Genomic DNA, 57,480 nt, shown 5'->3' with positions numbered 1-57,480 from the left:
CGTTCATTACATTATACGCAATAGGTATAGCCACAAGACTTGAGATGGTCACCAGTTTCAGGAATTCCTTAGACAACATGTTCCACATATTGAAGACAGTAGCGCCCAATACCTTTCTTACCCCGATCTCTTTGGTTCGCTGCTCGGCTACAAAGGAGGTCAATCCAAACAGCCCCAGACAACTAATGATAATGGCAAGTACTGTAAAGATCCCTGACAAGGTCCCAAGGCGTTGCTCCGACGCAAATTTATTGCCATACTCGTCATCCACAAATTGATACTGAAAAGGAACCGTTGGGAAGTGCCTGGTAAAGATCCGTTCTATTGCTGCCAGGCTTTTACTCGCACTTTGATCCGGGTTGAGCCTCAGGTAATAGTAATTGATTATACCAAATCGATCAAATACATACATGCCCTGCATCACCGACTGGTAAGGGGATTGAGCGACCATGTCCTCCACTACTCCAATGATCCTGAGCGGTGGAGAGGGTTCTTCTGCATCTGAATCGCTGATCAATTGACCAATAGGGTTTTCAAAACCCATGTACTCCACGGCGGCTTCATTGATCAGAACAGCAAGGGAATCTGTTGCCCTGTCCCTGGAAAAGTTTCGCCCCTGGACGATATTCAGCTTTAAGGTTTCCGCATAATCAGCAGAAACCGCGGTCCAAGCCAGGCTTTCCTGAAATCCCTCAGGTTTTCCTTCCCAATCATATCCGCTTTGTACGGACCAGATATCTGTGGTCGGGGCGCTGGAAGTGCCCATGTTTACAACGGCTCTTGAGTTGATGAACTCCGTTCGCAGTAAATCAGTTTTGCCCATAAATTCAGGGCTAAAAGTGGGTATTTGAATTAAGCCATCCTGGTCATAACCTATAGGTCTGTTTTGTGCATGATTGATCTGTTTCATTACAATGATAGTTCCGATAATAAAGGCCACCGAAACTGTGAACTGAACTACCACCAGAATTTTTCTTGGTATACTGGCGTTCTGGCCTGCTTTAAAGGTACCTTTCAGGACCTTTACCGGATGGAAAGAGGACAAATATAAAGAGGGGTAGCTGCCCGCCAGCAGGGTTGTGGTCAGAATAAACAGAAGAGAAACTATCCAAAACCAAATATTTAAGAACGGAAACTCAATCTCCTTCTGGGCGATCTGATTGAAGCCATCCAAAGACATTACAACAAGAGCTATGGCAAGAACGAAGGCAAGAAGGGATACCAAAAAGGATTCACTTAAGAACTGGTGGATCAATTGTGATCGCTGAGAACCGATGGATTTTCGGATACCTACTTCCTTGGCGCGTTTTTCGGATCTTGCAGTGCTGAGATTCATGAAATTTATACATGCTAGCAACAATACAAAAACCCCTATAATTCCGAATAACCATACATAGGTAATGCGGCCTCCCACTTGTACACCCTGCTCAAATTCACCGTGCAGATACCAGTCCTGCATGGGTAACAGGAATATCTTTGGACTGGAAGCCGCAAAGTTTTCATTGTTCTCCAGAATTACATCCCCAATGGACTTTGAGACTTCAGTCATACTTACCTTGTCCGCGATCCGTACAAAAAGCTGAAAGGAGTTGGTACCCCAACTATCAACATTTCCAGCCACCCATTCATTGTTGGCCTGGTAGTGCTTCCAGGGAATTATGAAAGTGAGATCCCTGAAGGTGGTGTTGAAGGGAATATCCTGATAAACCGCAGTAACCATCAGATCGAATGTTTTCTGCACCCTGATCACTTTTCCTATAGGATCCTCGTTGCCAAATAGTGCATGGGCCGTAGATTCATTCAACATGATAGAATTGACTTCGCGAAGACCATCCCGCTCTCCTTTTACGATTTTAAGATCTAAGAGTTCCGGAGCTTCGGACTGCATAAAATTTCCCTGACGGGGAATATTGGTCTCTTTGTATTCCAGGAACTGCTGCACATTCCAGGAAGACAAAACCACATTGTCAAAGTTATCACCATAACTTTCCCTTAAGGTCTGCGCCAGGGGAATAGGTAAAAAACTATTGGTATTGGTATTACCATTCTGAGTTGTGGATCGATAGATCTGCGCGATCTTGTCTTTATGGGTAAAATAATTATCGTGGGATAATTCATCATTTACCCACAGGCCAATAACAAGGGCCACAGCCATACCCAGGGCCAGACCACCAACATTTATCAGGGTATAACCCTTGTTTTTCCGTAAGTTCCTCCACGCGAATTTTAGATGATTATTTAGCATGATTGCGATTTTGATTGATGAGCAAACTCCGAATGCTGAATGCAGAACATTCAAAGATTGTTTAAGTTTCGCCTAAAATTATGCCAAAATCACAAGCGCCTCATAAACAGTCTATTAAACCCTAATTTACCTAAGAAATCGTAGGTTTCGCGTAAAAAAAGTTTACACAAAATGTCCATTAATTGTACACTCTAAATGGATGTGATAATACTGATTTGAAAACCCTTTACCCGGAATTGTGAAACTGTAAAATTGTGAAATTGAGGAAATGAAGATTTTGTGAATTAGTCGCTGAATACCCTCAGCATGTGAATTCCGTATATCGCATATCGCATATCGTATATCGTATATCGCATATCGCATATCGCATATCGTATATCGCATATCGCATATCGCATATCGTATATCGCACATCGCATATCGCACATCGCATATCGCACATCGCATATCGCATATCGCATATCGCATATCGTATATCGCATATCGTCTATCGCATATCGCATATCGCATATCGCATATCGTATATCGGATATCGTATATCGAATATCGTATATCGTACATCCGTATTGCCCTCCATATAACCTATCAGAGCTTGTTGTAAGGCGTGTAGGTTGGTGGTCTGATACCCATCATCCTTAAATAAACCACCGCCTGGGCCCTGTGATGTGCTGTATGACTTTCACCCCTCAAGATAAGGTCTAAATTGGTATGACCGGAAAGGAATTCAGGTTTTTCCTTTTCAATTCCACCGCTTAAAATGGAGTCGTTCAGCAGCCCCAGGCATGAGATCGCATAATCAAAACAATCTGAAACGTATTTAAGTACCAATGCCTTATTTGCAGCTGTATCTCGTTTTTCTAACTGATCGGGCTGAAAGAGGTTTATGGGATCTGGGCGTTCCAGCAGGAAGTCTGCATTTATCATGGCATTGAAGTCTTTGTAGGTTTTTTGATCCATCAGAATTCCTATATAAAAATTGTTGATCAGACTGAGATGCATGAAGTGCTGAGCAAAACTCATCTGTTCTGCCGTAGGTGAAAACTCAATATTGTCCGCTGGCATGGCCTCGAAAACAGCCAAGGTGTATTCCTTAGACTGCGTCCATCTTCTAATAAGGATGTCCATCAGAGATCTGCTTTCCTGAATTTTAGATGCGATTAGCGCCAATGGACTAAGACCGATCAGACTTAAAATGAGTCTTCGATTCATACGCTAGAATTAAATGGATTGTAACAATTTAAATGTACGTTATAAAGAAGCTCAGCAAAAGCGTGGAAGGCACAATTGGTCCTTTAGACCGGAAATATCATACCGGACTACTACCTTTTTGGCACCTCTAAAGGGTAGTAATTGTAATCAACACACTCTTTCAGACACTTCACAAATAATTCCAAGGTTCTTTTCTAAAAAAAGTTATTATTAAAAAATCGTAATTTGGTATAAACCAATTATATATGGGTGTTGAGCTTAAGATATATTTCAGATCTAAGGTTTGCTCATGGATGTCTAAAACCATTCCCGGACGGTATTTGGCACTTTGCTTGGTGTTACTTTCAGTACCTTCCAGTCTTCTGGCCCAGTCTTCAATAGACAGTTTAAAAACCCTTCTTGAACAAAGTGCTACAGATACTTCCAGGGTAAGCCTCCTCAATGAACTGGGAGAGGTATATACCTATTCTTCCACAGACAGTGCGCTGCTTTATACGAGGGAAGCTTTAACCATAGCAGAAGATATTGACTTTGCCGATGGTGTTGCCCGGTCACAGGCTCAGCTGTCCCGCATCTTTAGATTTCAGGGTAATTATCCCGAAGCCCTGGATAGCGGTTTTGAGGCACTCATGTATTATAAAAACACTGATCGAAAAGCGGAAACTGCCAGTGTGCTTACCAATTTAGGAGGGGTCTATTTTAGATTACAGGATTATCCTAAGGCTTTGGATTACTACCAGGAGTCTTTGCAGATCTGTCAGGAATTAAGGGATGAAATCGGTCAGGCCTCCCAGTTTGTAGGTTTGGGACTGGTTTACGAGAATATGTTTGAGTACGACAAGGCGCTGGATTATTACCTCAAAGCCCTTACCATCAATCGCATCAATGATGTTCCCTTAAACACGGCCATCAACCTGGTAAATATTGGGGATCTTTATTTAAACATCAACGAATTTGACAAGGCCCTCCCCTACTTTAAGGAGTCCCTGGAAATTAACCGGAAGATACACAATCAGCAGGGTGTGGCTTCGGTTACCCGTCATTTGGCCCAGCTTTATCAAAAAACCGGGGAACTTGATAAATCCACCGAATTTGCCTCTACCAGCCTTGAAGTTGCCAGGCAGATCGGCCGCAAGGTGATCGTAGCCGAAGTGAGTCTGATTTTAAGTGAAAATTACGCCAGCCTAAGGGACTATAAAAAGGCTCTGGAATACTCCCGCATGCATACGCAGTACAACGATAGTTTATACGATGCGACCCGCCTAAGGGAGTTGAGCTCATTGGAAAACAAATATGAGGTACAACAGAAAGAACAGGAGTTAAAGATCCAGGATCAGACCATTGCCTTACTGAACAGGGACAGCAAAATAGACCGTTTATGGCGTAATATTCTGGCAGGCGGACTGTTAGCCATCGGAGTGTTGGGCTTTGTGGTATATAAATTTCAAAGGCTTAAAAACCGAAAAAATGCCCAGTTGCTGGCCACCCAACAAACCGTTACCCAAAAACTGCAGGAACTCGACAAGGCCAAGTCGCGCTTTTTTGCCAATGTATCCCATGAATTCCGAACACCTCTGACTCTCATTAAAGGGCCTATTGAACAATTGGCAGAACATCCGAAACAACAACTGAGCAGAGAAAACCTTAGTATGATACAAAGAAATACGGAAAGGCTGCTGGAACTGGTAAATCAGTTGTTGGATCTCTCAAGGTTGGATGCGGGCAATCTTAAACTGGAAAAAACAGAGGCAGATATCTTTGGCTTTCTTAGGGCTGTCGCTTCTTCATTTGATTCGCATGCGGCAAAACGCCAAATATCCTATAAAACCCAAATTCCTGAATTCTCATTGCAAACATCCTTCGATAAAGACAAACTGGAAAAAGTGATCTACAACCTTTTGAGCAATGCCTTTAAATTCAGCAATTCAGGATCAGAAGTTGTTTTGAAAGCCAATCAGTCCGGAGATCAGCTGAAAATTTTGGTAGAGGATTCAGGAAGGGGTATAAAACCGGAACAGCTACCTTACATTTTCGATCGGTTCTATCGGGCAGATGATGATACAGAGAGTCAGGGAACCGGAATCGGGCTGGGACTCACTAAAGAATTGATAGCTCTAATGGGAGGCCAAATTAGTGTCCAAAGTGAATTTGGCCGAGGCAGCGTCTTCAACGTGGAACTCCCTCTTACCCCCTTAGGTGGGGAACCGCTTTTAGACGAAATAAAGAAATCCAAACCACCGCTCATCAAGAGCTTACCCTTCCCTGAATTACAGGAAATGGACGGAGAAGATAAACCTACCGTTCTGTTGACAGAAGATCATAAAGATATGAGACGGTATGTTTCGGAAGTACTGTCCGGATCTTACCGGGTGTTGGAAGCAAAGGACGGTTCACAAGGCCTGAAAAAGGCTTTGGCCAATTCACCGGACCTTATTATAACAGACCTGATGATGCCGGAAATGGACGGAATGCAATTCTGCAAGCTCGTTAAGAGTAATATCATCACTAGTCACATTCCAGTGATCATGCTTACGGCAAAATCCGGTACTGAACATAAGATCCATGGACTGGAAACCGGAGCGGATGATTACCTTACCAAGCCCTTTGAAGCAGATGAACTGATGGCCAGGGTAAAAAACCTGATCTTGCAACGAAAGCGCTTAAGGGAGTCTTATGCCAACCTGAAAACACATATACACCCTAAAGGAATAACGGTAAACTCCATAGACGAGAACTTCCTGGAACGCGTACACAAGCTTTTGGAGATACGTTATATGGATCCGGATTTTGGGGTACCGCAATTCCACAAGGCCATGGCCATGAGCAGGGCTCAATTTCACCGGAAAATACGCGCCTTATGCAATGAGACACCAGGTGCACTCTTGAGAAATTTCCGCCTGAAAAGAGCAGCTCAGTTACTCTCTCAGGATGCCGATCACATAAGCCGAATCGCTTACGGCGTGGGTTTTAACAGCCTTTCCTATTTTACCAAGTGCTTCAAAGACTTTTACGGAGTGGCGCCTTCCTTATACCAGGCTGAATATCCTTTGAATTCTTAGCGTTTTCCCAGGCTAATACCGCTTAAAACTTGGTTTTGAGTGTATTTTGCTATGATCTGAGCGTATTTTGAAAAGCTCTGGATTCCCTTATGTCTAGCTTAGCTTCACACCTTAGGTTCCCTCATTTCTTATTGTTGAACACTTAAATTTTGAATCATGAAATTACTTGAAAAAGACCTGGGGATCTTAAGAACATATCGACAGTTAGGACTGGTTTTCGGTCTTGTATTGCTTACGCTTGCTGCCGGATGTAGCAGTAGCGAAGATCCGGATCCGGGAGACCCCATGGTAAACGATCCAACCGATGACGACCCTATAGGAAATGGAAATGTGGAAGACGAATATGTGGTGGAAACATTTGTTACAGGGCTTACAGCGCCACAGGGAATTGAGTTGGACGAGCAGGGCAGACTATGGGTGGCCGAACAGGGAAATGGCGGAAACAGTGGACGTATTTCCGTGATCGATGCAAGTGGTAATGTTTTTCCTTATATGATCAATATCCCCTCTGCTATTGAAGAAGGTTCTGCGGGAAGTGTACATCACCTGTTGATTGAAAGTGACACCTTGTGGATGGCTTTGGGCCTTACTTCCCAGATAGCGGGAGGTGCATTTTTAAAATTGAACATTGGCGATTTTACGCCGGGAGACCCACCTATAGAGTACAGCGAGGGGCCGCTGGTTACCAACATTGCTGATTTCGTATTGAACTATGACTTTGACAACCAAACCGGAGAGAGCAATGCCTACAATCTAACCCTGGCTCCGGACGGACACATATACCTTGTAGACGCAGCCGCAAATGCGGTCATTCAGATAGACAAATCCAATGATATCTTTGTAGACCTTCTCGCGGAACTACCAACCATATCTAACACCACCGGGGTTGGTCCTCCTTTTATCGATTCGGTACCAACAGGCATTATTTACTTTGAAGGTAGGTTTCTGGTAAGCGCTTTTACCGGTTTTCCATTTACTCCCGGAGAATCCAGGATCTACAGCGTATCCGATACCGGAGTGGTAACCATCTTTAAGCGAAATTTTACCGGAGCGGTAGATATCACTGGTGATAATTCAAAATTCTTCCTGTTGGAGTACGCCAGGTTCGGGCAACAGGGATTTCAAAGCAGAACCGGAAAGGTTACGCTGTTCCAAGGTGATGATGAAACTGTTATTGCGGAGGAGTTGATCTTTCCGACTGGCATTTGTATGGGAAATAACAACGAACTGTTCGTTACTTCTCAAGTAGGTACCATTTTAAAATTGACTAAACAATAGCGATGGAATGCCGCTGTATTAAGCTTAGACCTCCTGAGGAAAAATATAAAATTCGACAACTATTCTGCCCGTAAGCTCTTGACAGGATTAATGTTCGCTGCCTTCAGGGCCTGAAAACTTACCGTAATAACGGTGATTAGTAAGGCGCCAATAATGGTAACAGCAAAGATCCACCACCTGATTTCCACACTGTATTCATAATTCTGAAGCCACAGTTTCATTAGATGATAAGCTATAGGAATTGCGATAAGTCCGGAAATAAGCACAAGTACTACAAAACTGCCGGATAGCATTTGCCAGAGACTTAAAACAGAAGCCCCCAATACTTTTCTGACACCAATCTCCTTGGTTCGCTGTTCGGCTACAAAAGAGGCCAGGCCAAACAAACCCAGACAGCTGATGAATATCGCCAGAAAAGCGAATATTCCCGACAGTTCCCGAATGCGTTCTTCGGCCTTGAATTTTGTCGAAAATGCTTCATCAACAAACTGATATTCAAAGGGAACATTGGGCGCGTGTTTCTTAAATACTGCCCCGATCTGAGCCAGGGACTCTGATATACTCCTGTTTGGTAATAATTTAAGTTCTATCCAGTTGGTATTATCATACTTAATAAGATAAATAGACTGTTTTATGGATTCATATGGAGATTCGGTCAAAATATTTTTGACCACCCCTATGACCTTATGCTGAGCCCTACCCCATCTTATAGTTTTGCCTACAGGGTCTTTCAAACCCATATAATCCACAGCCGCTTCATTTAATATAAAGGCGGTAGAATCCGAGGCAAAATCTCTTGAAAAATCACGGCCTTCCAGAATTTCCCATCCAATAGTATTGCCATAGTCATGGGTGACACAGACCGTTACAAAATTCGTTGCCAGTGCAGGGTCTTTACCTTCCCATTCGATTCCACTGGTACCACTCCACACCTCAGTAAGCGGACTGGAAGATTCAGACATTTCCTGTACAATTTCATTTTGCACTAGCTCTTCACGTATGAGATTGTATTTGCCCTCAAAGTCTTCGGTGTTCTTTGGTATCATTAAAAGTTGATCGCGTTCATAACCGGTTGGCCGGTCTTTGAAAAACTGGATCTGCCGGTCAATCACAATGGTCCCGATAACTAATATGATGGAAATTGTAAACTGGAAAACCACCAGGGCCTTTCTGGAAGATATGGTCGCTTTCCCCGTCTTAAAAGTTCCTTTAAGCACTTTTGCCGGTCTGAATGAAGACAGATAAATGGCGGGGTAACTTCCGGCTAAGACACTTGTGGCCATCAATAGCGCCAGGCATAACAACCAAAACACAGGGTTGGTAAAAGGAAAAACTATTTGTTTGTCCGCAAGTTGGTTAAACGAAGGTAAAAGAATATAAACCAGCAGTCCGGCAATTGATAAGGCAAAAAAGCTAAGCAGCAGGGATTCGGTTAAAAACTGGTTGATCAGTTGATTTTTGTTAGATCCGATCGTTTTCCGTACCCCTACCTCTTTTGCCCTTCTTACAGATTGAGCCGTAGCCAAATTCATGAAGTTTATACAGGCCAGCACCAATACGAATATCCCGATAATGCCAAAAAGCCAAACGTATTGGACAAAACCGTTGGTCTGAACCCCATTTTTCCACTCTGATCTTAAATGCCAATCTTTCATTTGGTGTAAAAATATTTCGGGCTTACTCCTTCTGGCGTTTTCAGATACATTGTTGAAGACCGCAGACTTAATATTTTCGCTTGTCGTTTGCATTGTAGCCTCAGGAGAGATCTGTACAAATAATTGATACGAATTATTATCCCATTGGTTTTCATCGCGAGCAACTCTTACCCAATCGTTTGTCTCTACATAAAGCTTCCAGGGAGCGATGAACTTAAGCTCTCTAAAATGAGAATTATACGGAAGGTCCTTAAAAACCCCCGTAACCGTAACGGTTTGCTTATTGTTGATCTTCATAGGCTTACCCATGGGGTCCGAATCTCCGAAAAAGGCCTGGGCCGTTGAGTTTGAGATTACAATGGAATTAGGTTCCTGAATGGCATCCCAACTGCCATCCAGCATCTCCAGCGATAGCATTCTAAGAGCGTCTTCCTCCATGTAGCTTCCATAAGTGGTCTTATTCTTTTCGTCTATTGATAAAACATTATCGCCGTGAAATGAGCTCATGACCACGTATTCAAAATTGCTACCGTATACATTTCTAAGTTCATTGCCCAAGGGGTAAGGCATGGTGTATCTGGTCCTGGTCTGGCCATTTGAGGTTCTGTTAACCAATACCTGGGCAATTCTATCGTAATTTTGATGATAAGTGTTATACGAAAGTTCGTCATGGATCCATAACCCAATGAGCATTACTACGGTGATCCCGGCGGCAAGACCGCCTATGTTGATCATTGCATATACCTTGTTGCGTTTTAGGTTTCTCCAGGCGGTTTTTAAGTAATTCTTTAGCATGTTCTGTCTTTTCTGATGGGATAATTTATGAACTACCCAATGGTATTAGAAGATTAATGGCATATGGCAGATTGGGATTCTAAAATTATACCAAGAATGCAATTTGTTGACTATCAAATAATTATATATTTCATAGCTGGTATTACGTTTGTTGACCGTCCAATTTTTTGACAAAAATGTCTATTAATTAGACAAGCGGCTACGTTTCCAGGCCGAATTGGATAGTAATGTAGCCCTATATCCTTAAGTAAGCGCGCGACTGCATAAATTTTACAAAGGCAGAAAGGTTTGCTCCAGGATATTCTCTTGTTATATTAATATTATATTCTGAGTTTGCTCATTTGAAATAGGAAGTCAAAGTTGTAATTTAACTACGCTAAATTGGATCTATGGATGTAGTAGTAGGAATAGATATCGGCGGAACAAAAACCAAGTTGGGATTAGTGGACGAGGACGGCAAAAGTCTCGTCTCCACTCGCTTCCGAACCCGGGAATACCCTGAGTTGGACCATTATCTGGATAAGATCAGGGACAGTATTGATACTCTGGTGCAGGACAGTCCGAAACCTGTAAACCTTATAGGTTGCGGTATTGGAGCTCCAAATGCTTCCAGCAGGAATGGAACCATCGTAAATGCCTCCAATTTGGTTTGGAAAGGAACCGTTCCTATTCTCAAGGAGCTAAAAAAAAGAATATCGCTGCCCATGCGAATTATGAACGATGCCAGCGCAGCAGCACTGGGCGAAATGCTTTTCGGTAATGCCAAGGGTATGAGAGACTTCATTGTAATTACCCTGGGTACCGGATTCGGCGCAGGTATTGTAGCCAATGGAATGTTGATAGATGGCTACGACGGCTTTGCCGGAGAGCTGGGCCATATTGATATGACCATAGGAGATGGACGTATGACCGGTTTGAATGTCAGAGGCGGACTGGAAGCCTACGTGTCTGCAACCGGATTGAAGCGCACTGTGATGTTCATGCAGAGTAAGTATATGGATGAAAGCCGTTTCAGGTCTATTGCCTATAACGATCTGCACGGAGAAGATATCACGCGGGCCGCAGAAGAAGGAGATCCCATAGCTTTACGTGCTTTTGATTTTACCGCAGACATCCTAGGGCTGGCGTTGGCCAATTTCACGGCATTTACCCAACCAGAAGCCTTTTTTCTTATGGGTGGATTAGTCAACAGCGGGAAATGGATCCTGGATCCCCTGGAAAAATATTTCAACGAGTACCTTTTGGAGGTTTACAAAGGAAAAGTAAAGCTACTACAGTCCGGTATGGCCGGAAAAACCGCCGCGATTGCAGGGGCTGCCGCCTTGATCTGGGAAGATCGGATCGGGTAGCGACTTCGGTATTAGTCTTGAAGGTTCTCGACGAGAACCGTCTTTTTCTTAAAGAAATAGATCTGTTGCGCCACCTGGTCTATGATAAAATCAGAATAGCTATTATCCACTGTTTTGATGACCTGGTCTGTTCCCTGATCTATATCCAGTCTAATAATTTCAAAAACTTCATCTTTTGGCGAGACGATAAGCAGGCTGCCCTCATTTTTTCTCCCCGCTTTGATCCGATCAAAAATACCCCTGACATTAAGGTCAATATCCATTTGATCCAGGCTGGTCAATTTATCCAGGGAGCCCTGATAAGAGAGGTAGGTTCCATAAATGCTGGAAGACACATTACTCAGTAAGCCCAGATCTGCCGAAACTAAAACGCTGTTCAAAGTTCCCGTTATCTGGTTACCTACAAAACCCAGGGCAGATGTAGCCGTGCCCAATCCCCTTTTCTCCCAATACCAGGTTCCGGAAAGTATACTATTGCTACTATGTTTAGGGTAGGACTTTTGATAAAGCTGTTCTCCGGACCTGTTATGGAAATAAAAAAGGTTGTCCCGGAACAGCAGGTAACCGCTTTTACGGATCTTGAGGTTAGGTGCTGTGCGTGTAAATTCAAATCCATCATGCATTTCAGGGGCTTCTGTAGATGCCGGATCAAAAATATAGAAGCGCTTTTCGCTGTATACCGGAAACAGCTTGTGGTCGCTATCATTCCAAATAGAGAAATAGGTTTCGCTAAGCTTGAGATTACGACTAATGAATCCAGCGGTATTCAGCCTGAGGTTCTCTTCCCAGGTCTTAATCCCGTTTTTTATGTTTACAACGTTGGCTTGTGATGGACTGATATAGAGCGCAGATTCTTTGTTTTCCAGGATGTATATGGGGTTTTCAAGCGCGGAAAAAGTAATTTTAACTTTTTTCTCCCAAGCCTTCTTTCCGCGCTCATTAATTCGAACCAAGAAATTGTCTTGTACAACCAGATATCCCTGATCCAGGGGTACGATCTTTTTTATCAAAGGCAGGGCGTCGGAACGTTCCCATTTCTTATTCCCTGTTGGAATATCTATGATATTAAAACCTTTTGAAGTGATTACCACTAACTTGCCGTGATCCTGTGCAGTATCTGAAATATTGCCCCAGATGTTAACCGGTTTTTGCCAGACGCTGTCCATAGTGCTACAATTCAAAGCTGTGATACTATTTTCCTCATCCAACTTCTTCACCTCAAGACTATTGGAAAAGACGAAAAGTACATCCTGGGACGCATTCATAGCGATTGACGTCACCTTTTCTTGCTCAAACAGTATCTCCCCGCTGCCGCCATCTATCTTCAGCAAGTGTTTGTTTTTTAACCAATAGATGTTTTGGTCCGCATCCAGCATAACCTCTTCATCATCAAAAAAAGCGCCTTTGAGATTCTTGAAAAATCCGGTTTCGGAAGCTTTCACCTCCCAAAGAAGCTCTCCGCTCTCGTAACTGAATAGGGATATCAGAAGTTCCTTGTCTTTAACCCCATCCACCAGTATGGCTTTTCTCTGCGGAAGGATGAGCGTTTTATTTACCGCTTTGAATCCCTCTTTTTCGGAATCAAACAACATCTTTCCATTGTAAACACTGATTATTTTTTTGGAAGCCCCCTTGCTATTCAGGGTTTGTGACAATGCTTTGGAATTGATAAAAGGTTTCTGAGTGAAAAGTACAATTGGGGTAAACGGGATCTCTGAATACTCAGAGAAACTCGCTTTTTTCAGGTCTTCGTTTCCCCAGGAAATATTATTCGTTTCAGGATCTACCCCGTAAACCCCGTTTTTGGTCTTTATCAATAAAGTACCGGTATAGCTATTTATACGTTGCTCGCTTATATTCCTGGCAAATTCAATCTTTTGCTGTGAAAGAGCGCTCATAGAGCAGCACAGGAATATCAAAAGCGACAGTGATGAGAGATGTTTCGGAAGTGGCCCCATGCAAATAACTTGGAATATTCTAAGTTATAACATTATTTACTGGCTTAAGCCAAAAATCAGATCCTAGAGCTGGCTTTTACCCAGAAATTCCAATACGGTCGCCCGGTAGCTGTTTCCTATCGGAATGGATTTCCTTTTGATGACCACATAAGTGTTGGTGTAGTTCTCAATATGATGCCGGTTAACCAAAAAAGACCTGTGAACCCGCATGAAAATATCCCTGGGTAGTTTGTCTTCCATTTTTCCCATACTCAATAAAGTAATATAGGTCTTATTGGCTGTTACTATTTTGACGTGGTTCTTTAAACTTTCAACGTACAATATCTCATTTAGCTCAACCTTTACGTTTTCCCGTTCACTTCGGATAAAAATATAAGGACTGAATTCCGCCTGCACGATCTTCGGTGGCTCTGCCATGGATCTTCTTCCCTTGTATATTCTTCTTACTTTAGATATGGCTTGCATCATCCTTTTAAGCGAAATGGGTTTTAGCAGGTAATCAACCACGTCTAACTCAAAGCCTTCCGGTGCATAGTTCCTATGCGCCGTTGTGACCACTATCAGCGGAGGATCGTTCAGAGACCTTAAAAATGAAAAACCATCCAGTTTGGGCATTTCAATGTCCAGGAAGATCAGATGGATCTCCTGCTTCTCCATTATCTCAAAAGCCTGTAGGGCACTGCGGCATTTGGCGACGAGTTTCAGATCCTTGAATTCCTTAAGATGGGCTTCTATTACCTTAATAGCAAGAGGCTCATCATCCACTATAAGACAATTCATGCTTTTTGATTGTTAATTCCACTTTATAGGTATCTCCTTCCGAAATATGCAACTCATAGGAGTCCCCATATATCAGTTCCAGTCTTTTTTCAATGTTGGAAAGTCCTATCCCACTGACCACCCTGCCCTGCTTCTCATCTTTATCAACGGCAAGAGTTTCCATACTGTTTTCAACTTCAAATCGCATTTGTTCATCCTCTATATGTACTGCTATTCGTATCCAACTGTCTACCAGTACATCCGAAGGTCCGTGTTTAAAAGCGTTTTCAACAAAGGAGATAAGAATCAAGGGGGCTATTTTATGATCCTGGGGAGAACCGGTTACCTCATAGGATACTGTCAATTCTTTGCCGTAGCGCAGTTTTTCAAGTTCAATGTAGTTCGCCAGGCTTTCCAGTTCTTTTTCCAGGGATATTTCTTTGTCATTGGAGTTATAAAGCATATAACTTAGAATATCGGAAAGCTTCAGGACAATTTCCCCGGCATTCTCGTCTTTCGTAATGATCATCCCATATAAATTATTCAAGGTATTGAACAAAAAGTGAGGTTGTAACTGATGCTTTAAATAGTTCAATTCCGCTTCAAGCTTTTGTTTGGTGAGTTCCTTGTTCTTGCTCTCCTGTAGGGTTTGCAGCTGAATGAACTTGATTATAAGTACCAGGGAAACCACAAATAATAAGTCCAAGGCCTTGTAGGCAATGGTAAAAGACCAAAAATTTTGGGAATCTATTTTTTTTAATAATGCTTCTGAAGAAATGAGATTTCCAATGACATAGTAGTCCAGGGCCCTAAAGAGAATTCCACCAACTATAATAAGGCCCAATATCCAAAAGAAGAAGGTCAGATACCTCTTGTTCCTGACGTATTTGGGAAACAGATAATAAATAGTAAAGTAAGTAATGGACCATTTTAGGGGAAGTACATGCAACTCAAACAAAAACCACTCCCTATAACTTCCGTTATCAAAAACCCCCTCATTGATTACCATATAAAACAGCCACCATAGCAACCAATAGCCTATATGCCTGGAAACACGTTCCAGGGACCAACCCTCGTAAGTTTTTGTCAGGATAAACATCGAACAAATTTAAGGCCTTAGATACTTCCAACTTTACTACAAAAGGATGAATCTGCCTATGGCCATGACAAAATCCCCTTTTTCAATTACGAAAGATTTAAGATAAAGTTAAAAAACAGCATCAAAGTCGCCTAAACGCCCTAAAATCAGTATGAACGGGGAATTCTGTAATCTTTGAGCTTTTCAGATCCTTCAACTGGTGCTACAATTTTCCTGGTCCGTATCGGCAATCATGCACTATGTCCCTATTAATCTGACTGGCCTGATATTCGATCTAAATTTGAGTGTTATTCATCAATAAAGCAGTTGTAATATGAAAGCAAAATTTAAAAGAGTATTCAGTCTTGCACTGGTGTTTTTAGGGCTTGCATTGTTCAATCCCGCCCAGGCAACAGAAAAAAAAGATGATCCAAGGATCCAGGTTGAAGACAATCTGGTTCGATTATGGTTTTTGAATCAGGAACGATCCTCCCTATTCGTAAAGATCTATGACGACCAAAGTAATGTGATCCGAAAAGTGAATCTGGGAGATGAGCTTACCGTTGGGAAAGTTTTAGACTTTAACCAGTCTGAAAAAGCGTATTACCGGCTTGTAATTATGGCCGATAAAGATGTGCTGTTCGACACCAAGATCAGGGTTGGCAGTCATTAATTCCCAAGGTTGAAACGGCACTCTGGTAGCGGGTGCCGTTTCTTTTTATACTTTACTTTGCCCGCATCTTGTTACCGCGTTTTTCATGAGTAACTTCGGCAAGCCCGAGAGCTTCCATCAAAGGTGGAATATACATTCCAAATCGACCCTTAAATCCTTTTTTAAGCCCATACCATCCGCCAATAGGATTGTCTTCAGACCTGGCCCAATGTTCCACTGTATCCGGTTTGGTCGGAATTTTTTCATCCTTGCTGGCCAATTCCATCCAATCCCCTCTTTCTTTAAGCATTTTATACAGGTCATCAATACAACGGATATCGTAGTGAAGTACGGTCTTCTTTACAGTACAGACCAATATTTCTTTTCCGTCCTTCTCCCCCACATGCATGGTATATTCAGAGGATAAGGGAGGGGTTTTGAGTACTAAAGGCTCTTCTTTTGTTCCGATTTTTTCTTTAAAGTTCATACTGTTCTTAATTAGCGTTTTGTATTAATTCTGATTCTTTCTTCAGGTCTTTGGCAAATTGCTCAAAGGATTCGTCAAAGGGTGGGATCATTCCTGAGAACAAAGGGAACAATGGTCCTCCGATCTTTTCACTCATAAAGAAATTGGTTGTTCCATTGCCTAGGGTTTTGAGTTTAAACACCCTTTTGCCCATGGCCGCTCCCCAGATCATGGCGGACTCAGGTTCAAACTCTGTTACTTTCAACTTAAAGACCCGTTTAGGATCCAGGGTAGATCTAAGCCGGATCTTCTCTCCTTTTCTAATATCCCCCTCAAGGGAGATCACCGTTGAATTCCAACGTGGAAGATCGCTACCGTTAGTCAGCAGTGCCCAAAGTATACCTCGGTCTGCAAGTATATCGATACGGACAACGGTTTCTCTGCTAAATATATTCCTGGTGGTAACGGCCCTGCCGTTTGATATGAAGTCTGACATTTTTCAGCTTTTATTGTTTTGTCTTATCCTTTTGACGTTTGGCGGAGACAAAACGATAGGCTGCTGGTCATTTTTTTTCCCGTAAATTTTCCATGATCTTTCTATTGTGCTCTAAATGATGGAGTTGCAAATCATGGCCATTAGAGGTAAAGGGGTCCGTATTCTTCGCGATTTCCAATCTTAAATCGAGTAAGTGCTGCCTGTCAGGATCATTGGCCTTTTTGGCAAAGTTGATCTTGTTCTTTTCTTCTTCAAATTGCTGTTTGGGGTTAAAAATCCCATTTAATTCTGAGCACTGATGACAGGTCCCGTTTTTATTGATCAAGGCGCACCTGCCTTCGAAGATGTCCACCATTTTGGTCCGTGCAGTGTGTAAATAGTATTTAACCATGGCCTCAGTGATAGACAGTATACCGGCAATTTCAGAGATCTTGAACCCGTGGATCTCTTTTAAAAGCATACATATTTGCTGTTCTAACGGTAGGGATTTTGAAATGCAGGTGAGACAAAATGTAATATGCTCCTTGATCTCGAATTTGGCATGGGCCGAAGTTTGTTGGATCCTGGCGATCTCCGGAAAGTAGTTGGGATTTGCCAATGCTTTCTCCCTGCATATATCCGTTACATCTGCTGTCCAGCGTTTTTTGGCCCTTAAATTGTCTTTGGCCAGGTTGGAGGCTATGGTGAATATCCAGGTTTTTAAGGAGCTATCTCCCTGAAAACTTTCTAATTTGTTTGATGCCTTAATGAAAGTGTCCTGTACGATGTCTTCTGTATCCTGAATGCTGGCCGTGATCCTCAGTATATATGATTTCAGTTGTGGCCTCGCCAATTCAAATTCAGTGGTAAACTGCTCCGGGGTCATGCGCTTGTGCTTATGATAATAATTTCGGTAAAAAGGTTCTGAATTGCACTTGATCAGACCGCTGAAAGCTCCGGAGCTAATTGTTGTTCAATGATCCCCAGAATATCCTGAATAGCCTGCTCTGGTTTTAGTGCCGAATCTGATATTCCGGAAACCACGCGTGTTATGTTGTGGTCTACCGTCCCCTTTTTGCTCCAGGTATTTACGGTAGTAACCGTCAGATAGGCTGAAAAGTTATGATGCCCGGATCCCGGTCTCTCTCCTATGACATGAATGATCCCCTTGTTTGTTGCAGGATTAGGAAGATGACCGAAAAGTAATTCGCCACAGGCGTAACCGGCTCTTACCCTTCCGTTCCTGATCACGATGTTCTCTTTCCCGATACGGTAGTCCTTAGCCTTTAATGCACTGGTCAGGCCATCGAGAAATGGCATCAGGTGTCCTTCATCCATCAGCGCCCTGGCATTCAATCCGTCAGAAATAATAATTTGAAGTTCCGGAACATCACTGCCCCATGTCTTCAACATACTTTCCAGGCGCTTCAATGCAGTTGTACTTAAACGCTCTCCGGATTCGGGATGGTACACATAGTCTATGCGGTCATGGGATTTACTGCTTATGGCTACCGGAGCCGGTATACTGGCCACAAAAGAGGCTGGCATTTCTGTCCAAAGGCTCACCTTGGCATCTTCATAAAGTCTTTCCACCTCCCGTTCCAATTCGGGGTTCTGGTCCCAAATATTTTCGCCGTAGCCCTCTGCAATGGGTACCCCCCGCTTTCTTATTCGAGCGAGGCATTCCCTACCCTCTTTGTATATTTCCTCTTTGCTTCTGGGGTCTTCTTTGGCTAATCTATATTGATAGTATACCCAAAGCGGGTCTCCGAAATGGCTGGTCGGCTGCCCTTCATTATCTATAACTTCAATTTTTTTGAAAAAATCCCACATGACATCATTCACCTTATAGCCAAATTGTTCCCGAACTTTAAGATGATTGTGGAATGCGGTTGTCAAATAGCTTAACATGGGGTCGTTCTTGGTGGGCAAGGCCATCAAATAGGCCGGATTAGCGGGCATCACCTGTTCAATACACCAGTCGAGATCCCTTAGGTTCACATCCATATGCAAGGTAGAACAGAGGTCAAGCCCAATGGTCAGGCCGTGTAGTTTCCCCATTGCGGTATCTTCAAGACAGCATCGTACTAACTGTTCCCTGGTCTTAAACACCTCCGGTCCGATAAATCCAGCTACATCATTGACATGTACCCATGGTGCTTCTTCTGGAGGCAAGTCTTTAGAAATATGTAATTTTAAAGCTCTTAGGAAGCCGTACTTTCGAGACTCGTGTACCAGCATGTCAAATCCCTGACCGTGTCCGTTTGTAAAGTCGGCCCCCTGCCCCGTTTCGGCATAAAGGCCATAAGGACCTTTGCGCTTGTCCATATGTTGGAACATCTTTTCAATGGTCACATCAAAAGTTTTGTTGGCGTTTTCGGTACCGGCCAGACTCTGAAACCAGATGCCTGTAGTTCCCGGCTGTATTTCCTCTACGGCGGCTTGTATATCTATATGAGATAGTACACAGTTGGGAATGCTTTCCTCCAGGCCAAAGGTGCTGATGATATCGAACAATTCAGCTTCTATCCTGGCCACGGAATCCACTTCACTGGAAACGGGGTTTGTACCCAGCACCAGGTCGCCTACTCCGTAAGACCAGGCGTCGAACACTTGCCAGGCGATGTCTTCAATATCGTCTGTGGGAGAGTTTGGCTGCACACGGGCACTCATATAACCCTCGCTCCCTATATTACTATTTGGCAACGGATTGAATACTTTTTGCCCCACACTAATCAACTCCTCATTGGTCATCAGTTTTACGACGCAGGCGATGATATCGCTGCTAAGGCCGGGCATGATCTCTTTGATTTGCTCTTCAGGACTGCTGAGGATAAATTGTTTTAGTTCCGATACGGTCCAGTTCTGGACCATGGGGTCCGGAGTCACCGAATTTTGGATCAGGTCCAGGATACCGTCTTTAAACAAAGGATTTTTTTCCAGGTCGTTTACAAGTGTATTCCCCAGTAATGTTCTGGCATTCTGGCAGGATGTTTCATCGGCCGCGGCCACCCCGATGGTTTGATCTCCTTCCTTAAATTCATTAGCCGCGCCTATAATTTTGCGATAAAGACTTATGTCCATTTTACCTTTTAACCTGCGGATAAAGGAAAAGATATCTTCAGCTTCCAGCGGGGTATCAATATGAGCTCCCCTGGGTATACGGGATTTGATATTTGTAGTAGAAAAATCGCAACCGCCGAAAGATATTATCGAGGCTCCCATCAGACCCATCTGGCCTAAAAACCCTTTCCGTGTTATCTTTTTCATACCGCTTTATTTAAGGTGATTCTTACCGGAAAACGTATCACTTTAAAGATAGCAAAAAAGGCAGAAGGATGTAAGCCTGTTGTGTAATTCAGTTCATCTTAGGGCCCAAACATCTTTGAGCACCCTGTATGCAGTGGGCAAAAGCCGGCAAGAAGAATAACGTCAATCTTCATAAAGAAAAGTAATCACAAGGCAACCGAAAACAAAGCAAATGGCAAAGAAGCAAAATAGTGTAATGTAATTCATCATAAGTAGGTAATTTCCTGAAATGTAGAAAAATCCTTTTACGATCGCATTTTGTAGACATAAAATTCGACGAAAAGCAGCTAAATATTGGAAATACTATAAAAAATAAGCAGTTTAACCGAGATTTTTCACAGCTATTCACTGCTTTTCTTATTGGATTTTACGCTTGCGAATATACTTTTGTAACTTTATTCAAACCAACCCGCATGTCACAAACCGCCCAATGTAAAAACTGTGAGAAGAAATTTGACGCCTCGTTTGACTATTGTCCGTATTGTGGACAAGAAGCTGCGGACAACCTCACCATCGGGGTCTTGTTCAGCAATACCATAAGCAATTACTTCTCCATAGATGCCCGGTTTTTTAAGAGTTTCATCCCCTTAATGACGAAGCCCGGAGTATTGGCCAGGCGTTTTGTAGATGGGAAAAGGCTCTCTTATCTACACCCGGCACAGTTCTATCTTTTCGTCTCCGTACTTTTCTTTTTTATCTTCTCTTTTACGATCAGGAAAGCAGATACCGAAATGTCCAAAGCCCTGGAAGAAGGCTTAAATAGGGAGGTCCCTGTGGATTCAATATCCGCAAAGGTAGACTCCGTAGGTATAGCTATTGCGAAAGATGCACTTAAAAAAAACCAGGTGCATACCGGCATGACCGATGAGGAGATCCAGGCCTTAGACTCCGTATTCATAACAGGCACTGACGTATCTTCGGGACTTTGGGGGTCTAAAAAAGGGGAATTAGACTCTTTGATCGCCAATGACGCGCCTCAATCCGAAAAATTGAAGGCTATAGGAATGAAGGAAGATGCCGGGGTATTCACTACAAAGGTCTTTACACAAATGCTGAAGTTCTACGAACAGCGGGGCGGAGGTATCCTGAAGACGCTATACGATATCATCCCCATTGCCATGTTCATATTGCTCCCGTTGTTTGCCCTTTTATTGAAGATCTTCTATTGGAGGCGCGGTACCTTTGCCCATCATATGGTCTTTAGTTTCTACTTTTTCACCTTCATTTTTATGACCTTCTGTGTACTCATTCTGGCCAATATGCTTTTTGAAATTCCATTATGGATTGAAATTCCGATTATTTTTTCCCAGATTATTTATCTGATCATTGCCTTGCACAACTTCTATAATAGCAGTTGGATAGGAGCATTTTTTAAGGCCAATATCATATCTTTTGCCTATATGCTTTTTGTGCTCCCCTTAGCCATATCCGGGCTGATCTTTGTGTCCTTCATGTTGTATTGAAAATGGCAGATCCTGATAGCGCTGTTCCGCTATAAGTATGAGGGGATCTATGCAGGGAATTACTTCAGAAGCGTAACTTTTACCGCATTCATGCCTCTCGGCCCTTTTTCCAGCTCAAAGGACACGGAGTCGTTTTCATTGATCTCATCGATCAGGCCGCTTACATGGCAAAAGTACTTTTCCTGAGTACCCTCCTCAATAATAAAACCGAAGCCTTTAGAATGATCAAAAAATGAAACCTTTCCTTTGCGGACGGGATCAAAGTCTTCTTCAGTATGCTCCTTTTTGGGTATGCCAAGTTCAATGCTTGATGCGTCAATTTCTTCCTTTTCAGTTTGATCCTGAGGAGTATCGGTTAAATTACCGTATTGATCTACGTAAGCAAACGGGATACCTCCCCCTCCTTCTTTCGCCTTAGATCTACGGGCTTCTTTTCTCTTGTTCTTCTCCTCTCGCTTTTTTTGTCGCTTTTTTTCGTTCTCCTTTTTGTTGTAGGATTGCTGCGGTCTTGCCATATGGTAATTTAATGAGCAGAAGTTAGCTCTTTTATTGAAAACGACCATTGAAATCAAACCAAATTTGTTCGTCAAAGCCAAATTGTTGATAAGTTAGAAGTAAAAAACTGTAGGAGTATCAACAGCAGGGCTGTTAGGGTGCTATCAGTTTACAAGCTCAAAGTCCTTTTTATCAAACTCTTTTCCATTAATAATAATGGAGACCTGATGTTTGCCTATGTGAAATTTTCTGGTAGTAATGATCTTAAAGGATTGCTGTCTCCTTATGGAAGTTGAGCTATGGGCAGCATAATCTTTCTCACTGATCTTAAATACCTTTTTAGATAATGTGGCATTCGCTTTTTGGTAATACAATCCATACTCCAGACGTATTTTGGATGTAGAAGCGTTGGTGTTCGTCAAATCAAATGAAAAATCCAATGGTTCCCCAATCCTGACAACCGCGGTGTTTATCTTGAAATTGGAGAGTTTAATCTTATCCACTTTCCCGAAACCAAATAACTCCATCAACTCCTGGTTGCCTTGCTTGAGTAGCGTTCTACTGCCATGCTTTATCACCCAATCGGTATTTTTAGAATGATCTTTCCAATGTTTGGCAATTTTTACAACCAATTCCGGATTGTCTTTGGCGATATCGTTCAGGTTATTGGCAACACTTCTGCGAACGTATTCCGAAGGGTCGTTTTTTAAGTTTTCCAAGATCGGGAGGATCGGTGTTGGATCTTTCTTTAAAGCTGGGATCGCCATGGCCCAGGGTAGTCGCGGGCGAGAACCTTCAGATGCTAATCTTCTTACATGTAGATCTTCGTGAGTGGACCATGCAAGCATCTGAGTCATACTTTCCTCCGGATATTTTATAATAAATGGTCTGATCGAAAATTCACAACTGCTAAAAGCTGTAATTACTTCGGTAGCATTCATAACAGTGTCAAAATGCTCCAGCCCATACTGCTCCAGATAGTCTGGCAAAAACATAAATGCCAGATCATCATTAGGGCCTACATGGATTCCCCTCTCCTGCCATGACTTAACAAAATGAAGTATACAGGAAACATCCTGTTCAAAGTTACCTGAAAGCTGTCCACGCAGGCTGTTTGTAGTATGTCTCAAACGTTGCTTTAACTCGCGATCCTCCCATTCGTCATCAAAGATCTCATTTAGAAATTGGCTTGTGCTAAAGCTTGGCGCTACCTCTTGAAAAATGGAGGTGAAAGCATCAAAAAAGGCTCTATTGTATATGTTTTTCAGAAGTTCTGCCATGCTATTCCTGTCCTATTGCGTTTCCCTTTTCATCCAAGGGTAAAAAAGGATTGAAAGCTATTTCCCAAAGGTTTCCATCAGGGTCGGAAATATAGCTGCTATATCCGCCCCAGAATACCTCTTCGGGTTGTTTTACTATAGTTACACCCTTGTTTTCCAACGCTTTGATAAGGCTGTCAACTTCTTCTTTCGTTCTGGTATTGTAAGCCAGAGTAAAGGCTTTGAAACCACTTCCTTCGTGAGGTACCTGGGCGTCCTCAGCCAGTTTTTCCCTGGGATAAAGGGACAGTAAAATACCGTTGAGTTGAAAAAAACTAATACTGTCATTGCTGGATGGTAGTTTCTGCCATCCAATAATCTCTTCGTAAAAGTGATTGGATATCTTTAGATCATTTACTCCTAATCCTACGATAGTTAAGCGTTGTTCCATTATGGTTTAATTTTAAATCGCAATACTGTTTTTAAGTTTTCCGAGGCCACTTTTCTAAAATCTGAAATATAGATTTCCCTATGAGTTTTGGAGAGCCTTTGAAACCCTTGCCCTTCTGCGAATTGTTCCATTTGGTTAAAACTTTCAGGTTCATTGTCATAAGGTCCTACATGCATCATTTGAATGCATTTACCATCGGTTATGGTTTCAAATCTTAGATCTTCCAGTAATGGATGTGGTTTTTTCTTTTTGGTAAGTTCCATCATTTTGTCATAAAAACCCTCCGTAACAAAATCAGGTTGTCGTATCATCAGTTTAAAGACCAGTTCTTCTTTATTCCAGCTTCCGTCAATCCGGTTTTTGGCTTCCTCGTTTAAGTCCCATAGCCCCTCTAAGGGATATACAGTATAATCAAAATAGCCCTCTGGAGGTGATTCCATTTTTTTAGAATTCATTTTGATGGCGTATGAGATTGCATACAATACCGATACACAATCGGCGAAATACTGACCATTGGGATTGCCTTCGCCCGAAATGCAGATAAACTTTTGAGCTGGAACCGATACCAATTCGGGTTCTTTTTTTGGAAGATACAGTGCTTTTTCCGCTTTACGCCATTCGTGCTTTGTTCCCATAGTGTTCAAGGTTGTCATTGGAATTACTTCAAATCAAAAGTAAAGCAGCGGAATGACAACCCTATGTCAACAAGAGCCAAAAGATTTTATTATGTGATGATAATACTAAGGTATCCGATTGTCCCTATTGTACCTTAATTAGATAGTATCAGGCTGGTCCAATTCCTCAACCAGACGAGCCATCTGCTTTGGTGCATTCTCTTCCATCCCGTGAAATATTTCCTGATAAGCCGAAATATCAGCCGCGCTACCTTTTATGGTTTGTGTTAAACGGGTCCCTGCTCCTTCATCCTCAAATTCCCAGGAGAAGCTCAGGCTAAGTTCCTGTTCAGGGGTCTGGCCAGTGATCGTAAACTGTTGTCCTTCAATCACCTCACTAAGCTGCCATTCCTGAGTATGGGTTTTGGCTATGGTCCGCCCATTAGTGCCATTGGCAAAAGGACCGTCCAACTCAATATCCTCAATCCCAGGCTCCATTCTAAGCTGGTTAGACATGTCCGTAAGAAAATCCCAGGCTGTTTTTCGCTTTGCCCTGGTATAAACCGAATGTTTAAACTCCCAATTTGTCATGGTATGTGCAGGTTTTTATTCGAAGTGTAGGTTTTCCATTGGTGATTGTTCTCCGATCATACAAATAAAGCCCCGTAAGAACGGGGCCCTATACCTCAAATTATTTTATGCGGATTAAATCACAACCATTTCAGAAAGAAGTCCATAATGCCTTCCTTGAATTCATAGTGTAATTTAATATAGTGCTTAAGGTCGTCATACAGTGAGCGCTTTTCGTACTGTAGCTCCCCATCCACGTTTTTATAGTGATCGGCACTGTGAAGATTACCCAGTTTAGCCCTGCAGCGGTGTAGCAGTTTACTGGCAGCGACCTTCTCTATGATCAATCTGTTTTGAAATTTTTCCAGCTCGTATGAAGATTGTTTGCCGTCTTTTCTTCTGGCGATTTCTTCCAGCTTTTGCTGAAACATTTCTAATTCGGATCTGTGAAATTTCAGTTCCCTTTTCCAAATTTCCAAATTAAATGCGAGATCACTTGAATATACCGCTTCTGTTTGCATACTTTATGGTTTTACATTTACAATTGATTAGTTTCTTAGAATTTCAGTTAGCCCCACACCACAGTCCTGCGGTGCGTATTTGTCGTATACCCCGCTATCCTGGTGAAAACACTAAAGGATGGTGATGAAGTTCTCTTTAGGACAAGCGGCTTCCTAAATATAGCTATTTTCTGGCTGACCTCCTAAGCCTAACTTTTTGAATTTCAATAGGAATGTATAAACTCCCGTATTGCGGGACTTTTCGGCTTATTGAAGTTTCCTTTGAGCGAAGGTAATATCACAATCCTGAATTGCTCAGAAAAAAGTGCTCTTCACCGGATAGTTCAATATTTACAGCGCCAAGGCTTTCCTCCAACTGTGACACTTTGCTTCCCGAAATAATCGGGATGATCCTGGGTGTATGGGCCATGATCCACGCCAATACAAGCTGATTCATGGTACAGGATTTCCGCTTTGCTAATTCGCTTAAGGCTAAAAGCCTGAGACGACTGTCTTCTGTATCGTATTCCTCCGGTATGGCTGCATCTTTTTTGCCGTAGAAACCGGACAGCAAAGTGGCATAGGCTACAATCGTCAGCTCCGGATGATGTTTTCCATAGTTCAGCATTTCTTCCTCCAACAATATCTGAACCCAAAAGTCTGCGGTATACCTGGGTCTTAGGAAAGTATATCGCTGTTGTGCAAAGCTGTAATTAACATAAGCGTGCTCTTTACTGTACAACTGACTTTCAGCAAGTCTCCACGCCATGGTATTGCTGGAACCTGCAAACCGGATCTTCCCTTGCTCCTCTAACAAGGTAAATGCCTTGAGGCGTTCATCTATGGGATATTCCATAAAATCCACATGTCCATAGATCACATCCAGATAATCTGTTTGCAGTCGCTTCAGGCTCTGTTCAACGGCATTGATAATGGTTTTATACGATAATCCCTCGAGCTTAATAGATCCCAGATCCCCGGTATAATCAACAGGCCTTGCCCCGCATTTGGTTGCCAGGACCACATGCTCACGTTTCCCGCGCCTTTTTAACCACTTACCAAGAACCGTCTCGCTTTCATCTCCGCAGGCATCTTCCATCCAGAAGGCGTAATTGTTTGAAGTATCAATAAAATTACCTCCCTGATCCGTAAAGTAATCCAAGAGCTTTTCAGATTGACTCTGATCCGTTTTAGTTCCAAAATACATGGTTCCCAGGCAAAGTTGGGACACCTCCAGCCCGATATTCCCTAAATTGATCCGTTTCATATTAATCCGTTAAATAATTAGTACTCATATATCCTATCTTCCAACGACCATTTTCCCTGACCATCAAACGGATCTCCCTTTTTTTACCTCGTATCGGGTCGGGTTGGATGTAGGATACAAAGGCTGAGCTTTCAAAAACACTTATTTCATATTCCGGAACCTCCATGGTGATCTGCTCGGGCTCAGGATGGGCTTGCATATAATCTAATGCAGATTGTCTGATAACCGGCCAACCCTTTTGCTCCAGGTATTTGCCATCCCTGATATAGCACTTCATAACAAAATGCTCGTGAGACCATTGCCCTTCCCATGCTCGCAGGTCTCTTTGAAGAAAGTACTGGGTTTCCAGTCTTAGAGCGTCCTTAATGTCATCAATAGCCTGTTCTTTGGGATCCGTTTGCGCCGTGAGTACATTAGCTTGAAGAAAGAGCAATATAAATACAGGTCTAAGAGACCGTAAAAGGTATTTTAAAGTGGTAGAATTCATTTTCGCACTTTTAGTTTGGGGCTAAAGTAGTGCGCTGGCATTCTCAGGTATAGTAAAAAGGCGTCATGTGCGGATGCTTTTTTTAGCGATCTCATTTTGGGCTTTGAATTCCCGGGATAGGGTATCAGATGGAGTGATGCCAAGCTTGGCCCTGAAATCCTTTATGTAATGGCTCTGATCAAAATAGCCATGATCAAAAAAATGGCCCAGGGCGGAATCGGAAAGCACGTTTTGCTTATACACGGACTTAAAGCGGATCAAGCTGCAGAACTTCTTAGGGGACATACCTATGTATTCCCTGAAATATCGTTGGATCTGTCGCTTACCCTTACCCACCTTTTCTGCCAGGGTTTCTAGGGAAATGCTGCCATTCGCATCTATTATCGCGTTGATGCATTTGTCTAAGACCATTTCTTTTGGTAAAACACTTTGCCCTACAAGTTGCCTGCTTATGTACTCACTTATAACCGACTGCATAGGACTTAAAGAATCCAATGTCTTTAATTCTTGTTCCAAATCCATTAGCCAGGGTGCTTCCAACACCTCCAGGGCCTCAGTTTTTCCGGCTGTTTGTATCGCCTTTTCTCCAAAACAATGGTAAAATCCTATAGGTTTGAATTTTATGCCAATCAGCCGAACCGGCCCCACCCGCTTAACCAGTAAAGACCTTTGCTGAAGTCCAACAACACTGGATCTGTCAACTACTTCCACCCTGCTGGAATCTGCCAGGGGCCTTTTGCGATAGGAGCCTTTAAGGACAAAAATAATTTCAGGATAACCGTCAGGGATCAGCAAGTCCGGAGTTTCCTGCTCTTCTCCCTCTTCGGTCTCCATAAACCAGATATAGTTGATCTCTTTTTTTAGATCAGCGCGAGGCTCATGTCTATGATATACGATATTGCTACTCATACCTTCCGGATTGCCGAAGGAAAGTTCGTGAAAAATGGATTACCGTCTCTGATTTTAATATTGTTTTAGTTCTACATCTATCTATAATACTCACTTTAGGGACTTCAAAGGAAGCTCGCCTCTTAAAATACACATCAGAAATTTGGCTGAAGTTTATCTTTTTAGCTGTAAATTGTATACAGTCCAATTTTAATATTGGACGGCAAAGATTTAAAAATATATCAATGAAATTCGGAGCATCATCCTGGCCATTTCAATGGGATCCCCCATATGAGAACGTAATTAAAAGAATTTCCGGACTTGGCTTTAAAGCCATTGAATTAATTGCGTGGAATCCGGGTTTTTTGAAGGATTATTACACGACCTCCAAAGTAAAGGAACTCAGAGCCATTCTGAGTGGTGAAGGCCTGGAATTGTCCCAGTTTGTCTTTAGCCAGTTCGACCTGTCGCACCCAGAGCCAGATAAACGAAAGTCTGCTCTTGAAGATTTCAAACAAGCTGCTGACATCGGGTTGGAATTGGGTACAAAGATCATTAACAGCGTTAGTGCCTGGCCATTTGGGATGCGTTTCGGTGAAGAATTTCCCTGGCATACACACAAACCCCTGGTTCAGCTCTTTACCGCACCTATGCCAAGGGGATTAAACTGGGACGGAAATTACAAGTCCTATGTCGCTGCCGTTCAAGCCTGTGCTGATCATTGTGAGGCGAATGGCCTTTTCCATTCCATCGAACCCCATCCTTATGCGTATGTAGCTAATACCTCTGGGGCTTTGCGGCTGTTTGAACATGTTGATTCAGATGCTTTGTGCCTGAATTTTGATCCCAGCCATTTGTTCCCTGTGGGCGACTTTCCCAATGTTTCCGTTTATCAACTGGGTAACAGAATAAAACATTTGCATGTTTCGGACAATGATGCGGTAACCAATGTACACTGGCGCCCAGGTCAGGGAAAAATTGATTGGAAAGAAATGTTCATCGCCTTAAAGGAAACCGGTTTTGATGGTGTGGTTTCCATTGAACTGGAAGACGTACCAGGGGTTTCCAGAGGTGGCGAAAGTGTTCCTGGAGTGTATCGAAATCCTGTAGCTACTGAGGATTTTGCAAGGGAAAGTGTCTTGGGGATGAAATATTTGCAAACCATATGCGATGAAATAGGGTTGGATTATGAATAGCCTGAGCGGGCTTTTAACTCCTCAGCATTCATGGAGTTTTCCGTCTGTCAAACCTGGTAGGGGAAGAATTTTATCGTATTTCGTCTAAAACAGGGATCTGGCGGCAATAAGGTCCTCAAAAGCCCGTTTTTTCGGGAAAAGCCCTGTCTTATGAAAAACCTACAGCTATCCCGATCCAAACGCGATTTACTGTTTATAGCCATCCTGCTTCTTAGCAGCATAGCCCTTATAGGATGTAGTACGGATGAAGCCTCTTCCGATCCGGATTCTCCCGATTCCGAGCAACCGAATGGAGAAGAAGCGGGTGAGAACGTACAAGGTTCCGATTGCCCGGAAAGTGTTGGTTTTCTTTTTGAAGAGAGCAATGGGGTGGTTTCCATAGAGTTTGAGAACAGTAATTTTCCCGAAGGCTGGGTGCTTAAGAACGAGCTGTCCGGTTTCTCCGGTGACGGTTATATGGTCTGGGAGGGCGATCAGAGTTTGGGAAATCCGGGCTCAGGGAAAGTGGTTTTCCCTATCGCGATAAAGACCACGGGCACCTACCGTTTTCTATGGAAATCTTCCTTTACCCAGGGTAACGACGGAACAGAGCATAACGATTCCTGGCTGCGTTTCCCGGATGCCAATGATTTTTTTGGTAAGAAAGCTGACGGCAGTGTGGTATATCCAGAAGGTTCCGGTAAAGAACCCAATCCGGCAGGCGCTTCTTCAGACGGTTGGTTTAAAATATACCGAAGTGGAAATAACAATGAATTCAAGTGGCAGGCCTCCACTTCAGATCACGACGCTCACAATATTTACGTCACTTTCTCCGGAGAAGGGGTTTATCTTATAGAAATTTCCGGACGATCTTCCTTTCACGGTATTGACAGGCTTCTGCTTTTCAAGGAAGACATGGCGGAAGGTGATGCTCTGGATGCAGCAGACACTTTTAGCAAAAAGCAGGTCTGTGATTAAGGAAAATTCAACATCAGCCCATCGGCCTCAGCAACTACTTTTCAATCCCTACCTCCTCAAGGAACTGATCCAGTTCTTTAATGGTAGGGTTCTTAAGAAATCTATCCCCATACGTTATCGTCGGGAATTTTAGCTTACCGTCGTAAAGAGACCTAACATACTTTTCGGCTTCCTCATCCGTTTCTACATTGTAATCTTCAAACTCTACCCAAATAGACTGTAGATAGTTTCGGATGTTAGACGACTTTGTACACCAGTCGGCTCCATAGAGTTTTAGTTTCGTTTCATCCATGAGTCTGTAATTTGAACATTCTTCCAAATACGGTATGGATACGCTCTGCATTATTGACAATAAAAGGTGTAAGAGACATTAAAAGTATGGATACCGCAAGAAAGATCTGATAGTTATTTTGGCTGATTAGTTCATATTTCAATCCGCTTTGTGCGAGAACAAAAGAGAACTCCCCTATCTGAGCAATTGAAAAACCTACCGCCAGAGCCGTTTTCCAGTCCAGCTTCATGACCTTAACCGCAAGGATACCCGCAATAGCCTTGACAACTAATGCAAAGAAGAACCAAAAGATGATCCATCCCAGATCAGTGACAAAAATCCGGTAGTTGAGAAGCATCCCCATAGAAATAAAAAAGAAGCTCATAAATACATAGCGAAACGGTAGAAAGCAGGAAATGGCCATTCGATTATAATCCGTTTCGGCAATAATGAGTCCGGCGATAAAGGCTCCCAGGGCCAGGGACAATCCTAATTTTTCCGTTAAGAGGGCAATACCGGTAACAATGAAAACCAGGGCGATCAGGAACACTTCCTGACTTTGGATCTTCATTACGGTCTTTAAAAAGTATGGAATGATAAACCGCGCCAGCAGGTAGGCGATGCCTCCCATCAAAACAAGCTTGCCCAAAAGCCATAGCAAAGCCTCCATAGGACTGCTATCTCCGGCCCCTGCTAAAATGGGCGTAAATAACATTAGGGGTACGATCATGATATCCTGGAACAGCAAGACCGCCAGGATAAACTTGCCATGGGGCGTATTGATCTTGTTGCTGTCCTGCAATACCTTAACTACAATCGCCGTGCTGCTCAGGGCATAAAGAAAACCCCAAAACAGGCTTTCTTCTACTGAGGGCCGCATCAGCAGCCATATAAGCCCTGCCGTTAGGAATATAGTAAAGAAAACCTGAGAGGCACCCCCTATCAGCACGTAATTCTTGATGCGTTTAAGATTGCTGAAGGAAAATTCCAGGCCTACGGTAAACAAAAGAAGAATGATCCCTATCTCTGCGTAGACTTCCACCTCCTCCATATCCGCGAAGTACTGGGAGGTGTTAGGGCTGAGTAATACCCCGGTTATCAGGTAGCCGATAATATACCGGATCTTTAGAAACTTACAAATAATGATCACTGCTGTTGCCACACCGAAAATGGCAAAAAGGTTCAGGAGAATATGGTGTTGCATTGGTAGTTTTTCTTATCCGAAAAATACGAAACTTAATGGCTTTTTGGAATAGCAAAGCCCTCGTATATTGTCATTTTATATGCGGAAAGCAATAAACAATTCAAAATGTTGAAGATTCCTAACCACAGGCACAAAAAGAAGAGATTGCCACGGCTTACCTCCATCGAGGTCAGTGGTTTGGTTGGAGATTTCTTGATAAACAAGAGATAAGTGATGACTACGGGAACGGTTCAATGCCTTGCCGATTGTCTTTAGGGGAAAACCCCTCGGACTTCGACAGCTATTTGGTCTGCTGTGAGAATGAAACCAATGTATGCATTAATGCTCATATGTTAGCTCCGGAAAGTCGGCGGTTGAAAGTGGCCATGAAGATTTCATACCTTTTAAAGTATGGTCAAAGAAATGACGTAAAAGGCTATTGACAACATAAGTACTTCTTTCCGCCTCAAGGGTTCCGGTGTTAAATATATTATCCGGGCCGGTAAGTAAGGGAAGGTCTCCGAAATTGGTATGTAATGTCCCGGCCAACTTGACTTGCATAAACCTTTTACCACCCCTGGAATACACAGCGCTGTTTAGTGCGTCTGGCTGCGGGTAACCTCCCCTGACATATAGAAACGGTTTCCGGAAGGTCTTTCCGGGGACCCGGGTTCCAAATTGCCAGCCGTCCAGATTCGCCGCCGCTTGCAACCTGCTTTCCTTCATCAGGGCATGTCCCATGGCCGATCCCCCGTAGGAATGGCCAAAGCCTCCAATTTTTCGCAGGTCTAACTTTCTGTAGAAAATGCTGCTCCTGTCCTTGTTTAGCTGTTCCATCTTGTCCAGTGCCAGGCTGATATCCTTCCTCCAGATCTCCATGTCAAGTGATGCGGGAAAGCCCGATCTAAACAAGGTGTTTATAGTATCTAGTTTCACTTCCGCGGAAGCTTCTCCCTTTACAAAATCCATCATGGCCTCCCAACGCCGATTGATATCTTCGGTCCAGCGATCGTCAAAATACTTCCGATTGGCCTTGATTATCTCACCATTGGGTAGCTCCAGGGCGGCAGTGTTATAAGTGTGCCCGATGGCAAAAACTATATATCCGTGGCTGGCCAGATCCTCAAAAATTGTAGTGTAAACCTCAATCGGGGTTGAGGCTCCATGAGAAAAAATCAGCGTCGGGGCCTTTGAGATCCGTGGGTCGGGCTTAGCGGCTGTGCTGGTATGTGTTGTGGCCGAATAAAAAAGTGAACTATCAACACTATCGGCGACCTTTCGATCTTTTAGAAAAACTTTCTGTATTTCCGGATGCATATAGGGTATTCTTTCCGCACTACTATTAGTGGGGTACCAAACATCCAGAAGCACTTTACGGTTATCTTCCGGGTCTTCGGTATAAAGCTCTGGTCTTTCCGGATCCTGAATCAACATTTTGACTTTTGAGACCGCAAAGGGTCCGGTTGGCTCGGGTAACTGGCAATAGCTTCCCAGCGATGGAAAAATTAAGACTATCGAAAGGATAGAATATTTGAAGACTTTTGGGATCATGAACATGAAGACAATTGATTCAACCGATTAAGGATCTCAAATTAGTCCCATACTCCGGATCAATGGCATATTTCGTACGGGGAAATGTATCATTGGAGGAATCCGAACGATTTTACGCTTACCAGATGGCCAGAAGACTTGTGATTATTGACTTTTGTAAGTGACCACTTCTTTGTCCTTCCCCATAATAAGAATATCGGTTGTTTTGAGGAAAAGGCCGGTTTCCACCACACCTGGTATATTCAGAAGATCCAGGTTTAACTGTGTTAAGTCTTCATGATCCCAAATGTCCACATCCACGATTAAATTGTTTTCGTCCGTTCGGAATTCGCCTTCACGGTTTTTGCGCAATTCTGGTTTAAGCCCCATTTTGTGCAGTTCCGCTATAATACTATTAGCTGCGAAAGGTATGATCTCTATCGGAAGTTTAAATTTGCCCAATTTGGATACCGCTTTACCGGAATCCGCGATAATAATGTTCATTTTTGAATTATGCGCCAGGATCTTCTCTCTTAACAGTGCCCCTCCTCCCCCTTTGATCAACTGTAAGCCGGGGTCAAATTCGTCGGCTCCATCTATAGTGATATCCAGTTCAACTACCTCATTCAGGGATACCAAAGGGATACCGTACTCCTCCGCAAGGGCCGCGCTTCTTTCGGATGAAGGGACACCTTGGATGTCTAACCCATTAGATACTTCTTCTCCCAGCTTCTCAATCATATAGGCTGAAGTTGAGCCGGTGCCCAGGCCTACGATCATGCCATTTTGCACATATTTTACAGCTTCCAATGCGGCCAGCTTTTTTTCGTTGTTTACATTTTCAATCTTCATTCCAGGAGTTGATTTCACCATTTAAAGATATCCATTTAAGCCCATTGTGATCTTATTTTTTTGTCATTAGACCCAATCCGGTTTCCACCTTCCATACTTTTCCATTAGTTTGCCATTATATTAGCTTCGGAAAATGATAAAAGCTGTAATATTCGATCTAGACGGGACGCTGATCCAAACGGAAGTGCTCAAGGCAACCTCCTATGCACGAGCCATTGAACTTCTGACCCAAGGTGAACTCCCAAGCCAGGAAGTTCTGGATAGTTTTGGCCAATTTGTAGGATTGTCCAGGACAGAGGTTGTACGGGGATTATCTGAACATTTTGCCAGCGGTCTGAGGCGTCACCTCCGGACCGATGATCTGGAGTTGGTAGGCCAAAAGTTGATCTCTAAAAGATTGGAATTATATCGGGAAATGCTGGAGGACGTATCACTCTTATCCCAGCACTTTTGTCCGTTTACGCTGGGCCTGTTCCATCAACTGCAGACAGACGGATTCCAGGTGGTGCTGGCTACCATGTCTCATCTGCCAGAGGCAAAGAGGATCACCACAATCATGGAGATCTACCACAAGTTCGATCTGGTCCTTACCCGTGACGATGTACAGCAAGGCAAACCGGACCCGGAGATTTACAATTTGGCCCGGACAAAATTGGGCCTTGCCACAGAGGAGTGCCTGGTTATTGAAGATTCCGTCAATGGGATAAAAGCGGCCCAAAACGCCAAAATCCCTGTCTTTGCGGTTACCAATGATGTCACCAGGGAATCCGTACACGACTGCGGACTTCTCGATGCCGGGTTTGTTGTCGATAATTTGGAAGACTTAAGTAGGACGGTATACAGTTTTATCGACCAGCAAAAAAGTAAGACTTCTAACCCCTGAAAATCATCAGCATAAGTGGCTTCAATCCAGCTTGATCGGTATGCCGGTTTCCGGATGGATCTTCCAGAAATCCTCGTAAATGGATTTATATCGGATATCAAAACCAAAACTGGGATCAGCCTGCAAATCTCCCAGGATCTTTAAACTGGCCAGATAATCGGCTTCGTTGGAACCTACTGAAAACGCGTTGATCCTACCTCCTGCAGGGATGGCAACACCTTTGTAAATGGTGGAATAGTTAACAAACTCAAGGGTATCCATCCCGGGTGCTTTGGCCATTAAAAAGGTATAAAAGTCCATAGGATACTCCTCCCCTTTGTGATTTATCTGGACCTTTTCAATAATTGCAGGTCCCACCCCGTGGTTAACCAGGTCCAGTTTAAGCAGTTGTTCTGATCCACTCTCGCTCAATTCGATCATCAGATAAGGCATTACCGACCTTCGACTCTGATCATCCATGATATTGGTTTGCCTTACGAAGATGATCAGTGTTACCAGGCTGATAAGCATGGCCGTTAGCCCGAAGATCTTATCCGAATTCCAAAAGCCTTTATTTATTTTGATCTTTTTTAATGACATAATCCACTTTATGAGTTTATGATTAGCTTATTGCATTCGGTCAAACCATTTTTCCGCAGCTATCCCCAAATTTTCTATGGAATCCGGAGAGTAGTATACATTCCCCTCAGTTTTAGATAAAAGAGCTACACTGCTCGCCTGGCTCATTACGTTTTGGAAACCTTCAAATCCACCGGGAAAAGTATTCCTTATCTGCTGTTCAATATATATTTTGTCCTCTGCCTCTGTAGACAATACGAGGTCCCAGTTATAGTACGGCTTTGTAGGTGCGATGAAACTATTGAGATTTAATCGCTCGTCCGTCGCGCATTTTTGGTTGAATAAGGCAATCTCATAACAGCACCAGGCTCGCTCTAGTGGAGTTGAGCCTAATACAAAATGAGCATCTACATTACGTAGTAACTGAGGAAGCACTTTCAGCTCCTCAGGAATATCCCTCGAGCCCTGGTCAATAAACAGAAAATCAACCCATATGCGAACACCGTCTGAGATCAATAGTTCCAGGTCTTCGTCAGCTACATCGGCTCTGCGTTTTCGCAATGCTGCAGCCGCGAAATCCAGGGTCTGCCATACGATTTGTTGTATGTCTACATAGTTTTGAGAGGAATCGTAAGTGAAAAAGATATCAGGTAGTTCAGCAGAACACAGATCCCACAGGTCTTTGGCAGGGTAAACCCCGTGTTTCTTGAGTTTTAATTGCAACTCCCGAACTGAGGTAGATCCGTAACCGGCTTTCAGAAGCTCGCCAACACAGTCTGAAAGTCCCCTGGCAGTAACTGACCACATTCTTCTGTCAGCTTCCATATGGTTTGTGCTTTTATTCCTAGATTTCTAATTTAAGCATTAGTCAATTTATTCCGGGAACAAATCAAAACAATCCTTTAACCTTTTCCAGCCTTAACCAAAGGGCAAACCAAAGCAGTACGCCAAATACAACCGGGAATAAGGTATTAAAAAGCGGGTCGCTGTGAATGATATGAGTGGCCACCGCCCCTCCCAGCCAGGCCGTTAAAAGAATAGCTCCCAGAATCGCTGTTCTTGGAATGATATACAGAATAGTACTTGCCAGAAGTATCAGTCCCAGATAGAGCACTGTTGATTCCGGATAACCCAGTTCCGTAGCTCCACTTATGGCTTCTTCGGTTTGTAAGAGATTCATCATTGCTCCCATAAGGAACATTAAAACGATCAGGCCCTGCAGGATATAGGAGATCCAGCGGCTCGTTTTTGGGATAGGATTGGTAGAATTCATTTCTTCTCTTGGTTTTTAAGATTCATATAGTGATCTCTGATTGGTTTATCCAGTTTTTCAGTGGCATACCTTAGGGTTACCCTGGGCATTGTGGCGGCATGCATATTTAAAAATTCAATGAGCTTGTCCTGGTCTTTTTTCCCGGCTTCGCGAATCCAACTGCCCACCGCCTTGTTGATGAGCTCTTCTTTATCATTTATAAGAATCCGGGCAATTTCAAAGGTGTCCGTCAATTGTCCTTTTTTAATAAATGCGTAAGTGCTGACAATTGCCGTGCGCCTTTCCCAAATGTTTTTGGATCGGGCCAGATCATAGAGGATGTCCCTGGGCTTATCCATTAAATATTCACCTACGATGTTATAAGAACCACGATCTACAAAATCCCAATTATTCAAACGGTCATGACGATTTAGGTATAGTTCAAAGAGTTCTTTACGTCTTGATTCCGTAGTTTTTTTGTGCCTGGCCTGAAAATCCATAATACTTACCGCTCCCATCCTTATCTCGTAGTATTCACTATCCAATAGCTGGTTGATCTCTTCAAGCGACATATCCGTAAACGCTTTAGCAGTCTGGAAGACATTACCAAATTTAACCCCAAATGCGCGGGTGACCCCGTCATTACCCTTAAAGAACTTTGAGACCTTGGCAAGTTCTTTTTCTTCCCTGAAAGTTTCCAGCTTTTTTATGAATTGAGCAGCGGTCAACATCCTTTTACAGTATATCGCTTATCGCAAATCGCCTATCGTATATCGCATATCGCCTATCGCTTATCGCATATCGCAGATCACCAATCGTATATCGCAAATCGTATATCGTATATCGTATATCCCTATGCAATATAAAGGATTAAAGGTATAAAGCTATCCTCTGAATCTGAATTAAGGTTTTAAACCGGAAGTTTTTCATCTCCTAACGATTCATCCAATCCTTGAAATCTGTGGTCTTAGGGCGACTAACAATAAATTCCTGGTCTCTTGGATTCAGGACGCTGAGCTTTAATCGATGGTTAAAATACCGATCTATCTTGGTAATTGCGGATTTTGCCACTATTTGAGCGCGATTTATCCGGTAAAAGGACAAGGGATCCAGGGATTGATACAATTGATCTATGGTCTCATCAACAATAAAACGCCTGGCCTGGGTAACCCCAAAGGTGACGCTTTCCTCAGAATAGGCATAGAGCAGATCCGTAATGAGGATCTGCACAAATCCATCCCCATCCTTGACCAGAATTCCACTTCGGGATTCCTGGGCCTGAACACTACCCAGCAATTGCTTTAGTATTTGTGGATCCAGGCTTTGAGGTTTATTGGATCTGGTGAATTTATCCAGGGCCAGACTCAGATCATCCTTCTGAACTGGCTTGAGCAGATAGTCAACGCTATTAACCTTAAAAGCCTGGATGGCATATTGGTCAAAGGCAGTAGTGAAGATGATAGGAGCTTCTACGGTTACACTCTGAAATATCTCAAAGCTGAGGCCATCTGCCAGTTGTATATCCATAAATACAAGGTCTGGCGATGGGTTGGTACGGAACCACTCTACAGTCTCCTCCACCGTATCAATGGTCCCAACCAGCTCATAGCTAAACCCGCAAGATGCCAATAATTTTTGCAGCTGACGCGCCGCCCTGGCTTCATCTTCAATAATCAGTACCTGCATAACTTTTCTTTTGGTCTTTTGCTTTTAGCAGCGGTAAGGCCACCACAAATTTGTTGTCTTCTTTTTGAATTCGAACGGGATTATCCGCGATCAGTGCATAGCGCTTACGAATATTCCGCAACCCCAGTTTAGTAGAGGGTAATTTGGTAGATTTCAGTTGGATCTGATTGGTTACGACCAAATGCCCGTCCTCCTCATGTACATGTATCGCAAGTGGCCTGGCCTTGGAGATCACGTTATGTTTAATGGCATTTTCCAACAAAAGTTGAAGGCTCATAGGTACGATCAACTGATCCATCACCCCAGCCGGGACATTCCAATCCAGTTTCAGATTCTCTCCAAAACGCTCTTTTTGAACATGGATATAAGCTCTGGCGAATTTCAGCTCTTCTCTAAGTGCAATGAGGTTAACATTTCCGGAATCCAGTATAAAGCGGTAAATATCCGCAAGCCTGTCCACAAACTCCTTGGCATCTTCCTTAGGGTTCTGGTCAATGATATCTCTAAGCGTGTTCAGGCTGTTAAAGAAAAAATGGGGTTGGGCCTGGTTCCGCAGCGCATCCAACTGAGCCTGGACTATCGCCTGTTTGGCTTGTTCCTCTTCCCGTATAGACTTTTTTAGCCTGACGTAATAGTAGATCGCCTCATAGATGGCCATGGTCATAATACTGATTAAGATAACTGGTAAGACCAGTTTGGAGCGCGAAGGGTGATTATAACTTTCCCCAATAAGGAATTGCAAAATCTTTGATCCGGCAAAATCAATGATTAAGACCGTACTCACTATGGCCAGGAATAAAAAGGCAATGCGTTTTGCATCATCCTTTAAATTCGGATACCTTTTCCTCAACCCAATAAGGATTAAGCGCATAACGATCCAGTTTGAAGTGGAAAAGATCACAGAAATACCCCAGTTGATGACGGCCTGCAAAAAAGGAAGCCTTGCAAAGGAATTGGAAGCAAACAGGTAGTCGGTCACAAAACTCAGGAGAATAATTCCAATAACAATAAACCACAGATCGTTAAAGCCGAGGTATTTAATGCGCTTCTCCTTATTGAACAACATGCAGTTTGCTTTATAAAGTTAAAAAAGGCATGGCCTGCTTCGCCTGATAAAAGGTATATCCAATCCAGCCGGCATAGACCAATCCAAAGATAATGACCACCAGGCTGTGATTCTTGTTCGGAGCACTCCATTTCTTAAAGAGCCCGAATGCGAATAAAGGAATAATTTGCAAACCGTGCAATCCAAAAAAGTGTGCGACGCGCAGGTCTCCGGCCACCGTACTCCAATTTAGCAAGGGTAATCCATCGCCTCCGTCCACCACGCCTACATTATGAGCCATCTGCCCTATCATCTGCCCTCCTACCCAGCTTCCGAACAGTACCACCAACCATCCTAACAGAATGGCCGTTTGAACAGAGCGCGGCACACGCATTTTCAGGCGGATCGTATCGATAGCGAACAGCACCATGATCAAAACGTTTATAGAGATCAATATTCCCATGGCCCCAAAGAGTATCCCGTCATAGGGAGTGTTCATATTGTAGTGAGATTGGACCCCCCGGTAGGCCTGGGATACTATAATGACCATTTCCAGAAGCAGGCTCCAGGACACGATGTTATTCAGAATGTTTTTTTTAAGCCTGGAATAGGGATAAAGCGTCACCAGGTAACCTACACTCAGGGTGTAGATCCCCGTAGAGATTGCAAATTTGAGGGGTTTGATCCAGATATTGATTCCCACAAGGGTACGATCATCGAACAATATACCGAAGATACATCCGATAGTTAGGGCCAGGTTGATCAGCACAATAGTGTAAAGGATCGGACTTTCCCTTCTGACGGTGGTCAAAACGCTTTTTAGATATTTCATGATCTCTTTACTTTAAGGGTTCTTAATAGGATGAAAAGCAGAAAGCCTAAGGGGCCGAGCATAAAGGTTCCAATAAGGCAAGGTGCCATCAGGAGCTGATGAAGACCCACGCTCCTGTTCTGCTCCAGTATCCAGAAGCCAACCAGTAAGTCAAAGGCCAGATAGTGCACCCATCCTGCCATTGCGGCGTTTTCAAGGGTAAACAATCTCATTACGGCACTGAGGCTTCCAAAGTCTAATACCCCACCCCCTTGTAGCGTCAGGAAGACGTAGATGCCATATAGGAATGATAGCAGTATTGGGACCAGTTTATAATCCATCAGGAATCGGGTTACTTTCCATTTGGGAAAAAGGATCATCAGGATCCACATCGGCATCACCAGCAGATTGGCAAGTGAAAAAACTGTCGTTGGCGTCATAATTCGTGTTTTTGGTTTAACTGCTTCAAAGATTTGCATTCAGGCTTAAAAGCGTTAGACAGAAAAGCTGAACCATCGTTTTGGGTCATTGAATTGCACAGCCGATCAAAACATGGGCCTTTAAGGGATTTCGAAAACCTGATTATTTGGACACGGAAAATTTGGAAGGAGGAATATTTTCCATTTAATTTGTGGAAAATATTTGAAATAGTATATTTTCTATGCCAGTCACCCGCATATCCAAAGCAGAAATTACAGAGATCGCTCTTAAAGCATTCCTCGATCATGGGATACAACCCATTACCATTAAACAACTGGCGAGTTGGAATGGTGTTTCCACCAAGACCATTCATAAGCTTTTCGTAGACAAGCCCGGCCTGGTCAGGAGCTGCCTTGAGCTTCACTACTCACGCTTCTTTGCGGAACTGCAGGAACTGGCAGCCAAAGCCGGGGATGAGATCGAGTCCGTTATAAATATCCTAAACCGCATCGTGAAGGTAGAATTTGAAGTGAATCCCAGGTTCTATGAAGACCTTAATAAGTTCTACCCGGAACTGCAAACGGAGATCGGCACCGCTCAAAACGGCATGCCGGACATGATGATGGACATCATTGAAAAAGGTAAAAGAAATGGGCTGTTCCTCCCGGATATCGAAGCGGAGGTCTGTATTATAGCTCTACAGCGACTTTATCAGGACATCACCCGCGCCAAAATCTATGCAGACTTAGCGCTTTCCGGGCCTCAGCTGGTAGAAAATTCGGTTCTGTTGTATTTCAGAGGTATGTGTACGCCCCTGGGGGTTCAAAAAATGCAGGTTTATGGAAAAAGCGCTACGCGACAACATTAAAAGCTATTAAAAAATCCTTTTGAAAATGAAAAAAGCACTAAAGATATTTGCCTATATCGTAGTTGGACTCTTATTGCTAATTCTTGGCGTAATTGGTTTCTTCAACGGGCAGTACAATAAGGCCGCAGAAGAAATGCAGGTCAGGCAGGCGGCTCTTCCAGAAACTCCTGAGCCATTTTACCGCTTTGAAATTCGAAATGATTCGCTAAGTGAATTGGATATTTTGCCATTGCCCAAGAACTTTCAATGGGACAAGGGCAGCCTTAGTTGGAATGCTGGATTTAAGGTATCTTCTGAGCTGCCCCGGGCTGAAGCTTGGGTGGATCGTCTATTGCCGGGAGAATCCAAAGCCAATAATACGGATGTTGAGATACGCCTTAAGAAAAAAGAAGGGCTGGGTTCCGAAGCTTACCAACTACAGATCAGGCCAGGTGGAATAGATATTTCATATCAAAGCGAAGCCGGAGCCTATTACGCCATGGTTACCCTCTATCACTTAAAACAGCAGTTTCCGGAAAGTATTAATTCCCTGAGCATAGAAGACAAACCAGATCTGGAGGTACGGGGACTTATGCTGGACATTAGCAGGGATAAGGTGCCGCAGCTACACACCCTAAAGCAACTGGTAGACCAACTCTCACTTTTAAAGTACAATCACCTGCAGTTGTATGTTGAGGGATTTTCCTTCGGGTATGAAAGCTTTAAGGATCTCTGGCAGGACAACGAAACCCCTGTTACTCCGGAAGAGATCCAGGAATTGGACGCCTATTGCAAGGAACGCTTCATTGAGTTGGTACCAAATCAGAACTCCCTGGGTCATATGCAGGCCTGGCTGGAGACAGAGGCCTATGCCCACCTCGCAGAATGCCCTGACGGTTATGAGCTTATGCCAATGAACAAAGTAAAGACCACACTGGACCCGACCAACCCCGAGAGTATAGCGCTTATCGAAAAAATGATGGACGATCTACTCCCGAACTTCAGTTCGGGCATCTTTAACGCCAACCTGGACGAACCTTTTGAACTCGGACATTGCAACAGTGCCGAACTGGCCGAAGAGGTAGGTATTGGAAAGGTTTATCTGGACCAAGTTCTGAAAGTTTATGAGCTGTCTAAATCCAGGGGAAAATCTATGTGGATGTGGGGTGATATCATAGGAAAGCATCCGGAACTGTTGGATGAGATGCCCAAAGATATTACTGTTTTGGAATGGGGTTATGAACAGGAGCACCCCTTTGATGCCAATACAGCCAGGATCAAAGATCAGGGCCTGGAGTTCCTGGTCTGCCCTGGAACCAGCAGTTGGATGACCCTTACCGGGAGAACAGATAATATGCTGGGCAATATCCAAAATGCGGTTTTGAGCGGTATCAAGAACGGGGCTAAGGGAATGCTGCTTACCGATTGGGGTGATCTGGGTCACTGGCAGTACCTCCCTGTGAGTTTCCCGGGATTCGCCTATGCCGGCGCCATTAGCTGGAACAGTAAAACTTCTCAGTCCCTGCCCCTGGAAAGGTACCTCAATACTCATTTATTTGAGGATGACAATCAGGAACTTGCCGGCATCGCTATGAAGTTAGGTCGTTCTTACCATTACGAAGAGCGTCACTTACCTAATATGAGTCATAATTTTCTGGCCTACCAGTTTGGTATGGTAGATCCTGTATTAGAGCAGGCCATTTACGGCGCAATGGAGCAAAAACTTCCCGAGCTTGTGGGCGATAGTCTTTTCAGGATCTTTAGCGATCGTTTTGATAACCAGGGAAGTTTTCAGGTGGAAGCCCTAAACCGTCATTTAGATGCTTTGGAAGCTTCGTTGAACGTACGTTCGGACGAGATTAACCTTGCGACAAATGAAGAGATGCAGAGCTCAGAAATAAGGAATGAAATGAGAAACGGCCTTCAAATGGTCCGTCTGGGAGCCGAGATCAGAAACTACGGCCAGAATAAGGATAACTGGAATACGGAACAAAGAATAGAGCATCTGAGTGGCATGCAATCCAGACTGGCCGATATCAAGGAAGAACATCGCAGGTTGTGGTTACTGCGTAACAAGTCCGGAGGTCTGGACAGGAGCATGAAAGCATTTGAAAAACTGGAAGTGCAACTCAATGATCTGCTTGAGGCAGAAAGGAAAGGAGGACTTTCCAAAAAAATGAACCGCCTGAAAGAGAAGGTCATCTCCGGCGGTGTACACTGGTACCTAAATTAATAAATGGGATATAGAAAATTGATTCGGTCAGTTCTTCTGAGACTGGCCTAATTAGGACCCTTATTTATCTGCCTGTACAAGAACGTCTTCTTTCCAAACGCCATTAGCTACGATTTCCCCATCCTTGCCAAAGAAGATCCCTTTGCCATAGCGTTGGTCGTTCTTCCATTGCCCAACGTATTTCTCGCCGTTAGGCCAATAATAGGTTCCTTCTCCCTGGCGTTTGTCGTTCACATAATTTCCTTCGTAACGTTCTCCATCCGCCCAGAAAAAGGTTCCCTCTCCATGACGCATATTGTCTTTCCACTCCCCTTCGTAACGACTCCCGGTATTTAGCAATGCCAAACCGTGGCCGTTGGCTTTGTGGTCTTTCACCTCCCCAACATAGTGCAACTGGCTGCCTTTACTGCTTTTAAAGGTCAGGTACTCCCCAAAGGATTTTTTTAGTAATTGCTTTTTTGTCCTGGCCAGTTGTACTTTGGTTTTTTCCAGGACGAAGTTTATGGAGTCGTATTGTTTTACCACTCTCGCATTAGAAAGTATATCCGTTTGAACACTATCCTGAGCAGGGACGGAATCCTGATTTAATCTGGCATTCCTGGAAGCCCTTAAGTGCATTAACTGATTGGCAAGTGCCATCCTGAGTTGTAATCCGGCACTGTCATCTTCCTGTAACTCCTTAAATTGCTCTTCATAGGCTGTTAATGCAGCCCGGTAATTCCCATCGACTAAAAGGGAATCAACACTTAATAACTCATGCTGAGCGGCAATACTGCCCTCCATTTCAATTTCGTGGGCCTTAGTGGCTTCGAGTTCGTTTTGGAGGTCTTTTGCCTTGGACTGGTAATAGATGGCCACCCCTGTAGTCAGGAGGAGAAAGAAGGCCGTGATATAGGTAAAATACTGTTTTCTCATGCTTTCAATAGAAGGAGTACAGTATCATGTACGTATCAATCGTCAAAATGGATGGCGGGAAGCTTATTTTTTACTTTTCTAAAGTCTGGTGAGAAGTACAAATGACAGCGAACAGTCCAACTTTGCTTGTAAATCCCCCCATTTTCAAGGGTTTGGCCCTGGGAATACATCATTCCGGCTGCGACAGTCAATCGAGGTGTTAAAATATAGCCAACGGTAGTAGTTAGCCGAAGATCCTCCAGCGGACTGGCTACCACTTCTTTCCCGCTTTGCCAGATCAACTCAGCCTCCGGGGAAACATAAATGGTCTTTGGTTCAAACTTATGGTTGTTCAACGGCACTTTTACACGGAACATATATCGCCAACGATTCCTGAATATGTACTCACTGTTCTCCGCAAAACCCTGTGTCCAGCGATGCTCTATCCGGAACCGATGATAAGTCATTACGCTAGCCAATGGTAAAGCAAATTGGTATTGATGCCAGATACGCCATTCCGGTACCACTTTGCGATCTGTAGAAGATTCATCCGTATTGAAATTGATTCGCAGGACACCTCCCAGGCTAACGTTAAAGGCTTTGGAATAGATGTAACCAATGGCGTGCCGGTTGTAGATCTGTCCTATCTGCCCCACGAAGGGGGTATTTTCGGTCTCTTCGAATCGAAAGTGCGTCTGAGCGTCCCAGAACAAACGCTTGGATATACGTATGTTGCCATAAGTATTGATCCAAAGCCTTTCTACCGGTTCCTTGAATTCGGATTCAGACGGTAAAACCTCTTCTTCCTGACCCCAGGAGGGCATACTGAAGCAAAGCAACATGGAAATGAGCGCTCCAAAGGAAATTTTATAGTGCTGTCTCATTCGTTAGTTTACTTTGTCCGTGGCAGGCAGGTTGAACAATTGCAGTATCATTTCAGGATCCTGCTCTTTCCTTAATTTTCGTTCCAGTTTAGAGGTACTCTCATCACGCAACTCCAGCAGCCTTTCATAGGTAGAATCCATAAGGTCTCCAAGCGCTTTGGCATTATCACAGTTCAGATCCTCTTTTGCCTTATCCAGGAAATATGGAAGCAGCACTTTGCGGTAAGCCGCGGTAATTCTTTTTTTAACCTCTTCATTCATAATGGTAGCAATAAAGGGGTTCCATACCGCGTCCTGATATTTCTCCTGTATCACTTCCAGTCTTTCAGGGCCTTTGGAAATAGACTCTGAGAGCGACTTCAGATCTGTAAAACATGCAATAGATGCCCTGGCGTAGTCTATTTTCGCGCTGTTTTCCTCAAGTGATGAATATTGGTTCAGTCTGCGCTCAGCCAGGGCCCGGATATTACTTAAGGCCTCTCTTTCATCCGAGGGAAGCAGACTGCTTACAGAGTCAATATGCTTATTCAATTCGTTTACCTGAGCGATCATTTGTTCTTCCAGGCTTATAAAATCCTGTTGCCGTTGGTCTTTCACCAATTTATCGTTAAGCACTCCAGCTATGGAATCCAGGCTTATTGAGGCATATCTGGCCATGTCCTGGGCAGATTGAAGGTTGTTCGCCCCGAACTGCAATTGAGAAGCATTAGGTCCGGTAAAAACCTTAGGGGCCTCCCCTGCTTCACCACTATCGATACGGATCCTCGTTCCTGGTTTTCCATTTGGCCATAAACCGGATATCAATTGATCCCGGGGAACGAACTCCAGAACATCCAACTCGGCATATTTCACCAGTTGCTGAAGAGGTTGTAGAAAATCTGAAGAGATCGCGGAGACCACCGCATGTAGAAACTGGGCCTGTTCGTCGGATCGCCTTAGAATGTTCAGTTGGGTATTATTCAGAAGGGGTTCGCTAATGGCCACCGACCTTTGATAAAGCCCTTTGATAGCATCCATCCGGGCAGTTTCCAGAGAATCCAATGGAAAATGCTCTGCCTTTACTTTGAATTCCGGTAGAAAAGCAGACCGTCCAAGACCGGAAAGAATATTGTCTATCTTTTTGTAATTGGCGGCATTCTCAGCCAAAAGCGCGGGAATACCTCGGCTCAGGAAACTGAGGCTATCCGCTTGCTGTAGTTTTAATTTTAAGATCTGCAGGTAGCCGGAATCCAGACTCAGCACTTTAAAACTGCCAGTTGGCTCCTCGTATATTTGGCTGACCAATACTTCCCCGTTCTCCTCAAATTCTATTTTTGATAACCATCCTTCATTGAAATACCAGTTCTCCGAAGTTCGGGAGTCCGAATCGGAATACAGGGACCAAATGTCATGCGCCAGGCCATTTCGGAGAAATCTTCCGACAAGGGTACTGGTCTCATTTTCTATCCTGAAGCTCTTTTGAGGAACACCCCCCTCAAAAGTAATCGCACTTTTAAAAAGTGTTTCGGCCACCTCGGAATCTTCAATTCGCTGGATCAGGTATTCCCAAAGCCCGTCCGGGCGTCCTTGTCTAATGTTTCCTTTGGCCTGATTCTGAATTCCACTGATCTTTACTCTATATTGATAGTCTACGATCTGTGATTCGCTGTCCGATTGAAATTCCCCAAAGAGAAAAGACCAGAATCCATCCGGGTAATTATTCTCAAAATTGCCAGAAAAGGAAAAGGAGGCATCCTCGTTTTCCAGAAGTGCCTGCAAACTGGAGCGTTGCATACGGAATGGCCCGTCCAAAATGGTATCGTTGCCCTCCAGTTTATAGTCATAGGCCGCCTCTCCCTTAAATTTTCCGAGTTGCAAAGGGCCGGAATATTGCAATTTTTCCTGGCCGGAAAGCAATACTGGAAAGCTCAAGAGCCACAGTAGTATGATTCTTTGTAATGGTAGTGTTACTCGCATGTCAAGCATTGCTCAAATAAAGTAAAATTATTTGATAAAGGTTTGGCTTTAAAAAACTATTTCAACGCACTCATATACGACCTAAACCGGAGTTTGGGATCACAACGGATACAATAATTTATTTCCTAATTGAAGAATTGGGTTAATATCAGCCTACGGTAGCTACATATGCTAAGGTCCTTCCAGTTCGAAATTCTGAAGGCTTTTGGACAAGATGGGTGTTTGATGACAGGAAAAACTTAGAATTTTAAAGCAAAAAATGGGGGAACTTTTGCTTAAAGAGGGAAACTCCTGGGATGCTTAAAGGTAGTTCTTGCTTTTGGATTTGCGCTATTGGAAAACCTTAGTTTTTTTATGGTTTTCATTCAAATGAAGCCTTTGATCAGATGCACCGGGTTTTCAATTCTGGTTTTGATATCTAACGATCAAACTACTGTAAGCCATTCTTTTTTAACAAATAAGCCTTCATCAGGCCCGGTCTTTGACATTTCTTTGTGAATTGCGGATAGATTATTTGTGTACATTGAGGTTATGCTTCAGATAGAACGAATAGCGTTTGCAGTGATTCTGGGTGGATTCGCGCTTTTGGCACATACCTGCAAACAACAGGACGGAAAATCCCTGGTGCACCAATGGGAGGAATCTGAAACAGCTATTCCCGAAAATACCGCGGAGGCGGAAAAACTTTTTGAAGAAGCTTCAGAGCAAACCAGAGTAGCTTTAATTGAACCTTGTGGCCGCTGCCATCAAAGTACCCTTAAAACCCATAAGGCCGCTGCTATCGCCTTTTTCGACCTGGATCAGGGAGAAAACTGGCATATGGACCTGGACGAGGACAATCTTGAAGGTCTTGCAGGGCGCGCAAATTCCAATAAGGCCATTTCCGATACCGAACGGGAGAATATCAGCTTGTTTATCACCCTAAAAAAGGCAAAGCTAAAATAGTTAGTAAATCTAACCAATATAGTGGCGTAGGTGTTTCTGAAAAAAAGCGGCACTGTCTGTTATGCTTTGCATAGAGTTGTGCTCAAAATTACCACCTTGTTCCAGGTAGTAATATTTTAAGCCGCTTTTATCGACCTTAGGAAGAATTTCCGAATAATCGATCGAGCCGTTACCCAATTCGGTATAATCCCTGGTTTCCTTATCCATGTCCTTAATATGCCACATAACATATCGCTCTGGCTGCCTGGCAATTATCTCAGCCGGACCATCCTTTGAAGAGTGTATAACCCAGTAAAAATCGAGTTGAAGTTTTACCAGTTTCGGGTCCGTTTCACTCAAGATGATGTCATAGCCATTTTTCCCGCCCAGATCTTCGAATTCAAATCCGTGATTGTGATAGGCAAAGCCAAGCCCTGCTTTGGTAACCCGCTCCCCTATCTTGTTCAGTTTTGGAGTGAGTCTTTTAAAACCCTCTTCGTTTCGAAATTGGGGGTCAAGCCAGGGCCAGGTAATATAGTCCTGCTCCAACGCCCATGCCCCTGAGATACATTGATCCACATACCGAATGAGTTCCTCTTCTGAGCTGTTATAGTAATCCTGCAGTCCATAATGACCGCTGGTGGTGGTCAACCCAAGATCATCCAGGATCTTCTTGAACACGGGCGATTTAAATCCGTAGTAAGAATCCTTATCGCCGTCAAAGCCATAGACCTCCAGATCTTCGTATCCCAGGGCCCGTACCTTTTTAAGGGTATCCCTGGCATCTGTGTTCATGGCATCCCTGATGGTATAGAGCTGCAAACCCATTTTATATTTTCTCTCGTTATTCATAGAAAAAGCCGGAAGGTTTATAAGGGAACCGGCAGCGGCCAAACCGCTTTGTTGACAAAATCGCCTTCGGTCCATAATTTTAATTCGTATATGTCGTTAAAGTTAGGTCAATTATTCGAGCTGCTACTTCTTCCCTATCGAATATAACAGATCCTGGAGCTCTTGTTAGATCAGATTTAAAAGTATTACTATTAAAAAAAGATAGTTTAACACGCATTTAACGTAGTTTTACTTTTATATTGAGCTGTTCAGTCGTAATTTTGCAGTGTGAAAATCGATTAACCATCAGAGGTTATCACAAATCTGACTGACATGAGCAGGAAATCAACGGATAGAATATCCTTATATGAAGGGCTGGAAAGCACCCTCGGACCAGCCGACAAGAACCAGGCAGTGCTCATCAGGCCCGGGAGTGTGCTACGTTTAGGGAGTCCTGTAAATCAAATGTATTCCTCCATTTATCCCTCCCTAGAATTTAAGGAGCACACCTTAGCCGATTTGAAGTCCCTGAAGAAGTTAAAGGGTATGATTGTGGTGGTGATCAGTATACTGACTCTCACCCAGGGAGCTCATTATGCCGTGCTCAGACCGGAAAAAAACAAGAACTTCCACAAAAACCTGGATCGTTTATACGCGGAGATACCAGGCTCATTAGAGAAAAAAGAACTTTTAAAACTGTAATAATCTTATAACCCAATTAAAACAATTAGAACTTATGAACCTAAAAAAACAAATGCTAATACCGCTTCTTTTGATGGGTACCCTCAGTTTGGCACAGATGCCAACGACACTTGGGTATGCTTTGGAATCCATATCGGATAAGACTTTAGAGTTATCGGAGCATGACCCGGGCTCGGAGCAAGGTCCGGCACAGGTCCTGGAAGGACTGATGTTCCTCGAGGACGAAGAGCCTCTTGACCTGGGATTCAATCACTATAAATACCTGCCCGTAGGCTTTGATGCCTACAAGGGAATGATCATAGATCTTGACGATATTGAGTACATCGAATGTAATTACGAAACAGACCTCAATATAGAATTGAAGGACTTGTATCCTTCAGGCTAATAGCTATGGAATTTACCTAAAAGCCCCGAAACCGGGGCTTTTTTTATGGAAACTCCCTGGTATAAATCCATGCGATATTGAAGGAATCAGTATATTTAGGTGAACAATCAAATAACCGCCAAAAACTTTTATGATGATCAAAAAGATACTGCTTACCTTCGCCCTTATACTTGCTTTTCAAGCCCATGCCAATGACGAAGTCTATGAACTACGGGTATACAAGCTGCAGTTTGGAAAGTCTGCCCAAGTACTTCACGATTATTTTCAGAAAGCCTTGTTACCCGCTTTAAACCGCCAGGGTATTACGAACATCGGGGCCTTTGAAGAATCGAGTGACAATATGCCTAAAAAGCTTTATCTGCTGATCTCCTATAAAGATATGCAGGCTTATTCTGAGACATTAAAGGCACTGAAAAAAGACAAGACCTATATAGCTGACGCCAAAGCCTATTCCGGGACCAGCCAGGAGGATTTCCCCATAGACCGCTATGAGAGTTCCTTGTTTCTTTCGGTTAGTGGCTTCCCTAAACTGGTTAAACCAAAATCAGGTTCCAGGCTTTTTGAACTGCGAACTTATGAAGGTTATAGCGAAGACGCGGTTCGGCGTAAGATCAAGATGTTTAACGACAGTGAGTTCACTATTTTTGACGAAATAGGCCTTTACACCGTTTTCTTTGGTGAAAAAATTGCCGGGCAAGACATGCCAAGCCTCGCTTATCTTCTGGCATTTGAAGATATGGAAGAGCGAGACGCAAATTGGAAAAAATTCGGACCTCACCCGGAATGGCAACGCATTGTAAAGCTGGAAGAATACGCCAACACGGTTTCCAGTATAGACCGGGTTTACTTAAAGCCACTACCCTATTCGCAGCTTTAAATAATTCGTACCCTCATTGGCAGGCCCACATTTGCCTATCTTTTGAAACGGGATAGAATAGCCCCTTTTTTCTTGCTATTGATAAAGTATACGCCGGTAAGCAATATTACGGCGGCTATAATAGACTGCGCGGTTATTGCTTCATCCAAATAATACCATCCCAAAAACATCGCAACAATTGGGTTTACATAGGTATTGGTCGCTACTTTTTCAGGAGATACGGTTTTTAGGAGATAGTTGAAAGATGTAAAGGCTACTATACTTCCAAGAACTATTAGTAGCAGCATGGCCCACAGGGTCTGTTCACTCCATACCAAAGGTGAACTCCAATTTTCACCAAAGATCAAACTCATCACACCCAAAAGGATACCCCCGTTTAACATTTGATAACCCGTATTTATCAAATAGTTATCCGGAAAATCTCCTTTCCCCACAAAGAGACTTCCATAACCCCAGGCCAACATTGCGCCGAATATCATCAGGATCCCAACAATTGAGTTCTCCTGTGCAATAACCGTTTTCTGGTTGATAAGCAGATACATCCCGACAATTCCGAGAAAAACCCCAATAAGTGACATAGGGCGTATTTTCTTACCCTGAAGTATCCACATCATCAACAATATGATCAAAGGTTGTGCAGATACCTCCAGGGCCGCAAAATTGCTGTCTACATATTTTAGCGCCCATACCATTATCCCGTTACCGAAGGTCAGGAAGAGGAATCCTGCAAGCAGGGTATTTCCAAATTGTTTCTTGGAGATCTTCAGATTCTTTCCACTAAGAAGAGCCAATAATAGTATGATTCCGCCGGCCACCACAAACCTCACCCCTGCGAGCATCAAGGGCGGTAGCTCAGCAACCGCGATCTTGTTAAGCAGATAGGTAGATCCCCAAATAACATAGATCGCAAAAAAGGCTGCTATGACAATCGGAAGGTTTGAACCGGATTTCATACAGTCTTAGGGAAAAATAAAAAGCAATATTAAGCTATTCCCGCGAAGTAAGTACCGACAATAAGGCTAAAAAATCATATTGAATTCCAAAATGATGGATCGAGACCTATCAGGGGCTAAGTGCCTTACGCAAAGCCCCGGTAATCTTCTCAGACTGATCTATCCATGGCAGATGTCCGGCATCCTCTATCACATCCAATGTTATCCTGGGAACCTCCGTGGTCCATTTTTTTAGGATGGAAGCTTCAAAATCCAACCAGTCGTGATCTCCGTGAATAATGGTCACAGGATATTCCCTTCTTGCGAACTCCTGTATAAAGTCCCATCCACCGTCCGGATATGTGCGCTCAGTAAGGGAATAGACGTGTCCCTTGTATAGCGCTTTTCCATTCTCCAGCTCTGGCCATTTAGAAACGTCGAATAACATAAGTTGAGCAAAACTGATCCTGGCCCTTATGGTATTTTCCTTGGAATTCAGTGGAGGTGACTTTCGGTTAAGACCGTACTTGTCCAGTTCATCCTCGATTTCAGGACGCTCCCGAAACGCCTCGGATTTAAGGAAGGCCTGATCCATAATTTTGCGATCTTCCTCCGGAATAGGATTTTTGAGGTAGGCCGGAGACATGAGAACCAGTTTCTCAATACGATCCGGATGCGCCGAAGCATAAGCGCTGGCCAGCACACTTCCCATGGAATGACCCACAAGGGTTACTTTTTCCAGTTGTAAAGCTATGCGAAGTTTTTCCAGGTCGTCAATATGCGCCTGATAGCTGATCAGGGAATCCGGAAATGGCGATCTGAGAGAGCCCCTTTGTTCGTAGAATATGAATCGATGATCCTGCCGCAGGTCCCTTACCGCATTGACAAAGCCATCGTGCGAAGCACCCCATCCACCGTGTAGCATGATCACCGTATCTTGCCCTGTTCCATACTCCCGAACGTATAGCTGCGGATCCCTCTCCCAATCACCACTTGCCAGGAACCAATTGACCATTTCCGGTGGGGACTGTTCTGGTTTTTCGATCTCCCCGGAAGATTGGCCACAGCCAATGAAAGCGAGTAGCAAGCAGATCGAAAGTAAAGGATGAACTCTGGTGAATACGCTTAAATTTTGCATGGGTAAAACAATTTTGAATACGGTATAATAAAGACTTCGGCCTTTGAATTTAGTTACAGTTTTAGGGAGTATCCTTCAAGCTCGCTATAAAACCCCAGTTAGTGTGTTGAAACCTTCCCAGATACTTAAAGCCTTTACCAAAAAAGGCGCCGTCACCTTCGGCGATCACCACAAGTTCATTGTCACCTTGTTTAAGCGGAAGATTCAATTCGTAAGTGGCGTCAAACATGCGTTGAAAGTTGATATTATTGTTTTTGAAAACGGTTTGACCATTCAGTAAGATCTGTACCTTACCCACATAATCAAAACCCATTCTGAGTGTTCGGGCGGTTGCGGAACTTATCGTCTTTCTGGCAACCACTACCCCATTTGGATACTCAAAATACCTGGAGAAATTCACAAAATGGTCCCTTTTGTGATCAATAGGTTTCCATGAGTTTTCGCTAAGGGCTTTCTTCAATACCTTTTGAAAGTTTCCCGGAGTTGTATCTCTTGGGAACTGCCTGGAGATCTCCCAGTCAGTAAGGTACTGCGTATCTGGTTCAGGCAATTTCGTTTCTTCCGCTTCCTCCAGGGGTGTAACCGTTATATTGGCAAAATACGAGGTCCCGAAAAGGCTGCGAAGCATAAAGTTGCCACCATTCCCATGGATCTCGAAAAGACCTACTTCCATCTGAGGTTCTTTGCTATCATCTACATATACTTTAAGCTGATTACCCCTTACTTCGAAGGCTGCATGGATCCATTCCAGGGACTTGATCTCCGCAGTTTTTTCATATTCAGGATAGTTGTAAAACACCCAGCTGAGGGCGCCGTTGTAGATAGGTATATACTGGATAGCCTCCCTTGTTCCTCCAAGGCCCGGCCTGAAGTAGATAAACTGGTAGTTATTATTATCCGCAACGTGAAAGCAAAGACCAGCCATCACTTCACCTGCAACATCCATTTCTACCCTGAAATTCCTGTAATTCCCGTTTTTTAGAACCGCTACACTTTGTTCCTTTCCATCGAGTTTTATACTTGTTTTTCCCTTGAACAAAGTATCCATAGCAGATACCGGCTTGTTATCATCTGAAAGTACCGTAAAGTTTTCACCTTTTAACAGGGTTTGTCCCCAAAAACAAGCGGGGATCAGAAAAGACAGTACTAATGGGGTGATTTTTTGTAATTTCATATGGCAAATCGTTTGAATTCTTAACACGTTCTAAGCTAGGTGAGCCCCTTGTTCCGTCGAGGATTTATTACAACTATTTTGCAACCGTTTTTCAATCGTTTTATCATTCGTCTGTAAATGAAGTCTTTATCGGAAACTGATCAGCGCTTATTGGAAGAACTAAAGAAGCGCATCGAAAAAATGTCAGGCCTGGGCTCCAGTACTGATTGGGCCCAAAAAGACTATGAATTTCTCCTTTTTTTCATTGAAGAAGAGACCGGGGAGCGCCTGAGCCTTACTACAATCAAAAGAATTTGGAAAAATGAGTATAACCGTCTTCCGCATCTCGCCACCCTGGATGTACTTTCGCGACTGGCGTATGGATCAAACTGGCATTCCCTCAAAAAAAAGAAGGCAGACAACCTTAAATCCCCCCTGAGCAGTCTGGCGCCCAAAAAAAATCAACTCAAAAAGATCACCACTTATGGCCTGCCGGCTTTGATCATACCTTTGGCCATATTTCTTGCCTGGACCACAGGGAGACAGGACCAGGAACCACAGCCTGTTACCTACAATTCCAGAGAAATCTCTTTTTCCTTTAAAAAGACCCTGGATAACAAGATCCCAAATACCGTAATATTCAATTACGATCTCAGTTCGGTAGAGGCAGACAGTTTCTTTTTACAGCAAAGTTGGGATAGAAGCCGGAGAGTACAGATCTCTAAGGAAAACAAAGAACGCACTGATATTTATTATGTTCCGGGCTATTTTACCGCCAAGTTGATCGCCAACGACCAGATCGTTAAAGAGATCCCGGTTCATATTACCAATGATGGCTGGTTCATTGCCGCCAGACAACCGATGTCCAATATCCTGACATTCAGTGAGCGGCATTGGCTAAGGCAAGGCTTTCTTGGGATTTCAAAGAACTCCCTGGAGTCTAAAAAAATTGACCTCAATGAGCAGTTCCAGCAAGCGTTTTACTATGTCAAGGACTTTGAACTGGACGGTGATAACTTTTATTACGAGACAAAGTTCCGGATCCAAAACCTGGACGAAGTGGATTGCCCCATATTCAACTTTCACATACAGGGAGTAAAAGGCTACTACTGGATAATGTTCGGGAACAAGGGTTGTGAAAGCGAGTTATCCATGAGATTGGGGGATGCACAACACTACGGGAAGACCGAAGACCTTAGTAAGTTTGGAACAGAGGTTAGCGAGTGGCAACAACTGACAATATCAGTTGTAGACAAAAAAGTGAACATTGGGCTTAACGGGACTACTATTTTTGAGGGCTCCTATACTGAGAGTGTTGGCGGCATCATGGAGATAAGCTATTTTACCAATTCTCCAGGTTTTATAGACGATGTTGAGCTGCGGGACCTGAAAGGAAACGTACGCTTCTCAGATAATTTTGACTGGCTGATCCAGGAATAAAGATCGATTTCAATAGATCAAATCCCTTAATATTTCCTCATCGCCTCCTATATATGTTAAAATCCACAAAATTTTTCTAGTTTTATCAAAAGCTCAGGCATGCCGCAAAAAAAAGTGAAGCAATTCGGAACCTTTGCAGGGGTTTTCACCCCTACCTTGCTCACAATTCTTGGGGTGATCATGTACCTGCGAATGGGCTGGGTAGTTGGTAACGCAGGACTTCTGGGAGCCTGGCTGATCATTATAATCTCCTTTGCGATCACACTGAGCACGGCCTTATCCATGTCTGCGATAACCACCAATATCCGAATCGGGGCAGGTGGAGCTTATGCGATCATTTCACAGGCGTTGGGCCTGGAAGTCGGCGGAAGCCTGGGGATCCCCAGGTATGTTTCTCAAGGGTTGGCTGTAACCATGTATATCTTCGGATTCAGGGAAGGCTGGTTGGGGATCTTTCCGGATCACAGTCCCTTTTTGATCGATATAATAGTTTTCGCGGTCCTCATTACTATAGCCTATATCAGTGCAGACCTTGCCATAAAGACCCAGTTCTTTATCATGATTGTAATTATACTGTCCCTGTTATCCATAGTATTGGCTGCCTACCACGGTTCCATGAGTGTACCTACTGAAGAGGCTATTCGATGGGGAACTTTTAAGGGATCTGTGGAAAACGGATTTTCCGGTAGTGATTTTTGGTTGGTATTCGCCGTATTCTTTCCGGCTTCCACAGGCATTATGGCAGGGGCAAATATGTCCGGAGAACTTAAAGATCCGAAAAAGAGTATCCCAGTGGGTACCCTATGGGCCATAGGGGTTAGTTTTGTGATCTATATGAGTCTTGCCTTTTGGCTGGCACGTTCTGCCAGCGAACAGGAACTGATCTCTAATTACAACATCGTTATAGACAAAGCCTATGTAGGGCCGCTGGTTATAGCAGGAATACTGGGTGCCACATTTTCTTCTGCCCTGGCATCTCTCGTGGGCTCCTCAAGGATATTGTACGCCATGGGAGAACATCGGGTACTCCCCTATTCCAAGGTGCTGGCCGGAACCAGTGCCAATGGTCAGCCCAGAAATGCAATGATCGTTACCGGCATTATGATCTTCGTGACCATGCTGCTTAGGGACCTCAATGCTGTAGCACCCCTGGTTACGCTGTTTTTTCTGATAACTTATGCCATGATCAACATCGTGGTGATTATTGAGCAAAAACTCGGATTGATAAGTTACCGTCCCATTTTTAAAGTGAACAAATGGATCCCCTGGATAGGTCTCGTTTCTTCGGTAGTTGCCATGTTTATCATTAATCCTACTGTAAGCCTTATATCCATAAGTATTGTATTCGTTGTGTATTGG

The 57,480-nt window shown here is 43.5% G+C and carries 55 protein-coding genes (2 of these 55 only partly in view); 16 read left to right on the top strand and 39 right to left on the bottom strand.

What is annotated here, in order from left to right; all coding sequences use genetic code 11:
* From GTQ38_RS15010 to GTQ38_RS15000, 3 genes are all read right to left on the bottom strand, one after another.
* A protein-coding gene (locus GTQ38_RS15010; RefSeq protein ID WP_161436365.1) for an ABC transporter permease crosses the window boundary here: on the bottom strand, positions 1-2,245 show its 5' portion. 155 nt of this gene lie to the left of the window's left edge; 2,245 of the gene's 2,400 nt are visible here — the first part of the coding sequence; the start codon lies at positions 2,243-2,245; the stop codon falls past the left edge of the window.
* A gap of 284 nt (positions 2,246-2,529) precedes the next feature.
* Positions 2,530-2,748: a hypothetical protein gene (locus GTQ38_RS15005; RefSeq protein ID WP_161436364.1), complete on the bottom strand. Its 219-nt coding sequence runs from the start codon at positions 2,746-2,748 to the stop codon at positions 2,530-2,532.
* 82 nt (positions 2,749-2,830) lie between these two features.
* Complete coding sequence (locus tag GTQ38_RS15000) at positions 2,831-3,454, bottom strand: DinB family protein (protein ID WP_161436363.1); 624 nt, start codon at positions 3,452-3,454, stop codon at positions 2,831-2,833.
* Positions 3,455-3,699: 245 nt separating this feature from the next.
* Here GTQ38_RS15000 and GTQ38_RS14995 point away from each other — a divergent pair, with 245 nt between their 5' ends.
* Complete coding sequence (locus GTQ38_RS14995) at positions 3,700-6,513, top strand: hybrid sensor histidine kinase/response regulator transcription factor (RefSeq protein ID WP_161436362.1); 2,814 nt, start codon at positions 3,700-3,702, stop codon at positions 6,511-6,513.
* Between the two features lie 156 nt (positions 6,514-6,669).
* Positions 6,670-7,791, top strand: coding sequence for a ScyD/ScyE family protein (locus GTQ38_RS14990; RefSeq protein ID WP_161436361.1), 1,122 nt, complete (start codon positions 6,670-6,672; stop codon positions 7,789-7,791).
* A 59-nt stretch (positions 7,792-7,850) separates the two neighbouring features.
* On the opposite strand, the gene GTQ38_RS14985 is transcribed toward GTQ38_RS14990, so the two are convergent.
* Entirely contained in the window at positions 7,851-10,241 is a 2,391-nt protein-coding gene (locus tag GTQ38_RS14985) for an ABC transporter permease (protein ID WP_161436360.1), read from the bottom strand.
* Positions 10,242-10,630: 389 nt separating this feature from the next.
* On the opposite strand from GTQ38_RS14985, the gene GTQ38_RS14980 reads away from it, so the two are divergent.
* Positions 10,631-11,590, top strand: coding sequence for an ROK family protein (locus tag GTQ38_RS14980; RefSeq protein ID WP_161436359.1), 960 nt, complete (start codon positions 10,631-10,633; stop codon positions 11,588-11,590).
* An 11-nt stretch (positions 11,591-11,601) separates the two neighbouring features.
* Here the strand turns inward: GTQ38_RS14980 and GTQ38_RS14975 are convergent, their stop codons facing one another.
* The 3 genes from GTQ38_RS14975 to GTQ38_RS14965 all read right to left on the bottom strand — a co-directional run bounded on the left by GTQ38_RS14975 (position 11,602) and on the right by GTQ38_RS14965 (position 15,406).
* Positions 11,602-13,488 (bottom strand): outer membrane protein assembly factor BamB family protein, encoded by a 1,887-nt coding sequence (locus GTQ38_RS14975; RefSeq protein ID WP_161436358.1) that lies wholly within the window; start codon positions 13,486-13,488, stop codon positions 11,602-11,604.
* Between the two features lie 123 nt (positions 13,489-13,611).
* Positions 13,612-14,328, bottom strand: coding sequence for a LytR/AlgR family response regulator transcription factor (locus tag GTQ38_RS14970; RefSeq protein WP_161436357.1), 717 nt, complete (start codon positions 14,326-14,328; stop codon positions 13,612-13,614).
* A complete protein-coding gene (locus tag GTQ38_RS14965; RefSeq protein ID WP_161436356.1) occupies positions 14,306-15,406 on the bottom strand; it encodes a sensor histidine kinase in 1,101 nt (366 codons plus the stop codon). Before GTQ38_RS14965 ends, GTQ38_RS14970 begins: the two co-directional genes overlap by 23 nt.
* 313 nt (positions 15,407-15,719) lie before the next feature.
* Between GTQ38_RS14965 and GTQ38_RS14960 the strand changes: the two genes are divergently transcribed.
* A complete protein-coding gene (locus GTQ38_RS14960) occupies positions 15,720-16,058 on the top strand; it encodes a hypothetical protein (RefSeq protein ID WP_161436355.1) in 339 nt (112 codons plus the stop codon).
* 52 nt (positions 16,059-16,110) lie between these two features.
* On the opposite strand, the gene GTQ38_RS14955 is transcribed toward GTQ38_RS14960, so the two are convergent.
* The 4 genes from GTQ38_RS14955 to eutB form a co-directional block, all read right to left on the bottom strand.
* Positions 16,111-16,524, bottom strand: a complete 414-nt coding sequence (locus GTQ38_RS14955; RefSeq protein WP_161436354.1) for a DUF6855 family protein — start codon at positions 16,522-16,524, stop codon at positions 16,111-16,113.
* Between the two features lie 7 nt (positions 16,525-16,531).
* A complete protein-coding gene (locus GTQ38_RS14950) occupies positions 16,532-16,999 on the bottom strand; it encodes an SRPBCC domain-containing protein (protein WP_161436353.1) in 468 nt (155 codons plus the stop codon).
* A 67-nt stretch (positions 17,000-17,066) separates the two neighbouring features.
* Positions 17,067-17,864 carry an RNA polymerase sigma factor gene (locus GTQ38_RS14945; protein ID WP_161436352.1) on the bottom strand — a complete coding sequence of 266 codons (798 nt, stop codon included), beginning with the start codon at positions 17,862-17,864 and terminating at the stop codon, positions 17,067-17,069.
* 53 nt (positions 17,865-17,917) lie between these two features.
* Positions 17,918-20,248 carry an ethanolamine ammonia-lyase subunit EutB gene (eutB, locus tag GTQ38_RS14940; RefSeq protein WP_161436351.1) on the bottom strand — a complete coding sequence of 777 codons (2,331 nt, stop codon included), beginning with the start codon at positions 20,246-20,248 and terminating at the stop codon, positions 17,918-17,920.
* 452 nt (positions 20,249-20,700) lie between these two features.
* Here eutB and GTQ38_RS14935 point away from each other — a divergent pair, with 452 nt between their 5' ends.
* A complete protein-coding gene (locus GTQ38_RS14935) occupies positions 20,701-21,750 on the top strand; it encodes a DUF3667 domain-containing protein (protein WP_161436350.1) in 1,050 nt (349 codons plus the stop codon).
* Between the two features lie 59 nt (positions 21,751-21,809).
* Here GTQ38_RS14935 and GTQ38_RS14930 read toward each other — a convergent pair whose 3' ends face one another.
* The 9 genes from GTQ38_RS14930 to GTQ38_RS14890 all read right to left on the bottom strand — a co-directional run bounded on the left by GTQ38_RS14930 (position 21,810) and on the right by GTQ38_RS14890 (position 28,302).
* Positions 21,810-22,265, bottom strand: a complete 456-nt coding sequence (locus GTQ38_RS14930; protein WP_161436349.1) for a cold-shock protein — start codon at positions 22,263-22,265, stop codon at positions 21,810-21,812.
* A gap of 144 nt (positions 22,266-22,409) precedes the next feature.
* Complete coding sequence (locus tag GTQ38_RS14925) at positions 22,410-23,525, bottom strand: DNA alkylation repair protein (RefSeq protein WP_161436348.1); 1,116 nt, start codon at positions 23,523-23,525, stop codon at positions 22,410-22,412.
* 1 nt (position 23,526) lies between these two features.
* Complete coding sequence (locus GTQ38_RS14920) at positions 23,527-23,955, bottom strand: VOC family protein (RefSeq protein WP_161436347.1); 429 nt, start codon at positions 23,953-23,955, stop codon at positions 23,527-23,529.
* Entirely contained in the window at positions 23,955-24,590 is a 636-nt protein-coding gene (locus GTQ38_RS14915) for a GyrI-like domain-containing protein (RefSeq protein WP_161436346.1), read from the bottom strand. The genes GTQ38_RS14920 and GTQ38_RS14915 overlap by 1 nt, the downstream gene beginning before the upstream one ends.
* A 138-nt stretch (positions 24,591-24,728) precedes the next feature.
* A complete protein-coding gene (locus GTQ38_RS14910; protein ID WP_161436345.1) occupies positions 24,729-25,160 on the bottom strand; it encodes an SRPBCC family protein in 432 nt (143 codons plus the stop codon).
* Between the two features lie 119 nt (positions 25,161-25,279).
* Positions 25,280-25,660, bottom strand: coding sequence for a hypothetical protein (locus GTQ38_RS14905; RefSeq protein ID WP_161436344.1), 381 nt, complete (start codon positions 25,658-25,660; stop codon positions 25,280-25,282).
* A 277-nt stretch (positions 25,661-25,937) separates the two neighbouring features.
* Entirely contained in the window at positions 25,938-26,906 is a 969-nt protein-coding gene (locus GTQ38_RS14900; protein WP_161436343.1) for an aldo/keto reductase, read from the bottom strand.
* Position 26,907: 1 nt separating this feature from the next.
* A complete protein-coding gene (locus GTQ38_RS14895; protein ID WP_161436342.1) occupies positions 26,908-27,393 on the bottom strand; it encodes a nuclear transport factor 2 family protein in 486 nt (161 codons plus the stop codon).
* Positions 27,394-27,456: 63 nt separating this feature from the next.
* On the bottom strand, positions 27,457-28,302 hold the full coding sequence (locus GTQ38_RS14890) for a helix-turn-helix domain-containing protein (protein ID WP_161436341.1): 846 nt from the start codon (positions 28,300-28,302) through the stop codon (positions 27,457-27,459).
* A 224-nt stretch (positions 28,303-28,526) separates the two neighbouring features.
* On the opposite strand from GTQ38_RS14890, the gene GTQ38_RS14885 reads away from it, so the two are divergent.
* Entirely contained in the window at positions 28,527-29,477 is a 951-nt protein-coding gene (locus GTQ38_RS14885; protein WP_161436340.1) for a sugar phosphate isomerase/epimerase family protein, read from the top strand.
* 150 nt (positions 29,478-29,627) lie between these two features.
* Positions 29,628-30,434, top strand: a complete 807-nt coding sequence (locus GTQ38_RS14880; protein WP_161436339.1) for a hypothetical protein — start codon at positions 29,628-29,630, stop codon at positions 30,432-30,434.
* Between the two features lie 34 nt (positions 30,435-30,468).
* Here GTQ38_RS14880 and GTQ38_RS14875 read toward each other — a convergent pair whose 3' ends face one another.
* The 4 genes from GTQ38_RS14875 to rpiA form a co-directional block, all read right to left on the bottom strand.
* Entirely contained in the window at positions 30,469-30,726 is a 258-nt protein-coding gene (locus GTQ38_RS14875; protein WP_161436338.1) for a glutaredoxin family protein, read from the bottom strand.
* Positions 30,719-31,909, bottom strand: a complete 1,191-nt coding sequence (locus GTQ38_RS14870; protein ID WP_161436337.1) for a cation:proton antiporter — start codon at positions 31,907-31,909, stop codon at positions 30,719-30,721. Before GTQ38_RS14870 ends, GTQ38_RS14875 begins: the two co-directional genes overlap by 8 nt.
* A gap of 318 nt (positions 31,910-32,227) precedes the next feature.
* On the bottom strand, positions 32,228-33,439 hold the full coding sequence (locus tag GTQ38_RS14865; RefSeq protein WP_161436336.1) for an alpha/beta hydrolase: 1,212 nt from the start codon (positions 33,437-33,439) through the stop codon (positions 32,228-32,230).
* A gap of 144 nt (positions 33,440-33,583) precedes the next feature.
* On the bottom strand, positions 33,584-34,270 hold the full coding sequence (gene rpiA / locus GTQ38_RS14860; RefSeq protein WP_161436335.1) for a ribose-5-phosphate isomerase RpiA: 687 nt from the start codon (positions 34,268-34,270) through the stop codon (positions 33,584-33,586).
* A 133-nt stretch (positions 34,271-34,403) separates the two neighbouring features.
* On the opposite strand from rpiA, the gene GTQ38_RS14855 reads away from it, so the two are divergent.
* Positions 34,404-35,153 (top strand): HAD family hydrolase, encoded by a 750-nt coding sequence (locus tag GTQ38_RS14855; protein ID WP_161436334.1) that lies wholly within the window; start codon positions 34,404-34,406, stop codon positions 35,151-35,153.
* Positions 35,154-35,174: 21 nt separating this feature from the next.
* Here GTQ38_RS14855 and GTQ38_RS14850 read toward each other — a convergent pair whose 3' ends face one another.
* From GTQ38_RS14850 to GTQ38_RS14815, 8 genes are all read right to left on the bottom strand, one after another.
* Positions 35,175-35,732, bottom strand: a complete 558-nt coding sequence (locus GTQ38_RS14850; protein WP_161436333.1) for a hypothetical protein — start codon at positions 35,730-35,732, stop codon at positions 35,175-35,177.
* A gap of 27 nt (positions 35,733-35,759) precedes the next feature.
* A complete protein-coding gene (locus tag GTQ38_RS14845; protein ID WP_161436332.1) occupies positions 35,760-36,536 on the bottom strand; it encodes a hypothetical protein in 777 nt (258 codons plus the stop codon).
* Between the two features lie 64 nt (positions 36,537-36,600).
* Positions 36,601-36,984 (bottom strand): DoxX family protein, encoded by a 384-nt coding sequence (locus GTQ38_RS14840; protein ID WP_161436331.1) that lies wholly within the window; start codon positions 36,982-36,984, stop codon positions 36,601-36,603.
* The gene (locus GTQ38_RS14835) at positions 36,981-37,694 is read right to left on the bottom strand and encodes a DNA alkylation repair protein (protein WP_161436330.1); all 714 of its coding nucleotides are present in this window, start codon (positions 37,692-37,694) and stop codon (positions 36,981-36,983) included. The genes GTQ38_RS14840 and GTQ38_RS14835 overlap by 4 nt, the downstream gene beginning before the upstream one ends.
* A 202-nt stretch (positions 37,695-37,896) precedes the next feature.
* A complete protein-coding gene (locus tag GTQ38_RS14830; protein ID WP_161436329.1) occupies positions 37,897-38,649 on the bottom strand; it encodes a LytR/AlgR family response regulator transcription factor in 753 nt (250 codons plus the stop codon).
* Entirely contained in the window at positions 38,630-39,715 is a 1,086-nt protein-coding gene (locus GTQ38_RS14825; protein ID WP_161436328.1) for a sensor histidine kinase, read from the bottom strand. Before GTQ38_RS14825 ends, GTQ38_RS14830 begins: the two co-directional genes overlap by 20 nt.
* A 10-nt stretch (positions 39,716-39,725) precedes the next feature.
* The gene (locus tag GTQ38_RS14820) at positions 39,726-40,526 is read right to left on the bottom strand and encodes a hypothetical protein (protein WP_161436327.1); all 801 of its coding nucleotides are present in this window, start codon (positions 40,524-40,526) and stop codon (positions 39,726-39,728) included.
* On the bottom strand, positions 40,523-40,945 hold the full coding sequence (locus GTQ38_RS14815) for an ABA4-like family protein (protein ID WP_161436326.1): 423 nt from the start codon (positions 40,943-40,945) through the stop codon (positions 40,523-40,525). The genes GTQ38_RS14820 and GTQ38_RS14815 overlap by 4 nt, the downstream gene beginning before the upstream one ends.
* A gap of 221 nt (positions 40,946-41,166) precedes the next feature.
* On the opposite strand from GTQ38_RS14815, the gene GTQ38_RS14810 reads away from it, so the two are divergent.
* Together GTQ38_RS14810 and GTQ38_RS14805 are read left to right on the top strand one after the other, a co-directional pair.
* A complete protein-coding gene (locus GTQ38_RS14810) occupies positions 41,167-41,793 on the top strand; it encodes a TetR/AcrR family transcriptional regulator (protein WP_161436325.1) in 627 nt (208 codons plus the stop codon).
* Between the two features lie 25 nt (positions 41,794-41,818).
* Positions 41,819-44,005: a beta-N-acetylhexosaminidase gene (locus GTQ38_RS14805; protein ID WP_161436324.1), complete on the top strand. Its 2,187-nt coding sequence runs from the start codon at positions 41,819-41,821 to the stop codon at positions 44,003-44,005.
* Between the two features lie 60 nt (positions 44,006-44,065).
* Here the strand turns inward: GTQ38_RS14805 and GTQ38_RS14800 are convergent, their stop codons facing one another.
* From GTQ38_RS14800 to GTQ38_RS14790, 3 genes are read right to left on the bottom strand one after another with little or no spacing between them, the layout of a single operon-like run.
* A complete protein-coding gene (locus tag GTQ38_RS14800; RefSeq protein ID WP_161436323.1) occupies positions 44,066-44,920 on the bottom strand; it encodes an MORN repeat-containing protein in 855 nt (284 codons plus the stop codon).
* A gap of 35 nt (positions 44,921-44,955) precedes the next feature.
* Complete coding sequence (locus GTQ38_RS14795; RefSeq protein WP_161436322.1) at positions 44,956-45,783, bottom strand: DUF2490 domain-containing protein; 828 nt, start codon at positions 45,781-45,783, stop codon at positions 44,956-44,958.
* 3 nt (positions 45,784-45,786) lie between these two features.
* Positions 45,787-47,739, bottom strand: a complete 1,953-nt coding sequence (locus GTQ38_RS14790) for a hypothetical protein (RefSeq protein WP_161436321.1) — start codon at positions 47,737-47,739, stop codon at positions 45,787-45,789.
* Between the two features lie 531 nt (positions 47,740-48,270).
* On the opposite strand from GTQ38_RS14790, the gene GTQ38_RS14785 reads away from it, so the two are divergent.
* Positions 48,271-48,684: a hypothetical protein gene (locus GTQ38_RS14785; RefSeq protein WP_161436320.1), complete on the top strand. Its 414-nt coding sequence runs from the start codon at positions 48,271-48,273 to the stop codon at positions 48,682-48,684.
* 9 nt (positions 48,685-48,693) lie between these two features.
* On the opposite strand, the gene GTQ38_RS14780 is transcribed toward GTQ38_RS14785, so the two are convergent.
* Complete coding sequence (locus GTQ38_RS14780) at positions 48,694-49,515, bottom strand: sugar phosphate isomerase/epimerase family protein (protein WP_161436319.1); 822 nt, start codon at positions 49,513-49,515, stop codon at positions 48,694-48,696.
* Positions 49,516-49,827: 312 nt separating this feature from the next.
* On the opposite strand from GTQ38_RS14780, the gene GTQ38_RS14775 reads away from it, so the two are divergent.
* The 3 genes from GTQ38_RS14775 to GTQ38_RS14765 all read left to right on the top strand — a co-directional run bounded on the left by GTQ38_RS14775 (position 49,828) and on the right by GTQ38_RS14765 (position 51,458).
* Positions 49,828-50,196, top strand: coding sequence for a hypothetical protein (locus GTQ38_RS14775; RefSeq protein WP_161436318.1), 369 nt, complete (start codon positions 49,828-49,830; stop codon positions 50,194-50,196).
* Between the two features lie 34 nt (positions 50,197-50,230).
* Positions 50,231-50,581 carry a hypothetical protein gene (locus GTQ38_RS14770; RefSeq protein ID WP_161436317.1) on the top strand — a complete coding sequence of 117 codons (351 nt, stop codon included), beginning with the start codon at positions 50,231-50,233 and terminating at the stop codon, positions 50,579-50,581.
* Between the two features lie 130 nt (positions 50,582-50,711).
* Positions 50,712-51,458: an NIPSNAP family protein gene (locus tag GTQ38_RS14765; RefSeq protein ID WP_238857950.1), complete on the top strand. Its 747-nt coding sequence runs from the start codon at positions 50,712-50,714 to the stop codon at positions 51,456-51,458.
* A 35-nt stretch (positions 51,459-51,493) separates the two neighbouring features.
* Here the strand turns inward: GTQ38_RS14765 and GTQ38_RS14760 are convergent, their stop codons facing one another.
* The 3 genes from GTQ38_RS14760 to GTQ38_RS14750 form a co-directional block, all read right to left on the bottom strand.
* Positions 51,494-52,411: an EamA family transporter gene (locus tag GTQ38_RS14760; RefSeq protein WP_161436316.1), complete on the bottom strand. Its 918-nt coding sequence runs from the start codon at positions 52,409-52,411 to the stop codon at positions 51,494-51,496.
* 109 nt (positions 52,412-52,520) lie between these two features.
* On the bottom strand, positions 52,521-53,528 hold the full coding sequence (locus GTQ38_RS14755) for an alpha/beta fold hydrolase (RefSeq protein ID WP_161436315.1): 1,008 nt from the start codon (positions 53,526-53,528) through the stop codon (positions 52,521-52,523).
* A gap of 61 nt (positions 53,529-53,589) precedes the next feature.
* Positions 53,590-54,702: a GerMN domain-containing protein gene (locus GTQ38_RS14750; RefSeq protein WP_161436314.1), complete on the bottom strand. Its 1,113-nt coding sequence runs from the start codon at positions 54,700-54,702 to the stop codon at positions 53,590-53,592.
* A 117-nt stretch (positions 54,703-54,819) separates the two neighbouring features.
* Between GTQ38_RS14750 and GTQ38_RS14745 the strand changes: the two genes are divergently transcribed.
* Together GTQ38_RS14745 and GTQ38_RS14740 are read left to right on the top strand one after the other, a co-directional pair.
* A complete protein-coding gene (locus tag GTQ38_RS14745; RefSeq protein WP_161436313.1) occupies positions 54,820-56,121 on the top strand; it encodes a hypothetical protein in 1,302 nt (433 codons plus the stop codon).
* 99 nt (positions 56,122-56,220) lie between these two features.
* Positions 56,221-57,480, top strand: partial view of an amino acid permease gene (locus GTQ38_RS14740; protein ID WP_161436312.1) — the 5' portion only. 927 nt of this gene lie beyond the right edge of the window; the window shows 1,260 of its 2,187 coding nt (coding positions 1-1,260); its start codon is at positions 56,221-56,223; its stop codon lies beyond the right edge, outside the window.

It is taken from the genome of Poritiphilus flavus (genome assembly GCF_009901585.1).
Taxonomy (GTDB): Bacteria; Bacteroidota; Bacteroidia; order Flavobacteriales; family Flavobacteriaceae; genus Poritiphilus; species Poritiphilus flavus.
This window is presented reverse-complemented; position numbering and strand designations above follow the sequence as displayed.

What these genes read in the sequence shown, in the direction of transcription:
- GTQ38_RS15005 (WP_161436364.1), bottom strand. Translation starts at nt 2,748, where the DNA reads ATGCGATATGCGATAGACGATATGCGATATACGATATGCGATATGCGA.
- GTQ38_RS15000 (WP_161436363.1), bottom strand. Translation starts at nt 3,454, where the DNA reads ATGAATCGAAGACTCATTTTAAGTCTGATCGGTCTTAGTCCATTGGCG.
- GTQ38_RS14995 (WP_161436362.1), top strand. Translation starts at nt 3,700, where the DNA reads ATGGGTGTTGAGCTTAAGATATATTTCAGATCTAAGGTTTGCTCATGG.
- GTQ38_RS14990 (WP_161436361.1), top strand. Translation starts at nt 6,670, where the DNA reads ATGAAATTACTTGAAAAAGACCTGGGGATCTTAAGAACATATCGACAG.
- GTQ38_RS14985 (WP_161436360.1), bottom strand. Translation starts at nt 10,241, where the DNA reads ATGCTAAAGAATTACTTAAAAACCGCCTGGAGAAACCTAAAACGCAAC.
- GTQ38_RS14980 (WP_161436359.1), top strand. Translation starts at nt 10,631, where the DNA reads ATGGATGTAGTAGTAGGAATAGATATCGGCGGAACAAAAACCAAGTTG.
- GTQ38_RS14975 (WP_161436358.1), bottom strand. Translation starts at nt 13,488, where the DNA reads ATGAGCGCTCTTTCACAGCAAAAGATTGAATTTGCCAGGAATATAAGC.
- GTQ38_RS14970 (WP_161436357.1), bottom strand. Translation starts at nt 14,328, where the DNA reads ATGAATTGTCTTATAGTGGATGATGAGCCTCTTGCTATTAAGGTAATA.
- GTQ38_RS14965 (WP_161436356.1), bottom strand. Translation starts at nt 15,406, where the DNA reads ATGTTTATCCTGACAAAAACTTACGAGGGTTGGTCCCTGGAACGTGTT.
- GTQ38_RS14960 (WP_161436355.1), top strand. Translation starts at nt 15,720, where the DNA reads ATGAAAGCAAAATTTAAAAGAGTATTCAGTCTTGCACTGGTGTTTTTA.
- GTQ38_RS14955 (WP_161436354.1), bottom strand. Translation starts at nt 16,524, where the DNA reads ATGAACTTTAAAGAAAAAATCGGAACAAAAGAAGAGCCTTTAGTACTC.
- GTQ38_RS14950 (WP_161436353.1), bottom strand. Translation starts at nt 16,999, where the DNA reads ATGTCAGACTTCATATCAAACGGCAGGGCCGTTACCACCAGGAATATA.
- GTQ38_RS14945 (WP_161436352.1), bottom strand. Translation starts at nt 17,864, where the DNA reads ATGACCCCGGAGCAGTTTACCACTGAATTTGAATTGGCGAGGCCACAA.
- eutB (WP_161436351.1), bottom strand. Translation starts at nt 20,248, where the DNA reads ATGAAAAAGATAACACGGAAAGGGTTTTTAGGCCAGATGGGTCTGATG.
- GTQ38_RS14935 (WP_161436350.1), top strand. Translation starts at nt 20,701, where the DNA reads ATGTCACAAACCGCCCAATGTAAAAACTGTGAGAAGAAATTTGACGCC.
- GTQ38_RS14930 (WP_161436349.1), bottom strand. Translation starts at nt 22,265, where the DNA reads ATGGCAAGACCGCAGCAATCCTACAACAAAAAGGAGAACGAAAAAAAG.
- GTQ38_RS14925 (WP_161436348.1), bottom strand. Translation starts at nt 23,525, where the DNA reads ATGGCAGAACTTCTGAAAAACATATACAATAGAGCCTTTTTTGATGCT.
- GTQ38_RS14920 (WP_161436347.1), bottom strand. Translation starts at nt 23,955, where the DNA reads ATGGAACAACGCTTAACTATCGTAGGATTAGGAGTAAATGATCTAAAG.
- GTQ38_RS14915 (WP_161436346.1), bottom strand. Translation starts at nt 24,590, where the DNA reads ATGGGAACAAAGCACGAATGGCGTAAAGCGGAAAAAGCACTGTATCTT.
- GTQ38_RS14910 (WP_161436345.1), bottom strand. Translation starts at nt 25,160, where the DNA reads ATGACAAATTGGGAGTTTAAACATTCGGTTTATACCAGGGCAAAGCGA.
- GTQ38_RS14905 (WP_161436344.1), bottom strand. Translation starts at nt 25,660, where the DNA reads ATGCAAACAGAAGCGGTATATTCAAGTGATCTCGCATTTAATTTGGAA.
- GTQ38_RS14900 (WP_161436343.1), bottom strand. Translation starts at nt 26,906, where the DNA reads ATGAAACGGATCAATTTAGGGAATATCGGGCTGGAGGTGTCCCAACTT.
- GTQ38_RS14895 (WP_161436342.1), bottom strand. Translation starts at nt 27,393, where the DNA reads ATGAATTCTACCACTTTAAAATACCTTTTACGGTCTCTTAGACCTGTA.
- GTQ38_RS14890 (WP_161436341.1), bottom strand. Translation starts at nt 28,302, where the DNA reads ATGAGTAGCAATATCGTATATCATAGACATGAGCCTCGCGCTGATCTA.
- GTQ38_RS14885 (WP_161436340.1), top strand. Translation starts at nt 28,527, where the DNA reads ATGAAATTCGGAGCATCATCCTGGCCATTTCAATGGGATCCCCCATAT.
- GTQ38_RS14880 (WP_161436339.1), top strand. Translation starts at nt 29,628, where the DNA reads ATGAAAAACCTACAGCTATCCCGATCCAAACGCGATTTACTGTTTATA.
- GTQ38_RS14875 (WP_161436338.1), bottom strand. Translation starts at nt 30,726, where the DNA reads ATGGATGAAACGAAACTAAAACTCTATGGAGCCGACTGGTGTACAAAG.
- GTQ38_RS14870 (WP_161436337.1), bottom strand. Translation starts at nt 31,909, where the DNA reads ATGCAACACCATATTCTCCTGAACCTTTTTGCCATTTTCGGTGTGGCA.
- GTQ38_RS14865 (WP_161436336.1), bottom strand. Translation starts at nt 33,439, where the DNA reads ATGATCCCAAAAGTCTTCAAATATTCTATCCTTTCGATAGTCTTAATT.
- rpiA (WP_161436335.1), bottom strand. Translation starts at nt 34,270, where the DNA reads ATGAAGATTGAAAATGTAAACAACGAAAAAAAGCTGGCCGCATTGGAA.
- GTQ38_RS14855 (WP_161436334.1), top strand. Translation starts at nt 34,404, where the DNA reads ATGATAAAAGCTGTAATATTCGATCTAGACGGGACGCTGATCCAAACG.
- GTQ38_RS14850 (WP_161436333.1), bottom strand. Translation starts at nt 35,732, where the DNA reads ATGTCATTAAAAAAGATCAAAATAAATAAAGGCTTTTGGAATTCGGAT.
- GTQ38_RS14845 (WP_161436332.1), bottom strand. Translation starts at nt 36,536, where the DNA reads ATGGAAGCTGACAGAAGAATGTGGTCAGTTACTGCCAGGGGACTTTCA.
- GTQ38_RS14840 (WP_161436331.1), bottom strand. Translation starts at nt 36,984, where the DNA reads ATGAATTCTACCAATCCTATCCCAAAAACGAGCCGCTGGATCTCCTAT.
- GTQ38_RS14835 (WP_161436330.1), bottom strand. Translation starts at nt 37,694, where the DNA reads ATGTTGACCGCTGCTCAATTCATAAAAAAGCTGGAAACTTTCAGGGAA.
- GTQ38_RS14830 (WP_161436329.1), bottom strand. Translation starts at nt 38,649, where the DNA reads ATGCAGGTACTGATTATTGAAGATGAAGCCAGGGCGGCGCGTCAGCTG.
- GTQ38_RS14825 (WP_161436328.1), bottom strand. Translation starts at nt 39,715, where the DNA reads ATGTTGTTCAATAAGGAGAAGCGCATTAAATACCTCGGCTTTAACGAT.
- GTQ38_RS14820 (WP_161436327.1), bottom strand. Translation starts at nt 40,526, where the DNA reads ATGAAATATCTAAAAAGCGTTTTGACCACCGTCAGAAGGGAAAGTCCG.
- GTQ38_RS14815 (WP_161436326.1), bottom strand. Translation starts at nt 40,945, where the DNA reads ATGACGCCAACGACAGTTTTTTCACTTGCCAATCTGCTGGTGATGCCG.
- GTQ38_RS14810 (WP_161436325.1), top strand. Translation starts at nt 41,167, where the DNA reads ATGCCAGTCACCCGCATATCCAAAGCAGAAATTACAGAGATCGCTCTT.
- GTQ38_RS14805 (WP_161436324.1), top strand. Translation starts at nt 41,819, where the DNA reads ATGAAAAAAGCACTAAAGATATTTGCCTATATCGTAGTTGGACTCTTA.
- GTQ38_RS14800 (WP_161436323.1), bottom strand. Translation starts at nt 44,920, where the DNA reads ATGAGAAAACAGTATTTTACCTATATCACGGCCTTCTTTCTCCTCCTG.
- GTQ38_RS14795 (WP_161436322.1), bottom strand. Translation starts at nt 45,783, where the DNA reads ATGAGACAGCACTATAAAATTTCCTTTGGAGCGCTCATTTCCATGTTG.
- GTQ38_RS14790 (WP_161436321.1), bottom strand. Translation starts at nt 47,739, where the DNA reads ATGCGAGTAACACTACCATTACAAAGAATCATACTACTGTGGCTCTTG.
- GTQ38_RS14785 (WP_161436320.1), top strand. Translation starts at nt 48,271, where the DNA reads ATGCTTCAGATAGAACGAATAGCGTTTGCAGTGATTCTGGGTGGATTC.
- GTQ38_RS14780 (WP_161436319.1), bottom strand. Translation starts at nt 49,515, where the DNA reads ATGAATAACGAGAGAAAATATAAAATGGGTTTGCAGCTCTATACCATC.
- GTQ38_RS14775 (WP_161436318.1), top strand. Translation starts at nt 49,828, where the DNA reads ATGAGCAGGAAATCAACGGATAGAATATCCTTATATGAAGGGCTGGAA.
- GTQ38_RS14770 (WP_161436317.1), top strand. Translation starts at nt 50,231, where the DNA reads ATGAACCTAAAAAAACAAATGCTAATACCGCTTCTTTTGATGGGTACC.
- GTQ38_RS14765 (WP_238857950.1), top strand. Translation starts at nt 50,712, where the DNA reads ATGATGATCAAAAAGATACTGCTTACCTTCGCCCTTATACTTGCTTTT.
- GTQ38_RS14760 (WP_161436316.1), bottom strand. Translation starts at nt 52,411, where the DNA reads ATGAAATCCGGTTCAAACCTTCCGATTGTCATAGCAGCCTTTTTTGCG.
- GTQ38_RS14755 (WP_161436315.1), bottom strand. Translation starts at nt 53,528, where the DNA reads ATGCAAAATTTAAGCGTATTCACCAGAGTTCATCCTTTACTTTCGATC.
- GTQ38_RS14750 (WP_161436314.1), bottom strand. Translation starts at nt 54,702, where the DNA reads ATGAAATTACAAAAAATCACCCCATTAGTACTGTCTTTTCTGATCCCC.
- GTQ38_RS14745 (WP_161436313.1), top strand. Translation starts at nt 54,820, where the DNA reads ATGAAGTCTTTATCGGAAACTGATCAGCGCTTATTGGAAGAACTAAAG.